At 70.4% G+C, this 57,133-nt stretch carries 51 protein-coding genes and 1 tRNA gene (1 of these 52 cut by a window edge); 28 read left to right on the top strand and 24 right to left on the bottom strand.

Annotated elements, in window-relative coordinates; all coding sequences use genetic code 11:
• Positions 1-791, top strand: the 3' portion of a protein-coding gene (locus IE247_RS19610) for an aldehyde dehydrogenase family protein (RefSeq protein ID WP_190124479.1). It extends 604 nt beyond the left edge of the window; the window shows 791 of its 1,395 coding nt (coding positions 605-1,395); its start codon lies beyond the left edge, outside the window; it ends in the stop codon at positions 789-791.
• Between the two features lie 27 nt (positions 792-818).
• Here the strand turns inward: IE247_RS19610 and IE247_RS19605 are convergent, their stop codons facing one another.
• Positions 819-1,517: an ArsR/SmtB family transcription factor gene (locus IE247_RS19605; protein ID WP_190124478.1), complete on the bottom strand. Its 699-nt coding sequence runs from the start codon at positions 1,515-1,517 to the stop codon at positions 819-821.
• A 156-nt stretch (positions 1,518-1,673) separates the two neighbouring features.
• Between IE247_RS19605 and IE247_RS19600 the strand changes: the two genes are divergently transcribed.
• Positions 1,674-2,297 carry a TetR/AcrR family transcriptional regulator gene (locus tag IE247_RS19600; RefSeq protein ID WP_190124477.1) on the top strand — a complete coding sequence of 208 codons (624 nt, stop codon included), beginning with the start codon at positions 1,674-1,676 and terminating at the stop codon, positions 2,295-2,297.
• A 27-nt stretch (positions 2,298-2,324) separates the two neighbouring features.
• On the opposite strand, the gene IE247_RS19595 is transcribed toward IE247_RS19600, so the two are convergent.
• The gene (locus IE247_RS19595) at positions 2,325-2,786 is read right to left on the bottom strand and encodes a MaoC family dehydratase (protein ID WP_190124476.1); all 462 of its coding nucleotides are present in this window, start codon (positions 2,784-2,786) and stop codon (positions 2,325-2,327) included.
• Between the two features lie 150 nt (positions 2,787-2,936).
• Between IE247_RS19595 and soxR the strand changes: the two genes are divergently transcribed.
• Positions 2,937-3,419: a redox-sensitive transcriptional activator SoxR gene (soxR, locus tag IE247_RS19590; protein WP_190124475.1), complete on the top strand. Its 483-nt coding sequence runs from the start codon at positions 2,937-2,939 to the stop codon at positions 3,417-3,419.
• 101 nt (positions 3,420-3,520) lie between these two features.
• On the opposite strand, the gene IE247_RS19585 is transcribed toward soxR, so the two are convergent.
• The 6 genes from IE247_RS19585 to IE247_RS19560 form a co-directional block, all read right to left on the bottom strand.
• Positions 3,521-4,132, bottom strand: coding sequence for a hypothetical protein (locus IE247_RS19585; RefSeq protein ID WP_190124474.1), 612 nt, complete (start codon positions 4,130-4,132; stop codon positions 3,521-3,523).
• A 231-nt stretch (positions 4,133-4,363) separates the two neighbouring features.
• Positions 4,364-5,659 carry a serine-threonine protein kinase gene (locus tag IE247_RS19580; protein WP_373305581.1) on the bottom strand — a complete coding sequence of 432 codons (1,296 nt, stop codon included), beginning with the start codon at positions 5,657-5,659 and terminating at the stop codon, positions 4,364-4,366.
• A gap of 152 nt (positions 5,660-5,811) precedes the next feature.
• Positions 5,812-7,110: an exo-beta-N-acetylmuramidase NamZ family protein gene (locus IE247_RS19575; RefSeq protein ID WP_190124473.1), complete on the bottom strand. Its 1,299-nt coding sequence runs from the start codon at positions 7,108-7,110 to the stop codon at positions 5,812-5,814.
• 107 nt (positions 7,111-7,217) lie between these two features.
• Positions 7,218-7,577, bottom strand: coding sequence for a DUF202 domain-containing protein (locus tag IE247_RS19570; RefSeq protein WP_190124472.1), 360 nt, complete (start codon positions 7,575-7,577; stop codon positions 7,218-7,220).
• Positions 7,574-7,972: a YidH family protein gene (locus IE247_RS19565; RefSeq protein ID WP_190124471.1), complete on the bottom strand. Its 399-nt coding sequence runs from the start codon at positions 7,970-7,972 to the stop codon at positions 7,574-7,576. Before IE247_RS19565 ends, IE247_RS19570 begins: the two co-directional genes overlap by 4 nt.
• A gap of 33 nt (positions 7,973-8,005) precedes the next feature.
• Positions 8,006-8,512, bottom strand: coding sequence for an NUDIX hydrolase (locus tag IE247_RS19560; RefSeq protein ID WP_190124470.1), 507 nt, complete (start codon positions 8,510-8,512; stop codon positions 8,006-8,008).
• Between the two features lie 185 nt (positions 8,513-8,697).
• Between IE247_RS19560 and IE247_RS19555 the strand changes: the two genes are divergently transcribed.
• On the top strand, positions 8,698-10,350 hold the full coding sequence (locus tag IE247_RS19555; protein ID WP_190124469.1) for an FAD-binding dehydrogenase: 1,653 nt from the start codon (positions 8,698-8,700) through the stop codon (positions 10,348-10,350).
• Positions 10,351-10,454: 104 nt separating this feature from the next.
• Here the strand turns inward: IE247_RS19555 and IE247_RS19550 are convergent, their stop codons facing one another.
• Complete coding sequence (locus IE247_RS19550) at positions 10,455-11,852, bottom strand: GntT/GntP/DsdX family permease (RefSeq protein WP_190124468.1); 1,398 nt, start codon at positions 11,850-11,852, stop codon at positions 10,455-10,457.
• Positions 11,853-11,910: 58 nt separating this feature from the next.
• Complete coding sequence (locus tag IE247_RS19545; protein ID WP_190124467.1) at positions 11,911-12,420, bottom strand: gluconokinase; 510 nt, start codon at positions 12,418-12,420, stop codon at positions 11,911-11,913.
• Positions 12,421-12,586: 166 nt separating this feature from the next.
• On the opposite strand from IE247_RS19545, the gene IE247_RS19540 reads away from it, so the two are divergent.
• The 4 genes from IE247_RS19540 to IE247_RS19525 all read left to right on the top strand — a co-directional run bounded on the left by IE247_RS19540 (position 12,587) and on the right by IE247_RS19525 (position 16,859).
• The gene (locus IE247_RS19540; RefSeq protein WP_190124466.1) at positions 12,587-13,303 is read left to right on the top strand and encodes a FadR/GntR family transcriptional regulator; all 717 of its coding nucleotides are present in this window, start codon (positions 12,587-12,589) and stop codon (positions 13,301-13,303) included.
• Between the two features lie 212 nt (positions 13,304-13,515).
• Positions 13,516-14,976, top strand: a complete 1,461-nt coding sequence (locus IE247_RS19535; RefSeq protein ID WP_190124465.1) for an amino acid permease — start codon at positions 13,516-13,518, stop codon at positions 14,974-14,976.
• A 168-nt stretch (positions 14,977-15,144) separates the two neighbouring features.
• Complete coding sequence (locus IE247_RS19530) at positions 15,145-16,230, top strand: S-(hydroxymethyl)mycothiol dehydrogenase (RefSeq protein WP_190124464.1); 1,086 nt, start codon at positions 15,145-15,147, stop codon at positions 16,228-16,230.
• The gene (locus IE247_RS19525) at positions 16,230-16,859 is read left to right on the top strand and encodes an MBL fold metallo-hydrolase (RefSeq protein ID WP_190124463.1); all 630 of its coding nucleotides are present in this window, start codon (positions 16,230-16,232) and stop codon (positions 16,857-16,859) included. The genes IE247_RS19530 and IE247_RS19525 overlap by 1 nt, the downstream gene beginning before the upstream one ends.
• Here IE247_RS19525 and IE247_RS19520 read toward each other — a convergent pair.
• On the bottom strand, positions 16,856-17,797 hold the full coding sequence (locus tag IE247_RS19520; RefSeq protein WP_190124462.1) for a pseudouridine synthase: 942 nt from the start codon (positions 17,795-17,797) through the stop codon (positions 16,856-16,858). The genes IE247_RS19525 and IE247_RS19520 overlap by 4 nt on opposite strands.
• A 154-nt stretch (positions 17,798-17,951) precedes the next feature.
• Between IE247_RS19520 and IE247_RS19515 the strand changes: the two genes are divergently transcribed.
• Genes IE247_RS19515 through IE247_RS19505 form a run of 3 tightly spaced genes read left to right on the top strand, consistent with a single transcriptional unit; the run spans position 17,952 to position 21,246 of the window.
• Positions 17,952-18,449, top strand: coding sequence for a hypothetical protein (locus tag IE247_RS19515; RefSeq protein WP_190124461.1), 498 nt, complete (start codon positions 17,952-17,954; stop codon positions 18,447-18,449).
• Positions 18,446-19,786 (top strand): KGGVGR-motif variant AAA ATPase, encoded by a 1,341-nt coding sequence (locus tag IE247_RS19510; protein ID WP_190124460.1) that lies wholly within the window; start codon positions 18,446-18,448, stop codon positions 19,784-19,786. The genes IE247_RS19515 and IE247_RS19510 overlap by 4 nt, the downstream gene beginning before the upstream one ends.
• The gene (locus IE247_RS19505; RefSeq protein ID WP_190124459.1) at positions 19,783-21,246 is read left to right on the top strand and encodes a hypothetical protein; all 1,464 of its coding nucleotides are present in this window, start codon (positions 19,783-19,785) and stop codon (positions 21,244-21,246) included. Before IE247_RS19510 ends, IE247_RS19505 begins: the two co-directional genes overlap by 4 nt.
• Positions 21,247-22,109: 863 nt before the next feature.
• Here the strand turns inward: IE247_RS19505 and IE247_RS19500 are convergent.
• Positions 22,110-22,197 (bottom strand) — tRNA-Leu (locus IE247_RS19500).
• A 177-nt stretch (positions 22,198-22,374) separates the two neighbouring features.
• Here IE247_RS19500 and IE247_RS19495 point away from each other — a divergent pair.
• The 3 genes from IE247_RS19495 (at position 22,375) to IE247_RS34890 (ending at position 25,069) form a co-directional block, all read left to right on the top strand.
• The gene (locus IE247_RS19495; RefSeq protein ID WP_190124458.1) at positions 22,375-23,700 is read left to right on the top strand and encodes a M20/M25/M40 family metallo-hydrolase; all 1,326 of its coding nucleotides are present in this window, start codon (positions 22,375-22,377) and stop codon (positions 23,698-23,700) included.
• A 156-nt stretch (positions 23,701-23,856) separates the two neighbouring features.
• Positions 23,857-24,090, top strand: coding sequence for a chaplin (locus tag IE247_RS19490; RefSeq protein ID WP_190124457.1), 234 nt, complete (start codon positions 23,857-23,859; stop codon positions 24,088-24,090).
• A 148-nt stretch (positions 24,091-24,238) separates the two neighbouring features.
• On the top strand, positions 24,239-25,069 hold the full coding sequence (locus IE247_RS34890; protein ID WP_190124456.1) for a chaplin: 831 nt from the start codon (positions 24,239-24,241) through the stop codon (positions 25,067-25,069).
• A 60-nt stretch (positions 25,070-25,129) separates the two neighbouring features.
• Here the strand turns inward: IE247_RS34890 and IE247_RS19480 are convergent, their stop codons facing one another.
• The gene (locus tag IE247_RS19480; RefSeq protein WP_111666225.1) at positions 25,130-25,318 is read right to left on the bottom strand and encodes a DUF5703 family protein; all 189 of its coding nucleotides are present in this window, start codon (positions 25,316-25,318) and stop codon (positions 25,130-25,132) included.
• A gap of 47 nt (positions 25,319-25,365) precedes the next feature.
• Here IE247_RS19480 and IE247_RS19475 point away from each other — a divergent pair, with 47 nt between their 5' ends.
• Positions 25,366-26,034 carry a hypothetical protein gene (locus tag IE247_RS19475; RefSeq protein ID WP_190124455.1) on the top strand — a complete coding sequence of 223 codons (669 nt, stop codon included), beginning with the start codon at positions 25,366-25,368 and terminating at the stop codon, positions 26,032-26,034.
• Positions 26,035-26,216: 182 nt separating this feature from the next.
• Here IE247_RS19475 and IE247_RS19470 read toward each other — a convergent pair whose 3' ends face one another.
• The gene (locus IE247_RS19470; RefSeq protein WP_190124454.1) at positions 26,217-28,400 is read right to left on the bottom strand and encodes a helix-hairpin-helix domain-containing protein; all 2,184 of its coding nucleotides are present in this window, start codon (positions 28,398-28,400) and stop codon (positions 26,217-26,219) included.
• Positions 28,397-29,380 (bottom strand): aldo/keto reductase, encoded by a 984-nt coding sequence (locus IE247_RS19465; protein WP_190124453.1) that lies wholly within the window; start codon positions 29,378-29,380, stop codon positions 28,397-28,399. The genes IE247_RS19470 and IE247_RS19465 overlap by 4 nt, the downstream gene beginning before the upstream one ends.
• A gap of 143 nt (positions 29,381-29,523) precedes the next feature.
• Between IE247_RS19465 and IE247_RS19460 the strand changes: the two genes are divergently transcribed.
• The gene (locus IE247_RS19460) at positions 29,524-30,573 is read left to right on the top strand and encodes an LLM class F420-dependent oxidoreductase (protein ID WP_190124452.1); all 1,050 of its coding nucleotides are present in this window, start codon (positions 29,524-29,526) and stop codon (positions 30,571-30,573) included.
• 142 nt (positions 30,574-30,715) lie between these two features.
• Positions 30,716-31,501, top strand: a complete 786-nt coding sequence (locus tag IE247_RS19455; protein WP_190124451.1) for a ferritin-like domain-containing protein — start codon at positions 30,716-30,718, stop codon at positions 31,499-31,501.
• Between the two features lie 24 nt (positions 31,502-31,525).
• On the opposite strand, the gene IE247_RS19450 is transcribed toward IE247_RS19455, so the two are convergent.
• Complete coding sequence (locus tag IE247_RS19450) at positions 31,526-32,527, bottom strand: magnesium and cobalt transport protein CorA (RefSeq protein WP_190124450.1); 1,002 nt, start codon at positions 32,525-32,527, stop codon at positions 31,526-31,528.
• A gap of 76 nt (positions 32,528-32,603) precedes the next feature.
• Here IE247_RS19450 and IE247_RS19445 point away from each other — a divergent pair, with 76 nt between their 5' ends.
• From IE247_RS19445 to mshC, 4 genes are all read left to right on the top strand, one after another.
• Positions 32,604-33,299 carry a histidine phosphatase family protein gene (locus IE247_RS19445; protein WP_190124449.1) on the top strand — a complete coding sequence of 232 codons (696 nt, stop codon included), beginning with the start codon at positions 32,604-32,606 and terminating at the stop codon, positions 33,297-33,299.
• A 79-nt stretch (positions 33,300-33,378) separates the two neighbouring features.
• A complete protein-coding gene (locus IE247_RS19440; protein WP_190124448.1) occupies positions 33,379-33,969 on the top strand; it encodes a DUF3090 domain-containing protein in 591 nt (196 codons plus the stop codon).
• Positions 33,933-34,751, top strand: a complete 819-nt coding sequence (locus IE247_RS19435; protein ID WP_190124447.1) for an SCO1664 family protein — start codon at positions 33,933-33,935, stop codon at positions 34,749-34,751. The genes IE247_RS19440 and IE247_RS19435 overlap by 37 nt, the downstream gene beginning before the upstream one ends.
• Positions 34,752-34,900: 149 nt before the next feature.
• On the top strand, positions 34,901-36,130 hold the full coding sequence (gene mshC / locus IE247_RS19430) for a cysteine--1-D-myo-inosityl 2-amino-2-deoxy-alpha-D-glucopyranoside ligase (RefSeq protein ID WP_190124446.1): 1,230 nt from the start codon (positions 34,901-34,903) through the stop codon (positions 36,128-36,130).
• A 69-nt stretch (positions 36,131-36,199) separates the two neighbouring features.
• Here mshC and IE247_RS19425 read toward each other — a convergent pair whose 3' ends face one another.
• From IE247_RS19425 to IE247_RS19405, 5 genes are all read right to left on the bottom strand, one after another.
• Positions 36,200-37,333 carry a PAC2 family protein gene (locus IE247_RS19425; RefSeq protein ID WP_229869227.1) on the bottom strand — a complete coding sequence of 378 codons (1,134 nt, stop codon included), beginning with the start codon at positions 37,331-37,333 and terminating at the stop codon, positions 36,200-36,202.
• A 305-nt stretch (positions 37,334-37,638) separates the two neighbouring features.
• Positions 37,639-39,249, bottom strand: a complete 1,611-nt coding sequence (locus IE247_RS19420; protein ID WP_190124445.1) for a glycerol-3-phosphate dehydrogenase/oxidase — start codon at positions 39,247-39,249, stop codon at positions 37,639-37,641.
• A 3-nt stretch (positions 39,250-39,252) separates the two neighbouring features.
• On the bottom strand, positions 39,253-40,800 hold the full coding sequence (glpK, locus tag IE247_RS19415; protein WP_190124444.1) for a glycerol kinase GlpK: 1,548 nt from the start codon (positions 40,798-40,800) through the stop codon (positions 39,253-39,255).
• 74 nt (positions 40,801-40,874) lie between these two features.
• Positions 40,875-41,660 carry an MIP/aquaporin family protein gene (locus IE247_RS19410; RefSeq protein WP_190124443.1) on the bottom strand — a complete coding sequence of 262 codons (786 nt, stop codon included), beginning with the start codon at positions 41,658-41,660 and terminating at the stop codon, positions 40,875-40,877.
• Positions 41,661-42,091: 431 nt separating this feature from the next.
• A complete protein-coding gene (locus IE247_RS19405) occupies positions 42,092-42,856 on the bottom strand; it encodes an IclR family transcriptional regulator (protein WP_190124526.1) in 765 nt (254 codons plus the stop codon).
• A gap of 240 nt (positions 42,857-43,096) precedes the next feature.
• Here IE247_RS19405 and metH point away from each other — a divergent pair, with 240 nt between their 5' ends.
• From metH to IE247_RS19390, 3 genes are all read left to right on the top strand, one after another.
• Entirely contained in the window at positions 43,097-46,630 is a 3,534-nt protein-coding gene (gene metH, locus IE247_RS19400; protein WP_190124442.1) for a methionine synthase, read from the top strand.
• Positions 46,631-46,891: 261 nt separating this feature from the next.
• The gene (locus tag IE247_RS19395; protein WP_373305583.1) at positions 46,892-47,617 is read left to right on the top strand and encodes an HAD family hydrolase; all 726 of its coding nucleotides are present in this window, start codon (positions 46,892-46,894) and stop codon (positions 47,615-47,617) included.
• Positions 47,618-48,092: 475 nt separating this feature from the next.
• Positions 48,093-49,679: an ABC transporter substrate-binding protein gene (locus tag IE247_RS19390; protein ID WP_190124440.1), complete on the top strand. Its 1,587-nt coding sequence runs from the start codon at positions 48,093-48,095 to the stop codon at positions 49,677-49,679.
• 83 nt (positions 49,680-49,762) lie between these two features.
• On the opposite strand, the gene IE247_RS19385 is transcribed toward IE247_RS19390, so the two are convergent.
• The gene (locus IE247_RS19385; protein WP_190124439.1) at positions 49,763-50,434 is read right to left on the bottom strand and encodes a response regulator; all 672 of its coding nucleotides are present in this window, start codon (positions 50,432-50,434) and stop codon (positions 49,763-49,765) included.
• 50 nt (positions 50,435-50,484) lie between these two features.
• Positions 50,485-51,363 (bottom strand): RecB family exonuclease, encoded by an 879-nt coding sequence (locus IE247_RS19380; protein ID WP_229869226.1) that lies wholly within the window; start codon positions 51,361-51,363, stop codon positions 50,485-50,487.
• Between the two features lie 136 nt (positions 51,364-51,499).
• Here IE247_RS19380 and IE247_RS19375 point away from each other — a divergent pair, with 136 nt between their 5' ends.
• The 3 genes from IE247_RS19375 to IE247_RS19365 all read left to right on the top strand — a co-directional run bounded on the left by IE247_RS19375 (position 51,500) and on the right by IE247_RS19365 (position 54,565).
• The gene (locus tag IE247_RS19375; protein ID WP_190124437.1) at positions 51,500-52,756 is read left to right on the top strand and encodes a site-2 protease family protein; all 1,257 of its coding nucleotides are present in this window, start codon (positions 51,500-51,502) and stop codon (positions 52,754-52,756) included.
• 79 nt (positions 52,757-52,835) lie between these two features.
• Positions 52,836-53,723 (top strand): tRNA (adenine-N1)-methyltransferase, encoded by an 888-nt coding sequence (locus IE247_RS19370; protein WP_190124436.1) that lies wholly within the window; start codon positions 52,836-52,838, stop codon positions 53,721-53,723.
• 269 nt (positions 53,724-53,992) lie between these two features.
• A complete protein-coding gene (locus tag IE247_RS19365; RefSeq protein WP_190124435.1) occupies positions 53,993-54,565 on the top strand; it encodes a hypothetical protein in 573 nt (190 codons plus the stop codon).
• A gap of 97 nt (positions 54,566-54,662) precedes the next feature.
• On the opposite strand, the gene IE247_RS19360 is transcribed toward IE247_RS19365, so the two are convergent.
• Positions 54,663-54,974, bottom strand: coding sequence for a ferredoxin (locus IE247_RS19360; RefSeq protein ID WP_190124434.1), 312 nt, complete (start codon positions 54,972-54,974; stop codon positions 54,663-54,665).
• Between the two features lie 265 nt (positions 54,975-55,239).
• Between IE247_RS19360 and arc the strand changes: the two genes are divergently transcribed.
• On the top strand, positions 55,240-57,006 hold the full coding sequence (arc, locus tag IE247_RS19355; protein WP_190124433.1) for a proteasome ATPase: 1,767 nt from the start codon (positions 55,240-55,242) through the stop codon (positions 57,004-57,006).
• The last annotated feature ends 127 nt before the right edge of the window (positions 57,007-57,133 follow it).

Genomic DNA, 57,133 nt, shown 5'->3' with positions numbered 1-57,133 from the left:
TCGGCCCGGTCGCCGGGGCCGCCCTCGCCGCGCACGACGGCGTCGACCTGGTCTCCTTCACCGGCTCCACGGCGGTCGGGCGGCGGATCGGCGCGGTCGCCGGGGCGGCCGTCAAGCGCGTCACACTGGAGCTGGGCGGCAAATCGGCCAGCGTCATCCTGCCCGGGGCCGACCTCCGGACGGCGGTCCGCGCGAGCGTCGCCCAGGTGATGTTCAACTCCGGCCAGACCTGCAGCGCCTGGTCCCGGCTGCTGATCCACCGCGATCAGTACGAGGAGGCCGTGGCCCTCGCGGCCGAGGAGGCCGCCGGACACACCCCGGGGGAGCGGATCGGCCCGCTCGTCAGCGAGCGGCAGCTACGGCGCGTGCGGGGCCACATCGACAAGGCCGTCGCCGAGGGCGCCCGGCTGGTCACGGGCGGCCCGGCCGCGCCCCGCGGCCTCGGCCACTACGTCAGCCCCACCGTCTTCGCCGATGTCACCCCCGAGATGGCCGTCGCGCAGGAGGAGATCTTCGGCCCGGTCGTGGCACTGCTGCGGTACGAGGACGAGGAGGACGCCCTCCGGATCGCCAACGGCACGGTGTACGGCCTGGGCGGCGCGGTCTGGGCGGCGGACGATGCGACGGCAGCCGCCTTCGCCCGCCGCATGGACGCCGGTCAGATCGACGTCAACGGCGGCCGGTTCAACCCGCTCGCCCCCTTCGGCGGACACAAACGCTCGGGCTTCGGCCGGGAGCTGGGGGCGCACGGTCTGGCGGAGTACCTCCAGACCAAGTCCCTCCAGTTCTGATCGCGGCCAGGCCAGGCCGGTCGCCGGTCAGCGCAGCGCCTCGGGGGCGATGCCGAGCAGCTCGGCCAGCGCCCGCTCCCCCTCGGCGGTCACCCGCACCGCCCGCTCCGAGCCGATCCGTACGCACCAGCCCGAGTCCAGCGCGTACCGGCACAGCTCGGCCCCCGCCGCCCCCGCGAGATGCGGTCTGCGCTCGGTCCAGTCCAGACACGCCCGGACGACCGGCCGCCGCCCCCGCCCCCGCAGCGGCTCCAGACCCAGCGCGGCGAACCACTCCGTACCCCGGGCGGTCAGCGCGAAGCCGGACTCCTGGAGCAGCAGCCCGCGCACGGTCATCGCCTCGGTGATCGCGATCCCGAGCCGGCCCGCGAGATGGTCGTAACAGGTGCGCCCCCGGGCCATCGCGCTGCGCGCGCCCGCCGCCCGCAGCGACGTGGGCGCGGCCGGGGGCCCCGGCTCGGTGTGGGCGGCCAGCTCCTCCACCAGATACGCCGTACGGGCGTCGGCCAGCCGTACGTACCGGTGCCGCCCCTGGCGCTCCTCGGCCAGCAGTCCGCCCGCGACGAGCCTGCCCAGATGCTCACTGGCGGTCGACGGCGCGACCCCCACATGCCGGGCCAGCTCACCGGCGGTCCAGGCGCGGCCGTCCAGCAGGGCGAGACAGAAACGGGCCCGGGTCTCGTCGGCGAGCAGTGCGGCGAAAGCGGCGAGAGCGGATGCGGTCATGCCTCCAGGGTCGCGCATCCACCCTTCGGCACGGGCCGAACTATGCTGGTACGACCCGGTCCCGGCCGGTCCCCGCCTGATCCGGACGACAGGCCCTAAGCGCTTGCTCAGCTTCGGGGTATGGTGTTCCCCTGCCGGTGAGAGAAGAGGCGAGCCATGGCCGCGGCCGAGGAGACCGACTGCGAGAACGTGCCGTGGGGCGAGGTCACCCCCGAAGCGGCGCGCAAGCTGCTCGTGGCCGCCGTCGAGGCGTTCGCCGAGCGCGGCTATCACGCGACGACCACCCGTGACATCGCGGGCCGCGCCGGAATGAGCCCCGCCGCCCTCTACATCCACTACAAGACCAAGGAAGAGCTGCTCCACCGGATCAGCCGGATCGGGCACGAGCGGGCGCTCGAAGTGCTGGAGACCGCCTCCGGGCGCGGCGGCACCCCCGGCGAGCGGCTCGCCGAAGCCGTCAGCTCCTTCGTCCGCTGGCACGCCGGCCGGCACGACACCGCCCGGGTGGTGCAGTACGAGCTGGACGCGCTCTCCGACGAGCACCGCGCCGAGATCGTGGCGCTGCGCCGCCGCAGCGACGCCGTGGTCCGCGGCATTCTGCGCGAGGGCGTCGAGAGCGGGGAGTTCGACGTCCCCGACGTTCCGGGGACCACCCTCGCCGTGCTCTCCCTCTGCATCGATGTGGCGCGCTGGTTCAATGTCCAGGGCCGCCGCACGCCCGAGGAGGTCGGCGCGCTCTACGCCGATCTCGTGCTGCGGATGGTCTCGGCCCGGCGGTAGCGGTACACCGCGCGGAGGCGGGAAGTCTCAGAAGTAGTAGCGGGAGAGCGACTCGGCCACGCACACCGGCTTCTCGCCGCCCTCGCGCTCGACCGTGACCAGGGCCGTCACCTGCACCCCGCCGGCCGCCGCGGTGACCTCCCGCAGCTCCGCCGTGGCCCGCAGCCGGGAGCCCACCGGTACCGGAGCGGGAAAGCGCACCTTGCCGGTGCCGTAGTTGAGGCCCATGCGCGCGCCCTCGACCCGCATCACCTGGGGGACCAGGACCGGCAGCAGCGAGAGCGTGAGATACCCGTGGGCGATGGTCGCCCCGAAGGGCCCGGCCGCCGCCCGCACGGGATCCACATGGATCCACTGGTGGTCGCCGGTCGCCTCGGCGAAGAGGTCGATCCGCCGCTGGTCGATCTCCAGCCAGTCGCTGTGCCCCAGCGGCTCGCCCACCCCGGCGCGCAGCTCCTCGGCGGAGGCGAAGATCCTCGGCTCGGCCATCCCTGGTCCCTGCCTCTCGGTGGCGTTCTCCCGCTCACCGGCGCGGGCTCCCGGGGCCACGCCTGAGCGCCCGCTCAGCATGGTCGGCGGGTGTGCTTCTGTCAACGGAGGCGCACCGGCGCCCGCCGGGCAGGGACTACGCTTGGAGGGGTGTCCCAGTTTCCGGATAAGACTCACGAGTTGACGGTAGGTCAGCTCTCCGAGCGCAGCGGCGCCGCCGTGTCCGCCCTCCACTTCTACGAGTCCAAAGGGCTCATCAGCAGCCGCCGGACCACCGGCAATCAGCGCCGCTACCCCCGGGACGCCCTGCGCCGGGTGGCCTTCGTCCGCGCGGCGCAGCGGGTCGGCATCCCGCTCGCCACGATCCGGGACGCGCTGGCCGAGCTGCCCGAGGAGCGCACCCCCGACCGGGACGACTGGGCCCGGCTCTCCCATGTGTGGCGCAAGGAGCTGGACGAGCGGATCAAGCAGCTCGGGCGGCTGAGGGACCATCTCACCGACTGCATCGGCTGCGGCTGTCTCTCGCTGGAGACCTGTGTGCTGTCCAACCCCGAGGACGCGTTCGGCCGCCAGATGGCCGGCTCACGGCTGATGCCCGTCCGCTACAAGGACAAGGACAAGGACGCCGACTGAGCCGTGACCGGGTGTGGTGTGGTGTCCCGCCGCCCGGGGGCGTGGGCGGCGGGTTCGCGCGTCCTGCGGGCGTGTTCGGGCCCCAGGACGCCGGTGACGGCTCAGGCCACCGGGGCGAGGCTGCCGCGTCCCGCCTCCTTGGCACTCGCCACGGCCTGTGACGTCAGCACGGGCCGCGGCACGACTATGCCGCAGCCGGTGCAGACCGGCCCGGTCCACGGCTCGTCGGTCAGATCCGCCCGCCATACGATCCCCGTGGCCTCGCAGACGGGGCAGGAATCACCCGGTTCGTTCTCCAGCGCGGCGATCAGCCGCCGCAGCACCTCGTCCAGCGGGGCCGCCGGATGGCAGGAGGGATGGTCGCAGCGCGCCACCCCGTGCCCGCCCCAGGTCCGCCGGTGCCAGTCGTCGACGGAGCCCGGCCTGCGCAGCCCGTCGTGCTTCTCCCGCCTGCGGCGGTCCGCGAAGCTCTCCTCGTACGCGAGCCACACGGCCCGCGCCCGCTCCAGCTCCTCCAGCGCGGCCACCAGCCGGGCCGGATCGGGCGCGCGGTCCTCGGACTCGATCCCGTGCCGCACACACAGGTGGTCCCATGTCGCCCGATGTCCATAAGGGGCGAACCTCTCCAGGCACTTGCGCAGTGAGTAGCGCCTCAGCGCCAGATCACACCGCGTGTCACGCACCTGTCTCGCAAGACTCCGGAAACCGGCCATCGCACTTGCCACCTCCGTCGCTCGTCCATCGAGCGTCGACGTTTGGACGTACGCCTGCCCGATCCGGCTCCATCGAAAATGAGAAGCTCCGGACTACGGCATGTCCAGCACGAAGCAGCAGGTCAGGAGCGTGTGATCTTCCTCGCGGACGCTGTTCGGAATCTTGTTCGCCCCTCTCTCCACCCGTCCGCCCCTCTCTCCACCCGTCCGCCCGTCCGCCCGCCCGGCTGTTCAGCGCCCGATGCGCCCCGCCGCGACCACCACCCGGGCCAGCTCCCGATGGCAGATGTCGCTGTGCGCACCGGCCGGCGGCCCGCCGCGCCGCACCACCGAGGCGGTGTCCACGCTCACACACCCCGCGCGGGGAACGCCCCGCGTCAGCGCCTCCTCCAGGGTCAGCCGCACCGACGGCGGGGCCGCGCCCTGGAGACCGCTGTGCCCGGCGGCCCACCAGCGGGGGTCGGGCCCGCCCGCGTTCCTGTCGTCCCCGGCGAGCCGGGAGGCCAGCGGGTAGATCGCCCCGAGCGCGCTGTCGTGCCGCGAGTAGCAGGCCACCACCGGACCGTCGACCCGGTGCTCCATCGCCCGCAGCGCGCCCGAGTTCTGGGCCGCGTGCGGCAGGCTCGGCGCGAACGCGTAGTGCGAGAAGGCCCCCTGGAGCAGCGTCACCGACTTCACGCTGCGCACCCCGTCGGGCAGTCCGCGCAGCGCGAAGGCGACCAGCCGCGCCCCCTGGCTGTGACCGACCAGATGGACGCGCATCCCGGGCCGGCCGCGGGCCAGCCGCCCCAGCAGCGGACCGAGCCCCAGCTCCCCGACGGCCCCCGCGCGGCGCTTCATCGCGTAGTACGTGGTCTGCCGCAGCAGCTCCTTCGCCCCGCGCCACGCCGTGCGCGTCCCGCCCCCGACGGCGGGCGGAGCGCCTGGCTCCGCCCCTTCCAGCGCCCGGGCGAAGTTCTGGCAGAGCGTCAGGGCGTCCTCGTACAGCAGTGCGGGCGGGCCCTGCTCGTCCTGCGGCAGATCGTCCGTGAAGCAGTCCTCCAGACCGCCCGCCGGGGCCCGGGCCAGCCGCCGCACCAGCCTGCCGAACTCGGCGAACGCCTCCGGGGCCTCCGGCCGCTCCTCCAGGAGCCCGGTGAGCCGGGCCACCGCGGCCGTGTGCCCGGGGAAGAGTTCCCCCAGGGCGGCGAGGGTCGCCGGGTCCAGCCCCGGGCCGGCAGGCCCGGCAGGCCCGGCAGATCCGTCCGGCCGGCCGAAGCCGGGCACCGGCTCGTCGGTGAACCGCATGGACGGCCATCCGATCCCCGCGTACCCCAGCCGCACCTGTGGTGACACCAGCGAGGGGAAGGGCGCGAAGAAGGCGGAGTGCAGCCGGGCGGCCGTCGCGGGGGAGTTGTTCCAGCCATGCGCGAACATCACCAGATCGGTGACGTCCAGCTTCAGCAGCCGGTCCGGACCCACCCCGTCGAGGTCGCCGTCCTTGCCGAAGGAGATGTCCTGATACGGCTCCACGCTCATGTCCGGCATGACTGTCCTTCCCCCGGTACATCCTCTTCCGACACCAGGATCCGGCGTCGGGGGAGGGACGGCCAGACCCGGGAACCACCGCATTCGGCCATGTACGCGCCGGGGGCGGGGATTTCCGCATACGTGTCGGCCGACCGGGGGAGGGGCGGGGCTCAGTAGCGCAGATACGCCTTCCGTACGGAGCGGAAGGCGGCCAGCTCCTCCTGCCACGCGCCGACCACCTCGTCGGGCCCGGCCCCCGCGTCGATCGAGGTGCGGACCTTCACCGAGCCGGTCAGCTTGTCGATCCAGTGGTCGGGCCGCCAGGCGAAGCCGCTCCAGGACCGTTTGGCCGTCACCAGCAGCGCGACGGCGGTGCGCACCGGGTCGAAGACCTCCCGGTCGTGGACATGGAGCTGCACCCCGCCGACGGTCTTCCCCTGGAACTTGGAGAACGTCGGAGTGAAGTACGCCTCCCGGAACCGCACCCCCGGCAGCTCCAGGGCGTTCGCCGCCTCGGCCCAGCGGCGGTCCACCCCCTCCGCGCCCAGCAGCTCGAAGGGGCGGGTCGTGCCCCGGCCCTCGGAGAGATTGGTGCCTTCGAAGAGACAGGTGCCCGCGTAGACCAGCGCGGTCTCGGGCGTGGGCATATTGGGGCTCGGCGGCACCCACGGCAGCCCCGTCTCGTCGAAGAAGTCCGAGCGCCGCCACCCCGACATCCGTACGGTCTCCAGCTCCACCGGGCTCTCGCCCAGGAACTCGCCGTTGAAGAGCCGCGCCAGCTCGGTCACCGTCATTCCGTGCGCCTGCGGGATCGGCTCCCGTCCCACGAAGGTCGCGAAGGGGCGCTCCAGCACCGGGCCGAGGGCGGCCCGCCCGGTCACCGGGTTGGGCCGGTCCAGCACGACGAACCGTTTCCCCGCGAGCGCCGCCGCCTTCATGCAGTCGTACAGCGTCCAGATGTAGGTGTAGAAGCGCGCGCCGACGTCCTGGATGTCAAAGACGACCGTGTCCACCCCGGAGGCGGTGAAGATGTCGGCGAGCGGCCGGCCGCTCTTCAGATAGGTGTCGTACACCGGCAGTCCGGTCGCCGGATCGTCGTACCGCCCCTCGGAGCCGCCCGCCTGGGCGGTGCCCCGGAAGCCGTGCTCCGGGCCGAAGACGGCGATCAGATCGACGCGTTCGTCGGCGTGCATCACATCCACGACATGGCGTACGCCGGAGGTGACCCCGGTCGGATTGGTGACCACCCCGACCCGCTGCCCGGCCAGCCGGTCGTAGCCGTCGGCGGCGAGCCGGTCGAATCCGGTACGCACCCGCACCCGCCCGCCCCGCCCGCTCCGTCCGGCCTCGGCTCCCGCTGCGGCCCCGGCCCCGGCTCCGGTCTGGGCTGCGGCGCTCGGTCCGGCGGTCGCGGCCAGCGCCCCGGCCGCTCCGGCGCCGGCCAGCAGTCCTCTTCTGGACAGGCTCATCGGACTCCCCCCGTACGGACTGTCTGTCATGGCCACGCACGCTAGCGCGCCCGGCCGCCGCGCGGAACGACCCCGGCGGAACGTTCCTCCAGGGTCCGCCGCCCGGCTCAGACCACGACCGCCACCGCGAACCCCGCCAGCCCCACCGTGCACACCACCGCCGTCAGGGCCATCCGCCCGGGCAGCGCCGAAGGCACCGGACCGGCCCCCAGCGTCCGTACCCGCCGGTGCGCCAGCAGCAGAAACCCCAGCCACACCAGCACACTGAGCGCCACCGCGACCGTTCCCACCGGGCCCGTCCCGCCGGTCACCGCCTGACGGCCCGCGAACACGGCCGCCACGGTGAACGCCAGCGTCGTCCGCCGCCACGCCAGCCGGGTCCGCTCCGGCTGAAGCCCCGGATCACGCTCGGGGACCGGTTCCGGTTCCGGTTCCGGCTTCCGCTCCCGGTCCGGCGGCGTCGTCACCGCCCGCCCTCCCAGCCGAAGAGCACCACGGCCACCATGGCCACCGCCAGGGCCGCGATCACCAGGCTCAGCACCGTCGGAAAGCGCGACACCGGCAGATCCTCGCCGCGCCGCATCGCCCGCTCGCACCGCACCCAGTGGTTGACCGCCCGCAGCGCGCACAGCACCCCCGCGCCCAGCAGCGCCAGCGCCAGCCCGGCCCGTACGCCCCAGCGCAGATCCGGCAGGAACTGGTCCACGGCGAATCCGCCGCCGATCAGCGCCAGCGCCGTCCGCAGCCAGGCCAGGAAGGTCCGCTCATTGGCGAGCGAGAACCGGTAGTCGGGCGTCCGGCCCTCCTCGCGCACCCGCTGGGGGGCGAACCACAGCCGCAGGCTCCGCGCGATGTCCTTCACCTTTCGCACACTACCCGCGAAACGATCATAGGATCAGGGGCGAAGGGCCCGGAGACGGCGGTAGGCGGCCAGCCCGTCCGGCGCCCACTCCCACACGCCCAGCAGCGGTTCCAGCTCGGCCTCCGGCAGAAAAGCGTGCCAGTCGACCTCCTCCTTCTGAGGGTTCACCGGCGTTTCACAGCGCACCTCGTACACCGCCGACCACCAGCTCCGCCCCGGCCCGCCCTCGTACAGAAACCTGAACAGCGGCACGGGCCGGGGCAGCCCCGTGACCCTCAGCTCCTCCTCGGCCTCCCGCAGCGCCGCCGTGTCGTAGCTTTCGCCCGCCCCCACGACACCGCCCACGAACATGTCGTACAGCGCGGGGAAGATCACCTTGTCCGCCGCCCTGCGATGGACGAAGACGCGGCCCAGGCCGTCCCTGGCCAGCACGAACACACAACGGTGGCGCAGCCCGCGGGCATAGACGTCGGCCCGGCGGGCCTGCCCCGTCACCCGGTCGGACTCGTCCACCACATCGAGGATCTCGTCAGCGCCCATCCCGTGCCCACCCCGTCCGTCCGCTCGTTTCCCGTCCTGTTGCCGACCCGTTCCCGTCCCGCCGAAACCGTTGACGGGCCCTCACACCGTACGGAAGATCGGACCGGCCGGTCCGGCCGGACCGTTCCCACCGCGCGTCCGGCCGGCCCCGTACCGAACCCCGCCGGACAAGGATGGAACAAGCCATGGCGTACGACGCTGATGTGATCGTGATCGGGGCAGGCCTGGCGGGGCTGGTCGCCACCGCGGAGCTGGCCGCCGCCGGGCGCAGGGTCATCCTGCTGGACCAGGAGCCGGAGCAGTCCATCGGCGGACAGGCCCACTGGTCCCTCGGCGGGCTCTTCCTGGTCGACTCGCCCGAGCAGCGCAGGCTGCGCGTCCGCGACAGCCGCGATCTCGCGCTCCAGGACTGGCTGGGCACGGCGGGCTTCGACCGTGAGGAGGACGGCTGGCCCCGCCGCTGGGCCGAGGCGTACGTCGACTTCGCGGCGGGCGAGAAGAGGGCCTGGCTCCGCGCCCGGGGCGTGCGGTTCTTCCCGGTCGTCGGCTGGGCCGAACGCGGCGGCCACGACGCCACGGGCCAGGGGAACTCCGTACCCCGCTTCCATCTCACCTGGGGCACCGGACCGGGCGTCGTCGCCCCCTTCGCCCGGCGGGTCGCCGACGGGGTCGCCCGGGGCCTGGTCCAGCAGCGCTTCCGCCACCGGGTCACCGGCCTCGGCCGCAGCGCGGGAGTGATCGACACCGTCAGCGGCGAGGTGCTCGAACCCTCCGCCGCCCCGCGCGGCACCGCCAGCGGACGGGAGGTCGCCGGGGCCTTCGAGCTGCGCGCCCAGGCCGTGATCATCACCTCCGGGGGCATCGGCGGCAACCACGATCTCGTCCGCGCCAACTGGCCCGACCGGCTGGGCACCCCGCCCGCGAAGCTGCTCTCCGGCGTCCCCGCCCATGTCGACGGGCTGATGCTGGGCGTCGCCGAGCGCGTGGGCGCGAGCCACATCAACCGCGACCGGATGTGGCACTACACCGAGGGCATCGAGAACTGGAACCCCGTCTGGGCCCGGCACGGCATCCGGATCCTCCCCGGCCCGTCCTCGCTCTGGCTCGACGCGCGCGGCCGGCGGCTCCCGGTGCCGCTCTTCCCCGGCTTCGACACCCTGGGCACCCTCGAACACATCATGCGCTCCGGCTACGACCACACCTGGTTCGTGCTGAACCGGCGGATCATCGCCAAGGAGTTCGCCCTCTCCGGCTCCGAGCAGAACCCCGACCTCACGGAGAAGTCCGTGCGCCAGGTGCTCGGGCGGGCGCGCGCCGGTGTGCCGGGGCCGGTGCGGGCCTTCATGGAGAGCGGCGCGGACTTCGTCGTCGAGCGGGATCTCGCCGCGCTGGTGCGCGGCATGAACGCGATCGGCGGGGAGCCGCTGATCGAAGAGTCGGAGCTGCGCCGCGAGATCGTCGCCCGCGACCGGGAGATCCGGCACCCCTTCACCAAGGACCTCCAGGTCATGGCGGTCCGAGGGGCCCGCAACTATCTCGGCGACCGGCTCGTCCGCACCGTCGCCCCGCACCGGATCCTGGACCCGGCCGCCGGGCCGCTGATCGCCGTACGGCTGAACATCCTCACCCGGAAATCGCTCGGCGGGCTGGAGACCGACCTCTCCTCGCGAGTGCTGGACGTGGACGGCGAGCCGCTGGAGGGGCTGTACGCGGCGGGGGAGGCGGCCGGCTTCGGCGGCGGCGGAATGCACGGCTACCGCTCGCTGGAGGGCACCTTCCTCGGCGGCTGCCTCTTCTCCGGCCGCGCCGCCGGGCGGGCCGCGGCGCGGGCGGTGTGAGCCGTCCGCGGCGCGGCGCGGCCCACCCCACGACGAAGGCGCCGGGCGGACTCCCCAGGGAGTCCGCCCGGCACCCCGGGTCACCGCGCGAAGCGCACAGCGCGCTACAGCACCAGCGACAGCAGCAGCACGAAGACGATGCCGACCACCGAGATGATGGTCTCCATCACCGACCAGGTCTTGATCGTCTGGCCGACGCTCATCCCGAAGTACTCCTTCACCAGCCAGAAACCGGCGTCATTGACATGGCTGAAGAAGAGCGAACCCGCGCCGATCGCCAGCACCAGCAGCGCCGACTCGGTGGTGGTCATGCCCGCCGCCAGCGGCGCGACCAGACCGGCCGCGGAGATCGTCGCGACGGTCGCCGAACCCGTCGCCAGCCGGATCGCGACCGCGATCAGCCAGGCGAGCAGCAGGGTGGGGATGGCCCAGCTCTCGGAGATGTCCAGGATCATCTGGCCCACACCGACGTCGATCAGCGTCTGCTTGAAGCCGCCGCCCGCGCCGACGATCATCAGCACGCCCGCGATCGGGGCGAGGGACTTCTCGACGGTGGACGCCAGCCGGTCCTTGGTGAAGCCGGCCGCCGCGCCCAGCGTGAACAGACCCACCAGTACGGCCGCGAGCAGCGCGATCATCGGGGAGCCGATGATGTCGGTGACCTTCTGCACCGGGTTCTCGGGGTCGTCGACGACGATCTCGACCAGCGCGTTCGACAGCATCAGCACGACCGGCAGCATGACCGTGAAGACGGTCGCGCCGAAGCTGGGACGCTTGTCCAGGTCCTCCGAGGGACGGGCCGGGATCATCTTCTCCGGCGCGGGGATGTCCACCCAGCGGGCCGCGTACTTCGCGAAGACCGGACCCGCGATGATCACAGTCGGGATGGAGACGAGCACACCGAGGGCCAGCGTCACACCGAGGTTGGCGCCCAGCGCGTCGATCGCGACCAGCGGGCCGGGGTGCGGCGGGATCAGTCCGTGCATCACCGACAGACCGGCGAGCGCGGGGATGCCGATCCGCATCAGGGAGTAGTTGCCGCGCTTGGCGACCATCAGCACCACGGGGATCAGCAGCACGATGCCGACCTCGAAGAAGAGCGGCAGACCGATCACCGAGGCGATCAGCACCATCGCCCAGGGCATGGTGCGCCCGTTCGCCTTCGCCAGGATCGTGTCCACGATCTGGTCGCCGCCGCCGGAGTCGGCGAGCAGCTTGCCCAGGATCGCGCCGAGCGCGATCAGCACACCCACACCGGCGACGGTCGAGCCCAGACCCTTGGAGAAGGACTCGATCGCCTTGCCGAGCGGGGCCCCGGCGAACGCCCCGAGCGCCAGCGACCCGATGGTCAGCGCCAGAAAGGCGTGCAGCTTGAACTTGGTGATGAGCAGGACGATGACGGCGATGCCCGCGAGGACGGCTATGCCGAGCTGGGCGTTGCCGGCCGAGGTGATCGGCTCTGTCGCGCCCGCTGCCAGCATCTCGACATTGAGACTGGTCACGGTGGTTCCTTAAGAGTGAACTCGGTGAGGACGGGAAGGGCGTGAAGGGGGTACGGGACTACTGGCCGAGCGCGCGCAGCGCGGCGGCGGCCCGCGCGCTGATGTCCTCGGGGCTGCCGGACACATCGACGGCCACGCCCGCCTCGTCGTCCTGGAGCGGCTGGAGCGTGGCGAACTGCGAGTCGAGCAGTTTGGTGGGCATGAAGTGCCCCTTGCGCTCGGACATCCGCCGCTCGATCAGCTCACGGTCGCCGGTGAGATGCAGAAAGACCGCGTCGGGGGCGGCGGCCCGCAGCCGGTCCCGATAGGACCGCTTGAGGGCGGAGCTGGAGACCACACCGCCGATGCCCGCCCGGCTGTGCGCCCACTGGCCGATCGAGTCGAGCCAGGGCCACCGGTCGGTGTCGTCCAGCGGAGTGCCGGCCGACATCTTGGCGATGTTCGCCGGGGGATGGAAGTCGTCGCCCTCGGCGTAGGGAACGCCCAGTGCGTCGGCGAGCAGGGGGCCGATCGTGGTCTTGCCGGTCCCTGCCACGCCCATCACCACAACGACGTGAGGGGTGCTCATTACATGCCTCGCTGATTCCGTCACACCGGTGCCGACCACGATGTCGACATCGGTCCGTCGCGCTACTGAAACCTATTAGGTACGACATATTCAAGAGGCTGAGACCTAAACGTCATACTTTTTGTTCCCGGGCCGAGCCCGGGACCCCGCCCCGTACCCTTGATCCATGACGACTGCGGGCGGCCAGGACCTCCACACACTGGTGCTCGACACCCTGGGCCTCGCGATCACCGCGGGCGAGTATCCGCGCGGCAGCGTGCTGCGCACCGACGAGATCGCCCAGCGCTTCGACGTCTCGCGCAGCGTCGTCCGCGAGGTGATCCGCGTCATGGAGTCGATGCGCCTGGTCGAGTCCCGCCGCCGGGTCGGGGTGACCGTCCGCGCCATCGAGGAGTGGAACGTCTACGACCCCCGGGTCATCCGCTGGCGCCTCGCCGGTGCCGACCGGCCCCGCCAGCTGCGCTCGCTGACCGTGCTGCGCTCCGCCGTCGAGCCGGTCGCGGCCGGGCTGGCCGCCCGCAACGCCACCCCCGAGCAGTGCGCGGAACTCACCGAGTGCGCCCTCGGCATGGTCGCCACCTCGCGCGGCCATCGGCTGGAGGAGTATCTGCGGCACGACATCGCCTTCCACCGGGTGGTGCTCAACGCCTCCGGCAATGAGATGTTCGCCCGCCTCGGCGACGTGGTCGCCGAGATCCTCACCGGGCGCACCCACCATCAGGTGATGTTCGACGACCCCGACCCGGCGGCCGTGACCCTCCATGTCCAGGTCGCCGAGGCGGTGCGGGAGGGCGACGCCGCCAGGGCCGAGGCGATCACCCGCGAGATCGCGGTCGGCGCACTCGCCGAGCTGGACGTCCTCGCCCCCGACCCGGCCCACTGACCCCTCGGCCACTCTCCCGGAAGGCTTTCCTCCGCCGCCGGTCGGTTTGTCCCCCTCAGCCGTGATTTACTGCCACGGTTTGCTGAGGTCCTTGCTTTGCCCGCTTGAAACCTCAAAACCACCTCAGATCTATGTCTGTGTGACCTTGAGCACTGCCAGAATCGCAGGGCTGCTGACGACCTACGCTCCCTCACGAAGGCGAACCTCCCCATATGAGTGACCGCACCACCGCGGCCGAGCCGCCCCTCGCGGGGCCTCCGGCGAGCGCCTCCTCCCACGTGGACGCCGGCGACGCCGGGTACAGCAAGGACCTGAAGTCCCGCCACATCAACATGATCGCGATCGGCGGGGCGATCGGCACCGGGCTCTTCCTCGGCGCGGGCGGGCGACTGGCGGGCGCGGGTCCCTCCCTCGCCATCGCCTACGCGATCTGCGGCCTCTTCGCCTTCTTCGTCGTCCGCGCCCTCGGCGAACTGGTCCTCTACCGCCCCTCCTCCGGAGCCTTCGTCTCCTACGCCCGTGAGTTCATGGGCGAGAAGGGCGCGTACACGGCGGGCTGGCTCTACTTCCTGAACTGGTCCACCACCTGTGTCGCCGACATCACCGCCGCCGCGACCTACGCCCACTTCTGGGCCATGTTCAGCGACATCCCGCAGTGGATCCTCGCCCTGATCGCCCTCGCCGTCGTGCTGACGGCCAACCTCATCTCGGTGAAGTACTTCGGCGAGATGGAGTTCTGGTTCGCGATCATCAAGGTGGCGGCCCTGGTCGCCTTCATGCTGATCGGCATCTTCCTGCTGGTCACCCAGAAGGAGATCGGCGGCCACACCCCCGGCTTCTCCACCATCTCCGCCAACGACGGGATCTTCCCGCTCGGCATGCTGCCGATGCTGCTGGTGATCCAGGGCGTCGTCTTCGCGTACGCCTCCGTCGAGCTGTGCGGCGTCGCCGCGGGCGAGACCAAGAACCCCGAGAAGGTCATGCCCGGGGCGATCAACTCGATCATGTGGCGGGTCGGCATCTTCTACGTCGGATCCGTCGCCCTGCTCGCGCTGCTCCTGCCGTACACCGCCTACTCCGGCGACGAGAGCCCCTTCGTCACCGTCATGGACAAGATCGGCATCCCCGGAGCCGCCGGGGTGATGAACCTGGTGGTCCTGACGGCCGCGCTCTCCAGCCTCAACGCCGGCCTCTACTCCACCGCCCGCATCCTGCGCTCCATGGCGCTCGCCGGGTCCGCGCCCCGCTTCACCGGCCGGATGAACAAGGGGCAGGTCCCCTACGGCGGAGTGCTGCTGACCGCCGCCTTCGGCATGGCGGGCGTCGGACTCAACTACGTCATGCCCGGCGAGGCCTTCGAGATCGTCCTCAACCTCGCCTCCCTCGGCATCCTCGGCACCTGGGGCATGATCATGATCTGCTCGCTGCTCTTCTGGCAGCGCGCCCAGGACGGCCGGCTCACCCGCCCCTCGTACCGGCTGCCCTGGGCCCCGTACACCCAGATCGTCACCCTGGTCTTCCTCGTCAGCGTCCTCTTCCTGATGTGGTGGGGCGGCGGGATCGGGCGTACGACCGTGATGCTGCTGCCGCTGATCGCCGCGGCGCTGGTGGGCGGCTGGTTCATGGTGCGCGGACGGGTGGACACCCTCGCCGCCGAGCGCCGGGACGCCTGAGCCCGCTCCCTGGACCGGCCCTGGACCAGCTCCTGAACCGGCCTCTCAAACCGGCCGAAAACACCCCCGTACGGCCCGGTGTGTAACGTGCGTACCGGCCGCCGCGGCATGTCCCACCGACAAGCCACCGCGGCGGCCGACCGACGCGTGCAGAAGGGCAGGAATTCGATGTCGCAGCAGGTGCAAGGCGTGATCGCACCCGGCAAGAACGAGCCGGTACGGGTGGAGACGATCATCGTCCCCGACCCCGGGCCCGGCGAGGCCGTGGTCAAGGTGCAGGCCTGCGGGGTCTGCCATACCGATCTGCACTACAAGCAGGGCGGGATCAACGACGACTTCCCCTTCCTCCTCGGCCATGAGGCGGCGGGCGTCGTCGAGTCGGTCGGCCCGGACGTCACCGATGTGGCCCCCGGCGACTTCGTCATCCTCAACTGGCGCGCGGTCTGCGGAAACTGCCGGGCCTGTCTGCGCGGCCGCCCCTGGTACTGCTTCAACACCCACAACGCCCGGCAGAAGATGACGCTGCTCGACGGCACCGAGCTCTCCCCGGCCCTCGGCATCGGAGCCTTCGCCGAGAAGACCCTCGTCGCGGCCGGCCAGTGCACCAAGGTCGACCCCGCCGTCTCCGCCTCCGTCGCCGGGCTGCTCGGCTGCGGAGTGATGGCCGGCATCGGCGCCGCGATCAACACCGGCGAGGTCGGCCGGGGCGACACCGTCGCCGTCATCGGCTGCGGCGGCGTCGGCGACGCCTCCATCGTCGGCGCGCGCCTCGCCGGCGCGGCCAGGATCATCGCGGTCGACATCGACGACCGCAAGCTGGAGACGGCGAAGACGATGGGCGCCACCCACACCGTCAACTCCCGCTCCACCGACCCTGTCGAAGCCATCCGCGAACTCACCGGCGGCTTCGGCGCGGACGTCGTCATCGAGGCGGTCGGCCACCCCGAGACCTACCGCCAGGCCTTCTACGCCCGCGACCTCGCGGGCACGGTCGTCCTCGTCGGCGTCCCGACCCCCGAGATGAAGCTGGAACTTCCGCTCCTGGACGTCTTCGGCCGCGGCGGCTCGCTCAAGTCCTCCTGGTACGGGGACTGCCTGCCCTCCCGCGACTTCCCCATGCTGATCGACCTCCACCAGCAGGGCCGGATCGACCTCGGCGCGTTCGTCACCGAGACCATCGGACTCGGCGACGTCGAGCAGGCCTTCGCCCGCATGCACGAGGGCGACGTCCTCCGCTCGGTGGTGCGATTCTGATGAGCGTACGCATCGAACACCTTGTCACGGCCGGGACCTTCGCCCTCGACGGCGGCGTCTGGGACGTCGAGAACAACGTCTGGATCGTCGGCGACGACACCGAGGCCATCGTCATCGACGCCGCCCACGACGCCACCGCCATCGAAGCCGCGCTCGGCGGCCGCACCCTCCGGGCGATCGTCTGCACCCACGCCCACAACGACCACATCGACGCGGCCCCCGCGCTCGCCGAAGCCACCGGCGCGCCCATCCTGCTCCACCCCGACGATCTTCCCCTGTGGCGGCAGACCCACCCCGACCGCGCCCCCGACGGCGAGCTGGCCGACGGCCAGACCCTCACCGTCGGCGGAGTCGAGCTGACCGTGCTCCACACCCCCGGCCACGCGCCGGGCGCGGTCTGCCTCCACGCCCCCGCGCTCTCCACCGTCTTCACCGGGGACACCCTCTTCCACGGCGGCCCCGGAGCCACCGGACGCTCCTTCTCCGACTTCCCGACGATCATCGACTCGATCCGCGACCGGCTCCTCACCCTCCCCCCGGTGACCCAGGTCCGCACCGGCCACGGCGACGCCACCACCGTCGGCGACGAGGCCCCCCAGCTCGCGGAATGGATCCGGCGCGGCCACTAGGCCGTCTCGGCCCACCGGGCCAGCCGCAGCCGGCTCTCGAAGCGGTACGGCTCTCCCGTCACCGGATCGGTGAACTCCAGCACCCTCGCCAACAGCTGAAGCGGCCGGGAGAAGTCGTCCGGCGCGGGCCCCGGCTCCTGGACGACCGGATACAGCGGGTCGTCCAGGAGCGGCAGCCCCAGCGCGCTCATATGCACCCGCAGCTGATGGGTACGGCCGGTGGCCGGCAGCAGCCGGTACCGGCCCACCCCGCCCCGGTGCTCCACCAGCTCGATCCCGCTCTCACTGTTCGGCTCACCGGCCACCTCCCGCGCCGCCGGCACCCCGCGCTCCTTCTCGATCCGGCTGCGCACGGTACGGGGGAGCGCCACCCCGCTGTCGTACGGCGCGATCCCCTCGTACTCCTTGCGCACCCTCCGGTCCCGGAACAGCGTCTGATACGCCCCCCGGTCCTCCGGCCTCACCACACACAGCAACAGCCCCGCCGTCAGCCGGTCCAGCCGATGCGCGGGCTGAAGCCCGGGCAGCCCCAGCTCCCTGCGCAGCCGCGCCACCGCCGTCTCCGTGATGTGCCGCCCGCGCGGCGTCGTCGCCAGGAAGTGCGGCTTGTCCGCGATCAGCAGCCGCTCGTCCCGGTACACGATCCCGATCTCCGCCGGTACCCGCTCCTCGGCCGCGAACTCCCGGTGGAACCAGAGATACCGCCCCACCTCATACGGCTCCTCCACCCCCACCGCCCCCTCCTCGGAGACGATCCTCCCCTCCCGGAACATCTCCCCGACCCGCTCCCGCCCGATGGCGTCCCCGTACCGCGCCACCAGATGCTCGTACACCGTCCCCCACACCCCACCCGGATCCTCCGGCAGCCTCACCCGCACCGGATCGATCCCGTCCCGCTGCTCCAGCGGCGACGGCGGGGCCTTGCGTCTGCGTCTCACCCCACCGACCCTATGCCCAGGCTGCCAGTACCTGGTTCGACCGGCGGAAGTACGCCTCTCTCTTCGCGGTTGCACGGGCACCGCAGAAAGCCGCGACGGTCATATGGAATGACTGTTCCTGGGGTAGTCGCGGCAGGGCCTTAGGATTCAGGCTGTGCCCCAGACCTCGAAGGAAGACCACTACGCGAGTGCCGCGCTACGTCACCACAACGACGCGGTCTACCTGCACGACGACGGCCGACTCCCCAACGCGGACCATCATTTTGGCTTCGCTGTGGAATGTGCCTTGAAGAGCCTCATGCTGCGGTACACCCAGGTATCGGTGGCCCCGGTTAAGCAGGGCGGTCAGCCGACCAAGAAGCCGTACATCCCACAGCAGAGCGGCAAACAGAAATACATCGAGCATCTCCCGGAAGCGTGGTCCGACACGGGAGACGTAATATCCGATGCGACACTCTTGCTTCGTGGACGCACTGGGAGCACTCTGTCCGCAATCCTGGCGGGGTCGGCACCGTTCGCCACGTGGAGTGTGCATGACCGCTACAGTGATGGATCCTCGGTCGTCGAGGCTGATGTGCGAGCCCGTCGTGCGGCATCCGAACGGATTCTCGGCCTGCACGAGCAGGCTCTCATAGCCGGAGTGCTCACGTGACCTTCCCGCCAGATCCAGTCCGCTTTGACGAGGCGCGACCTCGCGCGCTCACTGTCGCTCTTGACACGGCCGCATCAGGCGTCGATGTCCTGCTGGTGCGGGACATCTTCGGCCGGCTCTCCCTGCTTCTGGATGACCGGTCCACCAAAGTCGCCACAGCCAAGACCGATGCCTGGCGTGAGCGATTCACCAGCACCCTGGGCCGGTATGCGGCAGATCGACCCCTACTCCTCGCTTCTAGCCTCTTCCAGCCAGACGCTTACTTCGCTTCTGCCCGCGCAGTCGCTGAACTCGGCTATGTCCCCGAAGTCGGTCAAGGCAGCATCCGCTGGCTCGACAACACTGTCGTCGGCGGGGACTGGGCACGGGTGAGCACCCCGGAAGTGGAATTGGGAGGGGTGCGCACCGCGCGTACCGCGCTCTATGGTTTCAAAGGTGGCGTGGGCCGTTCCACCGCGACTTTCATGCTGGCCAAGCATCTTGCCAGGCAAGGAAACTGCGTCCTCGTCGTCGACCTTGACCTCGAGTCTCCCGGTGCGGGACCGCTGCTCGTCGCTGAGGATCAGCTACCTCAGTACGGAATCATCGACCAGTTGGTGGAGTCGGCGCTGGGCAACGAAGAAGGCCTTGACCTCGTGGCCCAGGCCACGCATTTCCAGCTCCAGAACAATGGAGAGCTGTGGGTGGCACCTGCCCGGGGGTGCGGGGCACCTGGCGTCGAGTATGCCTATGTCGACAAGCTCAACCGTGTCTATGCCGATGTGCCCGGACACGGCCAGGGCGACTTCGCGGACCGGCTGGAGGCCGCAGTCCACGCCTGCGAAGCCGCAGTAGCCAGAGAGAGCCGTCGCCCCGACGTTGTGCTGCTCGACAGTCGAGCGGGCATCCATGACATCGCCGCTGTCGCGATCTCGCGCCTCTGCGACCTTGCCCTGCTCTTTGGCAGTGACAATGGCCAGACCTGGGCGGGGTATCGCGATCTCTTCAAAGCGTGGCTCTCCTCGGGCCAGGCGCCCGTGATCCGTGAGAAGCTGCGGATGGTTGCCTCGATGGTCCCGGATGCCGATCGTCCTGGCTATCTGGAGATTTTTCAGGATCATGCTTGGGAATGCTTCTCTGTCCTCTATGACGACCTTGTCGACGGCGATACGGGGTTCAATCCCAGTCCGGAGGATGATTCGGCACCACACTCTCCCATTCCCATCCTTTTCTCTGCTGAGCTAGTCGGCCTCGATGCCGTCGCTACACCAGGCTGGGACGAGCGGGCCTTCGTTCGAGCCGCGTACGATTCCTTTCTGGAGACCACCACCAACCTGATGATCGAAGGACCGAGATGACCGCCCTGTTCGAAGCTGAGGACTACCGGAACCTGCTGGTATCCGCACTCCCTCCCGCGCAGGACGCGGACACGGTCGAACCGACCCTTTTCAACCTCTTCACTCCGGACTCGCATCGTCTTGCGCTTCACGTCGACACTACTGTGGTGCGAGGCGGGCGCGGGGTGGGTAAGACCTTCTGGTGTCGTTCCCTGCTGGACGACCAGCTACGGGATGTCGCTGCGGAGGAGTACCGTATCGAGCGGCTTCGGAACCTGAAGGTTTCACCTGGTTACAGTGCGATATTGAATCCCGATCTGTACCCGGGAGCAGGTGAGCTGGCCAGTCTTGTGGACAGCGGCGTGCGTGCCTACGACCTTTGGAATGCCGTGCTTCTTGTAGCGCTAGGGCAGCCTGAACTCCACGGGGAGATGGACTGGGAGGACCGCATCGCCTGGGTGCAGTCCAATCCGGGAGCGCGGGATCGGACTGTTGCCCGGGCCGACAAGCAGGCTCAAGCGGATAAGATTACGCACTTGGTGCTCTTCGATGCGCTGGAACACCTTCATCTGGTCCGGGTTCAAGCGGACCGACTTGTCGCAGGAATTCTTCAGCTGGCTCTGGAGATGCGGTTGAGCACTAAGAACATTCGATGCAAAATTTTCATTCGCCCCGACATGTTCGACGGAGCGCTTCTCCACTTCCCCGACGCATCGAAACTGACGTCGAACGCCGCCAGTCTTCAGTGGACGACTACTAATCTGTACGGATTGTTCTTCCATTATCTTGGCAATCATGAAAGCGTTGAGTCTGCGAGCTTCCGGTCTACGACCGGCAACTGGACAGAGCATGCCGGACGGAATCTTCTCCCCTCCACGCTTCTTGGTGACGAGCAGATCCAGGCTTCTGTATTCAGTAAGTTGGCCGGCCCGTACATGGGGGCAAATTACCGGAAGGGAATCACGTACACCTGGTTGCCCAACCACCTCATGGATGGTGTTGAACAGGTGAGCCCTCGCAGCTTTCTCAATGCTCTGAACATGGCTGTGGACGAGACGCGAGGGAAATATGCGAGCCATCCATACGCCATTTATCACGAAGGCATCCGAAAGGGCGTCCAATCGGCTTCGCAGACTCGCGTCAATGAGATCCGCGAGGACATGCCATGGGTGCGAACGGTCATCGAACCACTGGCGGGCCAGCAAGTGCCGATTGATCAGAAGCTTGTGTTGGACCTCTGGCAGGGGTCGAATCTGACGGCCACCCTGGGCAGGGAGGCCGATCGGGCGAATACGGGTGGGGATGAGGCGAAGGTCCGGACCGGACCGCGGTACGCGGATGACTACCTGCGTCTGATCGACGAACTAATGGCACTTGGCGTGATGCGCCGCCGTAAGGACGGCCGGATCGACCTTCCAGACGTGTACCGGATCGCCTTCTCGATCGGCCGCAAGGGCGGGGTGCCTAAAGTCCAGTCGTAGGCGGTTGCTTTCTTGGATTCCGGTCCGCCTGGGGCCGGGCAGGAGTGAGTGACTGCCCCATTGCGCGCGCCAGCCTCAGGCGCTCTCGCCGATGTGCCAGTACAAGGAATGGCACGGGAGACCTCGACGCCTCGGCGATGGCCGTGACGCTCCGCTTTGGCATGCCAGGACGGGCTATCGTCGGCTTGTCGTCGCCCACCACGGACAGGCGTCCACTGTGGTTGCCCTTGGCGGGCCGCAGTGCCCGGTTCTTCCAAGGTCTTCTTCCGGATGTCTTCCAGTTCCACCTTGGCGAACACGATGTCTCCTGCCCTGTTCAGGGCGTACACCCACCCCCTGGAGCGGTCGGCACGGGCAGGCGTGTTCAACTGGCTATGGAGTTCCTGGCCAACAGTCGAGCACATGACATAGCCCAGCTGGTTGCTGCACCTGGTATCGCTTCGGACGCCACGGAGACTTCCTCACCTTCGCCCGCGACGGCTACAAGCTGTACCGGGGCGAGGCACGCGGACCTGAGGTCCCCGAGAAGGCTGTCGGCCTGCTGGCGCGCGGCGCGAGTGCTCTGCGCCTGCCGGAGAGTCCGGATTGTGCGACTGGCGGGCAGCGAAGATCACGAACGATCTCGACAATCACGAGCCTCGTAGAGGTCTCGGCCGACGCTCGCCACCACTCGCCCGGCCGCACCATGGCCCGGTACGGGCACCGCCGCGCGGAGGGGGCGAAGACGACTGCCTTTAGCGCCAGCCGGATCGGCCAGCCTCTCATCCCTGGTCTGCCAGGAAACTCTCTGGGCCGTTGGCCGGATGGTTGGACACTCCACTGCCCTGAAAGCAAAAGACCCCAGATCAACTGGGGTCTTGCGCTGGTGTCCGAGGGGGGACTTGAACCCCCACGCCCGATAAAGGGCACTAGCACCTCAAGCTAGCGCGTCTGCCATTCCGCCACCCGGACAAGGTGTCTGCCGCCTGGCCCGTGGCCTTGGCGACGTGGAAAACAATAGCAAACATTCGGGGGTGCGGATCACGCCCCCGTCCCGGCCCCGGGCGCGGGGCGGTCGGCCTTGGGGTCGGGGGGCGGGCGCGGGAGGATGGGTGGGGACCACCAGCAGCGACAGTGGGAGGAATCAGCGTGAGCGAGTCGAATGCGGCCCGTACCGTCTCGGGCGAGGACGAGGTCGTCGACCTCTGCCGTGAGCTGATCCGGATCGACACCAGCAACTACGGGGACCACTCGGGACCGGGGGAGCGCGGGGCGGCGGAGTACATCGCCGAGAAGCTCGCGGAGGTCGGTCTGGAGCCGAGGATCATCGAGTCCCACAAGGGGCGCGCCTCCACCGTCGCCCGGATCGAGGGGGAGGACCCGAGCAGGCCGGCGCTGCTCATCCACGGCCACACCGACGTCGTGCCGGCCAACGCCGAGGACTGGACGCACCACCCCTTCTCCGGCGAGATCGCCGACGGCTGCGTCTGGGGCCGGGGCGCGGTGGACATGAAGGACATGGACGCGATGACGCTCGCCGTCGTACGGGACCGGCTGCGCGGCGGACGCAAGCCCCCGCGCGACATCGTGCTCGCCTTCCTCGCCGACGAGGAGGCGGGCGGCACCTACGGCGCGCGCTACCTGGTCGACAAGCACCCGGATCTCTTCGAGGGCGTCACCGAGGCCATCGGCGAGGTCGGCGGATTCTCCTTCACCGTCAACGAGAATCTGCGGCTCTATCTGGTCGAGACCGCGCAGAAGGGCATGCACTGGATGCGGCTCACCGTGGACGGCACCGCCGGGCACGGCTCGATGACCAACAACGACAACGCCATCACCGAGCTGTGCGAGGCCGTCGGCCGGCTCGGCCGCCACACCTGGCCGGTGCGGATGACCAAGACCGTACGGTCCTTCCTGGACGAGCTGTCCGACGCGCTGGGCACCCCGCTCGACCCGGAGGACATGGAGGCCACCCTCGCCAAGCTCGGCGGGATCGCCAAGATGATCGGCGCGACCCTGCGCAACTCCGCCGCGCCCACCATGCTCGGGGCCGGGTACAAGGTCAATGTCATCCCCGGCCAGGCCACCGCCCATGTCGACGGGCGCTTTCTGCCCGGGTACGAGGAGGAGTTCCTCACCGATCTCGACCGGCTGCTCGGCCCCCGGGTGCGGCGCGAGGACGTCCACGGCGACAAGGCGCTGGAGACCAGCTTCGACGGCGACCTGGTGGACGCCATGCAGACCGCGCTGCGGGCCGAGGACCCCATCGCCCGGGCCGTCCCGTACATGCTCTCCGGCGGCACCGACGCCAAGTCCTTCGACGACCTCGGCATCCGCTGCTTCGGCTTCGCCCCGCTGAAGCTCCCCCCGGAGCTGGACTTCGCCGGGATGTTCCACGGCGTGGACGAGCGGGTGCCCGTCGACGGCCTGAAGTTCGGGGTGCGGGTGCTCGACCGGTTCATCGACCAGGCCTGAACCGGACCGGAAGCACCGGACCGGAAGTAATCGATGATCCGTACGCCCCTGACTGGAAAGAGTGAAAGGTGGAGCGGGCTCGTAGCCCCGCTCCGGCCTCCTCGTTACAGGTGATGCGGTCCGCGGCTGGGATCGCTTTGCCAACAAGGAGGAACAATGATCAAGAAGGTCGTCGCCGCTGCGGCTGCCACGGGTGGTCTGCTGCTCGCCGGTGCGGGTGTGGCCATGGCTGACGCCGGCGCCCAGGGTGCCGCTGTCGGCTCCCCCGGCGTGATCTCCGGCAACGCCGTCCAGGTGCCCGTTCACATCCCGGTGAACGTGTGCGGAAACACGATCGACGTGGTCGGGCTGCTGAACCCTGCCTTCGGCAACACTTGCGTCAACTCTTGATGTGGTGACTCAACCCATCGGGGTTTGGGTTTGAACCCGGGCGGTCCCGTGAGCGCGTGTACACGCACTCACGGGACCGCCCGGCTTTCCGCTCCCGGGCACCGCGCCCGGAGGTATTCCTGAAAGAAAAAAGGCAGGGAAGCTACCTATGCGACAGGTCACTCGCAAGGGCCTGATCACCATGGCGGCGGCGGGCGGCGCGCTCGCGCTGGGCGGCGGTTACGCCCATGCCGGCGCCGAGGCGTACGGAGGTGCGTCCAACTCACCGGGCGTCGCGTCCGGGAACTCGGTCCAGGTGCCCGTCAGCGTGCCCGTCAACGCGTGCGGCAACTCCGTCAACGCGATCGCGCTGCTGAACCCCTCGTTCGGCAATAATTGCGCCAATGTCGACAACAGCCCCGGGCCGGTCCAGCCGGCCAAGCCGGGCGGCGGCGACACCGCGGGCCCGCAGCCGGGCGGATCCCCCTCCGGGGGCGTCCAGGCCGGCGGCGGTTCGCACGCGGGCGGCGGCACCCACAACTCTCCCGGCGTCGCCTCCGGCAACAATGTCCAGGCCCCGATCGACGTCCCGGTGAACGCCTGCGGGAACAGCGTCAACCTCGGCGGACTGCTGAACCCCACCTTCGGCAACGACTGCGCCAATGTCTCCGAGGCGAACCCGCCCGGAAAGCCCGCGCAGCCGGGCAAGCCCACTCCGCCCGTCGAGCCCACCACCCCGGGCAACCCGCCCCCCGTCACCCCGCCGGGGCTTCCGGGCGAGCCGCCCACCACCCGCCCGAGCAGCCCCGGCGACCCCGGGGTGCACGGGCGTACCACCACCAACGCCCACAAGGCGAACAGCTCCCGGATCGTGGAGCAGCCCAGGGACGTACAGCTCGCGCAGACCGGAGCCGACTCGCTCGGCCTGATCATCCCGGTCGGCGCGGGCATGATGCTGGCCGGAGCGGTGCTCTACCGCCGCGCCCGCGTCCGCGCCTGAGCGCACCCGGCGTTCCGACGGAGTGGGCCCCGCGATCCCGCGGGGCCCACTCCGTGCTGTTCACCAGGTGGCGCGCACCTGGCGGATGATCCGCCGGCGCAGCCGCACCCTGCGGCTGCCGTCCCGGCGCAGGCTCAGTCGGTCCAACTCCCAGTGTCCGTACTCGGCATGATCGGTCAAAAGACGCGTCGCGTCCTTGCGGGAGACCCCGCGCGGCACATACACATCCACAAATTCGTATTCCGGCATCGCATCTATTGTGCGGGCACCTGCCCGGTACGGATAGCGTCTGCACTATGTCTGATGTCGCGCCGCCCACCGCTGACGAGGTACGTGCCGCCGCCGAGGCGGTCAAAGCCGCACTGGACCGCCACCTCGTGGCGGTCGAGAACCGCACTGGAGAGGACGACCCGGCCGTCTACGACGCCTTCAACGCCCTGGCCGTCGCGGCGGAGGCGTACGACGAGCGCCTCTACGACCGCTATGACGAGGTCACCCCCTTCGAGATCCCGGGGGCCGACGAACCTCTGCCGGCCTATGCGGGCCCCGACGAGCCGAACGCCCTCAGCGTGCTGATCCGGCGTGATTACGCGGTGGTGGAGCCGGCCCGGCTGCTCTCGCAGGCGCGGCGCATCGCCGACCTCGACCCCGACGAGGACGTCCCCGAGCGCTCCCGGGCCGCGGGCACCAGCGTCCACGCGGCGCTCGGCCTGGTCTTCGGCGAGTACGAACCCGACGAGATCGCCTCCCGCCACAAGGAGTTCGGGCTGGAGGAGGGCGACTCCACTCTCTGGGTGTCGGCCCTGGACGAACTCGCCGAGCCGGGCGAGTGGCTGAGCACCCCCTTCGAGGCGGCCGACCCGCAGGGGATCGTGATCCGCTTCGACGTCAGCTCCGTCTTCGACGAGGACGAGCACGACGAGCTGGGCGAGGACATCGAGGACCTCGACGAGACGGAGCGCTGACACCCGCCGGTGCCGCGCCCGTACGCCGGGGCCGCCGCCTCCGGGACCGGTTCAACGGTCCCGGAGGCGGCCCCCCACGAGGCGGCCCCCGCCCCCCGGCGGGCCCCGCCCCCGCCCGCGGGGCCCCCCCCCTCGGGCCCGGTTCCACCGCCCCCGGAGCCGGCGCCTCCCGGCGCTCTCCGTCACTCGGAGGCGCCGGCGAGCAGCCCTTCCAGGAGGGGCCGCAGCCTGGTCGTGCGCTCCTGGGCGCCGATCTCCGCCACGGCACGCGGCAGCGCCTGATCCACTCCGTGCACCACGGACAGATGGCGCTCGCCCCGGCTGAACGCGGTGTACACCCAGGGGCGGCTGAGCCCCCGCGCCGCGTCCCCCGGCAGCACCACGACCGCCGCCGGCCAGCGCATCCCCGCCGCCTGGTGCGCCGTCAGCGCCCAGCCGTGCCGCAGCGCCGACTCCACCCGGGCCCTGGGCACCGTCACCGGCTCGCCCTCGCAGTCCAGCCGCAGCCCCTCGGCGTCCGCCGAGACGACCGTGCCGGGCCGGGTGCGGCCCGGTGCCGCCGTGTAGGCCACGCGGTCGCCCGGGTCGAAGCCGCCGAACCGGCCGGGGCCGGGGTTCAGCCGCTGCTTCAGCGCCGCGTTGAGCGCGCGGGTGCCCGCGGAGCCGCCGTGGCCCACCGTGATCACCTGGGTCTGCTCGGCGGGCACCCCGATCGCCCGGGGCACCGAGTCGGCGACGAGCTGCACCGTACGGTGGACGGCTTCGCCCGCGTCGCGCACGGGCACGATAACGATCTCCTTGCCGGGGGCCGCCACCTGGTTCAGCTCGCCGACGCCGATCCCCGACACCAGCTCGCCGATCGGGCCGGGGTCCGGGGTCCTGGAGACGACACCGGGGCAGACCCGGGCCGCCAGCAGATCGCCGAAGACCCGGCCGGCCCCCGCCGAGCCCAGCTGGCCGGGATCGCCGCTGAGCACCAGCCTGCTGCCGTCGGGCAGCGACTCCACCAGCATCGCGGCGCTCTCCACATCGAGCAGCGGCGCGTCCAGCACCACCAGCAGATCCAGCGCGAGCGCGCCGTCGCCGTCCCGGCCCGGGCCCTCGCCGCCGGAGAGCAGCCCGGCCACGGTCACCGCCGCCGGTCCGGCGGCCCGGCGGCCGCGCTCGCTGTGGACCGCGACCACCGCGCGCAGCCCGAGCGCCCCGGCGGCCCCGGCCAGCGCCACGGGCTCGGCCCGCGCGGCCTCACCGCCGATGTGGGTCACCAGACCGCTCGCCGCGACCGCGCGGACCAGCTCGCCGTCCTCGGCGGCCTCCCAGCGGGCGTCCGCCCCCGATCTGGCGAGCCTCGCGAGGCCGTCCGCGAGGCTCTCCTCGGCCAGCGCGTACCGGTCGAGCCCCAGCAGCACCGGGGCGGGCGCGGCGGCCTCCACGGGCCCCTCCGTGCCCTCGTCCGGAGCCTGCGAAGCCTCCTCCTGGGCCTCCTGGGCCTCCGGGGCGTCCACCAGCTCCTCGGCGTCCTCCTGGAACACCAGCACGGCCCCGTCGGCGATCGCCCGCTCCAGGGCCGACCCGGGATCGGGTACCGACCGCTCGGCCAGCCCGCCGCGCACGACGGCCGAGTCCAGCGCTGTGTGCCCGAGCAGGGCCGCGCCCTCCAACTGCCAGGTGACCAGGGCCGCTGCCCGCCGCTCGTCGTCGGGCCCGCACGCGCCGCCGAGCAGGGCGCGGGCGAATCCGTCGGCCTGCTCGGGCCGGACGCCGGGCACGGACAGCAGCCGCCAGGGGTCCTCGCGCAGCGCGTCCGCGGCCTGCTCGCCGAGCACCTCGGCCGCCCGGACCGCGAAGCCCTCGGGCGCGCCGCCCTCGGCGAGCACCCGCCGGACGGCCGCGACGGTCTCCGGCGCGCCGCCCGGCGCGGCCGCCCGCTCGGGGGCCCGGGGCGCGGTCTCCCGGGCGGGCGGGGACACGACCGCCGCCGAGGGCCTCGGGGCGGGCGCGGGGGAGTCGTAGAAGGCGCTGCCGGGCTTCGCGCCGCTCTCCACGGCCCGTACCGCCGCGAGCAGATCGGCGGCCCGGCCGCTCAGCTTGGTCCCGCTCTCGATGGGGCCTTCCTTCTCGGCCTTCCGCCGCTCGATCCGCTCCCGCAGCTCCCGCTGCGCGGCGATCTCCGCCTCGGCCTCGGTCGGCTTCCCGGCCTCCGCCTCCGCCTCCGCCTCCGCAGCCTCGCCGTCGGTCGCGATCTCGGGAGCCGCCCCGTCGGAGGTCTCCTGGCCGGGAGTCTCCTCGGGGCCCTCGACCTCCTCGGTCTCACGGTCGACAGCGGCCGGGGGTTCGGGGTTCGGCCCCCGGGAAGACGCGGTCACAGCGTGCTCCAGTCCTGATCGGGATAGCGGTGCACGGGCGCGGACACATCGTCCAGCGCCCGGCAGATCTCGTCTGGAAGCGTAAGCGCCTCCACTGACAGCGCGGCCATCAGCTGCTGCGCGTTGCGCGCGCCGACGATCGGCGCGACCACCCCGGGCCGGTCCCGCACCCAGGCCAGCGCCACATGGAGCGCGGTCGTCGCCAGCCCGTCGGCCGCCGTCAGCACCGCGTCCACGATGCCGTCCGCCATCTCGTCGAGATACGGCTCCACGAACGGCCCCAGCAGCTCGGACGCGCCCCGCGAGCCGGAGGGCGTCCCGTGCCGGTACTTGCCGGTGAGCACCCCCCGGCCCAGCGGGGAGGACGGCAGCAGCCCGATGCCCAGATCGAGGGCGGCCGGCAGCACTTCCCGCTCCACGCCCCGCTGAAGCAGCGAGTACTCCATCTGTGTGCTGGCCAGCCGGGTCCGCACCCCGGGGACTGCCAGCTGCCAGGTCGCCGCCTTGGCCAGCTGCCAGCCGCAGAAGTTCGACACCCCCGCGTACCGGGCCCGGCCGCTGCTCACCGCGATGTCGAGCGCCTGGAGCGTCTCGTCCAGCGGGGTGAGCGGGTCGAAGGCGTGCACCTGCCACAGATCCACGTAGTCAGTCCCCAGCCGGGCCAGCGAGTGGTCCAGCGAGGCGAGCAGATGGCCGCGCGAGCCGTCGAAGCGTCTCTCGGGGTCGGGCACACTGCCCGCCTTGGTCGCTATCACCAGATCCCGCCGGGGGACCAGCCGCTCCACCAGCCGGCCCAGCAGATATTCCGCGTCCCCGCCCCCGTACACATCCGCGGTGTCGACGAGCGTCCCGCCCGCCTCCCAGAACGCTTTGAGCTGATCCGCCGCGTCGTGCTCGTCGGTGTCCCGGCCCCAGGTCAGGGTGCCGAGTCCGATGCGGGACACGCGCAGGCCGGTGCGGCCGAGATGCCTCTGCTCCATGACCGGTGAGATTACTGGCCGACGACCCGGGCCGAGAGGGCCTGTGGACAACCCCGCGCGGCACAGGGCCCCTGACGGATCGCCGCCCCGCGCGCTAGAGTCCCCCGAACACAGACGTTACTGATCAGTAAGAGGGAGCGTTTATGCGGCTCGGCATCAACCTCGGCTACTGGGGCGCGGGCATGGACGGCGACAATCTCGCGGTCGCCCAGGAGGCCGACAGGCTCGGCTACGACGTCTGCTGGGCGGCGGAGGCGTACGGCTCCGACGCTCCCACCGTGCTGAGCTGGGTCGCCGCCCAGACCGAGCGGATCGACGTCGGCTCCGCGATCCTCCAGATCCCGGCCCGTCAGCCCGCGATGACCGCGATGACCGCCGCCACCCTCGACTCCCTCTCCGGCGGCCGCTTCCGCCTCGGCCTCGGCGTTTCGGGCCCCCAGGTCTCCGAGGGCTGGTACGGGGTCAAGTTCGACAAGCCGCTCGCCCGCACCCGGGAGTACGTCGAGATCGTCCGCCGGGCCATGAGCCGCGAGCGCCTCTCCCACCAGGGCGAGCACTGGACGCTCCCGCTGCCCGACGGCCCCGGCAAGCCGCTGCGGCTCACCGTCCACCCCACCCGGGAGCACATCCCCCTCTACATCGCCGCGATCGGCCCCAAGAATCTGGAGCAGACCGGCGAGATCGCGGACGGCGCGCTGCTGATCTTCTCCGCCGCCGAACATCTGGAGTCCACCGCGATCAGCCATCTCCGCGCGGGCCGCGAGAAGGCCGGGAAGACCATGGAGGGCTTCGACGTCTGTCCCACCCTGCCGCTCGCGGTCGGCGAGGACATCGACGCGCTGGCCGACGCCTTCCGCCCGTACACCGCCCTCTACGTCGGCGGCATGGGCAGCCGGAAGCAGAACTTCTACAACCAGCTCGCCCGGCGCATGGGATACGAGAAGGAGGCCGCCGAGATCCAGGACAAGTACCTGGCGGGCGACAAGGCGGGCGCGGCGGCGGCGATCCCCGCCCGGCTGATCGACTCCACCACCCTCCTCGGCCCAGTGGAGCGGATCGCCGACCGGATGCAGGCCTACGCGGCGGCCGGGGTCACCACCCTCACCCTCGCCCCCGCCGGTCTCACCCTCCAGGACCGGATCGCCGCCCTGCGCGCCGGCGTCGAGGCCCTGGACCGCGCCCGGCTGGCCTGAACCCTTCGGACGGCCGGGCGGGCGAAGACCCCCCGGCCGGGCCCGAAGTCAGCCATTCGGCGGAGTTTGAGGACCTCAGCTGTTGCCCGCACCCGGCCCTCGCGCCGACGCTTGCCCTGGGAAGTCTCAGGAGGTGGCAGTCATGCTCTCGGCCCGCGGTCTTTTCCAGGAAATCATCGACGACGACTCGGCCTTCCAGCTCTTCTGCTCCATCGCCGCCAGCGGTGAGGCCCAGGGCGGCTGGGAGAACGGCCGGATAGCCGCCCTGGTGCCCGAGAGCATGAGCGCCCTCGCGCCCAGGATCACCCGGCACGGCACGGACGAGGACAAACACGGCCGGATCTTCAACGGACTCCTCAGAAGGCGCGGCCTCGACCCCGTCCCGGTCCCGCCGGAGACCGACTACACCATGCTCCTGGAGCGCCGGGGCATCGGCCTCACCCATGCCAAGCTGCGCCGCGACGAACCCCTCACCGAGCGGGACATCCTCGTCTACCTCTCCCACAGCCGGGTCACCGAGCAGCGCGCGGCCGACCAGATGGACATGCTGGTCGGGTTCTTCGGCGAGCACCCCGAGGTCGGCAACGCCATCAGGATCATCAGCCGCGACGAGGAGAACCACCTCGCCTACTGCCACGAGGAGCTCCTCGGCCTCGCCGCCGCCGGCCACGGCCGCGCCATCCAGCGGGTGCTGCGCGAGAGCGCGCTCGCCGAGATCGAGGTCTACCGCGAGGTGAGCCTCGCCGTGATGGGGCACATGGGCCGGCTGCTGCGCTGGCCCCGGCCGAAGTCCGCCGCCCTCGCTGCGGGTGTCCGGGGGATGTACGCGTACGAGCGGATCGGCGGCTGGCACCGGATGGTCCGGCTCGCCATGCCGGAGCTGCGCGGGGCCCTCGACGGGCCGCCCACCCCCGCTCCCGCCTTCTGAACCCCCGGGCCTTCTGCCCCCGGCCTACATCCAGCCCCGGCGCTTGAAGAGCCGGTACAGGCTGTAGACCGCGACCGCCATCACCAGCAGCACGGTGGGGTAGCCGCCCACCCACCCCAGCTCCGGCATGTGCGCGAAATTCATCCCGTAGATCCCCGCGACCAGGGTGGGTACGGCCGCCATCGCCGCCCACGCCGAGATCTTGCGCATGTCGTCGTTCTGCCGGACGCCCTGCTGGGCCAGATGCGCGGCCAGAATGTCCGACAACAGCCGGTCCAACCCCTCCACCTGTTCGTTCGCCCGGGTCAGATGGTCGCTGACATCGCGGAAGAATGGCTGGGAATGCTCGTGGACGAACGGCACCGCCGCGCTCGCCAGCCGGGACATCGGACCCGCCAGCGGCCCGGTCGCCCGCCGGAACTCCAGCACCTGCCGCTTAAACGTGTAGATCCGCGCGGCCGTCCCCGGGCCCGACTGACCCGTGCCGCCCCCCGGGTCAAAGACGGCGGCCTCCATCTCCTCCAGGTCCACCTGAAGCTCCCCGGCGACCTCGATGTAGTGGTCCACCACCGCGTCGCTGACCGCGTACAGCACCGCCGTCGGCCCGTGCGCCAGTACGTCGGGCTCGGACTCCAGCCGCTTCCGCACGTCCGACAGGGCCGCGCCCTCGCCGTGCCGGACCGTCACCACGAACGAGTCGCCGATGAAAAGCATCAGCTCACCGGTGGTGACGGTGTCGCTCCTGGGCTCGTACACCACCGGCTTCAGGACCACGAAGAGCGAGTCGTCGTACACCTCCAGCTTGGGCCGCTGATGGGCCCGCAGCGCGTCCTCCACCGCCAGCGGATGGAGCCCGAACTCCGTCCTGACGAGGCCGAACTCCTCCTCGGTCGGCTCATGCATCCCGACCCACAGAAAAGCGTCACCGCTCGCCCTGGCCAGGTCGAGCGCGTCGGAGAGGTCGCCGGGCCCCTCGGTGCGACGCCCGTCGCGATAGATGGCGCAGTCCACGATCACAGCGCGCATTCTCCCGCGCGCACCGCCCCACCGCACTTCGGACTGCCCTGGCAAGATCCAAAGGGGAGGCCCTAGGCTTGCGGTCATGGCCACGCTGATTCTCGTACGCCACGGACGCTCGACCGCCAACACGGCCGGACTGCTCGCCGGCTGGACCCCGGGAGTCCATCTCGACGAGCGCGGGGCCGCCCAGGCCGCCTCGCTGCCCGCACGGCTCGCCGATGTGCCGATCGCCGCAGTGGTCAGCAGCCCGCTGGAGCGCTGCCTTCAGACCCTGCGGCCGCTGCTGGACGCCCGGCCCGGGCTGGAGCCGCACACCGACGAGCGGATCGGCGAGTGCCACTACGGCGACTGGTCGGGCCGCAAGCTGGCGGAGCTGGCCGGGGAACCGCTGATGGAGGTCGTTCAGCAGCACCCCTCGGCGGCGGCCTTCCCCGGCGGCGAGTCGATGCGGGCGATGCAGGCCCGCGCGGTGGACGCGGTGCGCGAGTGGAACGACCGGGTCGACGCCGAGCACGGCGAGGACGCGGTGTATCTGATGTGCTCGCACGGCGACATCATCAAGTCGCTCGTCGCGGACGCGCTCGGCATGCACCTCGATCTCTTCCAGCGGATCCATGTGGAACCGTGCTCCGTGACCGCGATCCGCTACACCCGCACCCGCCCGTTCCTGCTGCGCCTCGGCGACACCGGTGAGCTGGGCGACCTCGCGCCGCGCGGCGGCGGGGAGCGGGCCGCGGAGGGCGACGCGGTCGTGGGAGGCGGCGCGGGCGCACCGTGATCGCCGGGCGCAGTAGGGTGGACGCGCCGAAAGACCACCGGCCCGCACGGGCCGTCCGCTGAATTTTGAGGGAGAGAGCGTGTCCCGTCAGGTGTTCCTCTACGACCCCCCGGACCGGTTCGTCGCCGGCACGGTCGGGCTCCCTGGACGCCGTACGTTCTTCCTCCAGGCGTCGGCGGGAGGGCGCGTCACCAGCGTGGCGCTGGAGAAGACCCAGGTCGCGGCGCTCGCCGAGCGTATCGATGAACTGCTGGACGAAGTCGTGCGCCGTACCGGGGGCAATGCCCCGGTGCCCGCCGTCGCCCCCGCCGATGTCGCGGACACCGCGCCGCTGGACTCCCCCGTCGAGGAGGAGTTCCGGGTCGGCACGATGGCCCTGGCCTGGGACGGCGAGGAACAACGCATGATCGTCGAGGCGCAGGCGCTGGTCGAGCTGGACGCCGGCTCGGACGAGGAGCTGGCCGACGCCGAGGAGCGACTGCTCCAGGACGAGGAGAACGGCCCGCCGATGCTCCGCGTCCGGCTCACCGGGGCACAGGCCAGATCCTTCGCCAAGCGCGCCCTGGACGTGGTGAACGCCGGCCGGGCGCCCTGCCCGCTGTGCAGCCTGCCGCTCGATCCGGAAGGACACGTATGCCCGCGCCAGAACGGATACCGACGGGGAGCGTGACCTCGCTGGATCTGCTCGCCAAGGGCGAACTGGCCGTGCGCGGCCAGGTCCGCGAGGCCTCCAACGCGGTGTTGTTCTGCTCCGTCTCGTACGAGGGCGCCGAGGCCTCCTGCGTCTACAAGCCGGTCTCCGGGGAGCGCCCCCTGTGGGACTTCCCGGACGGGACGCTGGCCCAGCGCGAGGTCGCGGCGTACGAGGTCTCCGAGGCGCTGGGCTGGCACCTGGTGCCGCCCACCGTCCTGCGGGAGGGACCGTACGGCCGGGGCATGGTCCAGCTCTGGATCGAGGCGGACCCCGCCGCCTCCCTGCTGGCCCTCGTGGACGAGGAGAAGCCGGCGGACGGCTGGAAGGCGGTCGGCCTCGCGGAGGTCGGCGAGGGGCGCACGGCGCTGCTGGTCCACGCCGACGACACCCGGCTGCGCAGGCTCGCGGTGCTCGACGCGGTGATCAACAACGGTGACCGCAAGGGCGGGCATCTGCTGCCCGCGCCGGACGGGACGCTGTACGCGATCGACCACGGCGTCACCTTCAATGTGGACGACAAGCTGCGCACACTGCTCTGGGGTTGGGCGGGGGAGCCCCTGCCCGCGGAGGCGCTGGACGCGCTGGAGGGCCTGTCCGGCGCGCTGGCGGACGGAGCGGCGCTGGGCGCCCGGCTGGGGGAGCTGCTGACCCCGGCGGAGGTGGACGCGGTACGGGCCAGAGTGGCCGCCCTGCGGGCCTCCGGCACCCATCCGACCCCCTCGGGCCAGTGGCCCGCGATCCCCTGGCCGCCTGTCTGATCCACCGGCGTCCCGCCCAGGGGTCTCGGTGCGGAGTGTTGCGTTCCGTGGCCCCGGGCGGACATGAGTTACCCCCTGAGAGTGCCTATCCAGCCAATTCGGCTTGATCTGGTTAGTGAACGGATCAGTTGTCCGGTTACGCTCAAGGCATGCATGCCTGGCCCGCTTCTGAGGTCCCCGCCCTGCCTGGCAAGGGCCGCGACCTCCGGATCCACGACACAGCGACCGGTGGGTTCCTGACCCTCGATCCCGGTCCCGTCGCCCGTATCTATGTCTGCGGCATCACGCCGTACGACGCGACCCACATCGGTCACGCGGCGACCTACAACGCGTTCGACCTCGTTCAGCGCGTGTGGCTCGACACCAAGCGGCAGGTTCACTACGTCCAAAACGTCACCGACGTCGACGACCCGCTCCTGGAGCGCGCCATCCGCGACGGGCACGACTGGACCCGGCTCGCCGAGCGCGAGACCGCCCTCTTCCGCGAGGACATGACGGCGCTGCGGATGCTGCCGCCGCGCCACTACATCGGTGCCGTCGAAGCCATACCCGGCATCGTGCCGCTCGTCGAGCGGCTGCTGGACGCCGGCGCCGCCTACGAACTCGAAGGCGACATCTACTTCTCCGTCGAGGCGGACCCCCACTTCGGCGAGGTCTCCCACCTCGACGCCGAGGCGATGCGGCTGCTCTCCGCCGAGCGCGGCGGGGACCCGGACCGGTCCGGCAAGAAGAACCCGCTCGACCCGATGCTGTGGATGGCCGCCCGCGAGGGCGAACCGAACTGGGACGGCGGCCGTCTCGGCCGGGGCCGCCCCGGCTGGCACATCGAGTGCGTGGCCATCGCCCTGGACCACCTCGGCATGGGCTTCGACATCCAGGGCGGCGGCTCCGACCTCGTCTTCCCGCACCATGAGATGGGCGCTTCCCACGCCCAGGCCCTCACCGGCGAGCACCCCTTCGCGCGGGCTTACGTCCACGCCGGGATGGTCGCGCTCGACGGCGAGAAGATGTCGAAGTCCAAGGGCAATCTGGTCTTCGTCTCCGCGCTGCGCCGCGAGGGCGTGGACCCGGCCGCCATCAGGCTCGCCCTCCTCTCCCACCACTACCGCTCCGACTGGGAGTGGACCGACCAGGTGCTCCGGGACGCCGTGGCCCGGCTGGACCACTGGCGCGCGGCGGTCTCACGGCCCGACGGGCCGTCCGCCGACGACCTGGTCGAGGAGATCCGCGAGGCCCTCTCCAACGACCTCGACGCCCCCTCCGCACTGGCCGCCGTCGACCGCTGGGCGGCACGCCAGCACGCCGCGGGCGGTACGGACGAGGGCGCGCCCGGACTGGTCTCCCGTACGGTCGACGCCCTGCTCGGGGTCGCGCTGTAGCACCCGGAGCGAGTACGGCGGAAGGGGCGGGGTCCGCATCGGACCCCGCCCCTTCCGCTCGCACCGTCCTCAGACCTGCGGGGGATCCCCGTCGTCCTCGTCGGCGCTCTTGCTCTTGCGTTTGCGTCTGACCGGCTTCGGCTTGGACTCCGCTTCCACTTCCGCTTCCGGTTCCGGTTCCGTTTGCGATTCCGGTTTCTGTTCCTGCTGAGGCTTCGGTTCGGTCTCCGGGGACTCGGCGGTCTCCGGGGACTGCTCCGAACGCGGCGGCTTCGACGGCCGGTTCAGCCCGCCGGCGGGATCCCGCAGATACGCCCCGCCCTCCCCGCCTTCGGGCCCAGTACCGGGTCCGGGTCCGGGACCGCCGTCCCGCCGCCGCAGATACCGCTCGAACTCCCGGGCGATCGCCTCCCCGGAGGCCTCCGGCAGCTCGGCCGTGTCCCGCGCCTCCTCCAGCGTCTGGACGTACTCCGCCACCTCGCCGTCCTCGGCCGCCAGTTGATCGACGCCCAGCTGCCAGGCCCTGGCGTCCTCGGGCAGCTCGCCCAGCGGGATCCGCAGACCGATCAGATCCTCCAGCCGGTTCAGCAGCGCCAGCGTCGCCTTGGGATTGGGCGGCTGCGACACATAGTGCGGCACCGCCGCCCACAGGCTCACCGCCGGCACCCCCGCGTGCGTGCACGCCTCCTGCAAGATCCCGACGATCCCGGTGGGCCCCTCGTACCGCGTCTCCTCCAGGTCCATAGTCCTGGCCAGATCCGGGTCCGAGGTGATGCCGCTCACCGGCACCGGCCGGGTGTGCGGGGTGTCCCCCAGCAGCGCGCCCAGGATCACCACCATCTCCACCCCCAGCTCATGGGCGAATCCGAGGATCTCGTTGCAGAACGAACGCCAGCGCATGGACGGCTCTATGCCCCGCACCAACACCAGGTCACGCGGCTTCTCGCCGCCGATCCGGACCACGGACAGCCGGGTCGTGGGCCAGGTGATCTTCCGTACTCCGCCGTCCAGCCACACCGTGGGCCGATTGACCTGGAAGTCGTAGTAGTCCTCGGCATCCAGTGCCGCGAACACCTCGCCCTTCCACTCCCGGTCCAGATGCGCGACCGCTGTGGAGGCGGCGTCGCCGGCGTCGTTCCAGCCCTCGAACGCGGCCACCATGACCGGGTCGATCAGCTCGGGTACCCCCTCGAGCTCGATCACCCAGTGCCTCCTTCCGACGTGCCTCTCGTACGGCCCCAACCTTACGGCTTGCGGGGTCTGTCGCCGCAGCCCTCTTGCACGGGCGGGTGAACCTTGGCCAAGACCCGCCAAGACGCGCCCGATCCGCCTCAGCTACCCATCCGCCTGCTGATTCATCCGGGCGGTGACCGGCGAATCTTCCACACGGCCCGCGGCGCGGCCCGCCCCCCGGGCGATCTTCCGCCCGCCGCGAACGGCGAGTGGGGCGGCCCCCGACCGGGAGCCGCCCCACACCTTCCGTCACTTCAGTCCGGTTCCGGTTCGCCCTACGACCGGTCGCCGAGCAGATCCGTGACCTTGCCCCGGATCTCGTCCGTGGCCAGGCCCCGGATCGTCAGCGTCGTACGCCGGCGCAGCACATCGTCGGCCGTCTCGGCCCACTCGTGGTCACGCGCGTACACCACCTGCGCCCAGATCTCCGGCGCGTCCGGGTGGATCCGCTCGGCCAGCGCCGGGTCGTCGTTGGCCAGCCGCGCGATGTCGAAGGAGAGCGAGCCGTAGTGGGTCGCCAGGTGGCGCGCGGTGTCCGCCGCCATCCGGGGCCCCGGCGTACCGCCGTCGACCAGCAGCCGGTGCGCCACCGCGTTCGGGTTGGCTATGCCGGGCAGCGGCAGCTTCTTCGGCAGCCGCGAGATCGGCTCCATGTCCTCCGCCAGAGGCTGCCCGGGCAGCGCGGCGAGCTTGTTCATCACCGTACGACCGATGTGGCGGAACGTCGTCCACTTGCCGCCGGCCACCGACAGCATTCCGCCGGAGCCCTCCGAGACCACCGTCTCCCGCTTGGCCTTCGAGGTGTCGCCGGGACCGCCCGGCAGCACCCGCAGACCCGCGAAGGAGTAGGTGATCAGATCGCGCGACAGCTGCTGGTCGCGGATCGAGAACGCGGCCTCGTCCAGGATCTGGGCGGTGTCCTTCTCATTGACCGAGACATCGGCCGGGTCGCCCTCGAACTCCTCGTCCGTGGTGCCCAGGAGCAGCATGTCCTCCCAGGGCAGGGCGAAGGTGATGCGGTACTTGTCGATCGGGGTCGCCAGCGCGGCCTTCCACGGCGAGGTGCGCTTGAGCACCAGGTGCGCGCCCTTGGAGAGCCGGATCGACGGAGCGGCGTTCGGGTCCTCCATCCGGCGCAGGTGATCCACCCACGGGCCGGTGGCGTTCAGCACCAGCCGGGCGCTCACCCCGAACTCCGTGCCGTCCAGACGGTCCTTCAGCTCCGCGCCCGTGACCCGGCCCTTGGTGAACCGCAGCCCGGTCACCTCGGCGTGGTTGAGCACGGTCGCGCCCGCCTCGACGGCCGCGCGGACCGTCATCAGCGCCATGCGCGAGTCGTTCATCTGGTCGTCCCCGTAGACGGCGACGGCCTTCAGACCCTCGGTCCGCAGCTCGGGAACGTCACGCTGCGCCTTGGCGGCGCTGATGACATGGCCGACGCCGTCGCCGAAGGCGGAGAGCGCGGAGTACGCGAAGACTCCCGCGCCCAGCTTCGCCGCGCCGTGCGGTCCGCCCTTGTAGACCGGCAGATAGAAGGTCAGCGGGTTGGCGAGGTGGGGGGCCACCTCGCGGGAGACCGCGCGGCGCTCGAAGTGGTTCTCCGCCACCAGCTTCACCGCGCCGGTCTGCAAGTACCGCAGACCGCCGTGGAGCAGCTTGGAGGAGGCGGAGGAGGTGGCGCCGGCGAAGTCGCCGGCGTCCACCAGGGCCACCCGCAGCCCGGACTGGGCCGCATGCCAGGCGGTGGAGATGCCCAGGATGCCGCCGCCGATCACCAGGAGGTCGTACGTCGCCCTGGAGAGCTGCTCCCGTGTCTCGGCACGGCTCGGGAGGGAGCCGGCTGCCGGGTGCGCTCCGAGGGACGGAACGCTCTGCGGGGTGGTCATGTCTTACTCCTCTTCCTCAAGCCAGCCCATGGACCGCTCGACGGCCTTGAGCCAGTTCTTGTACTCGCGTTCGCGCTGCTCGGCGTCCATACGAGGGGTCCATTCGGCGGCCCTGCGCCAGTTGGCGCGCAGTGCGTCGGTGTCCGGCCAGAAACCGACGGCCAGACCTGCGGCGTACGCCGCGCCGAGGCAGGTGGTCTCGGCGACCATCGGACGCACCACGGGCGCGTCCAGGAAGTCCGAGAGGGTCTGCATCAGCAGATTGTTGGAGGTCATCCCGCCGTCGACCTTGAGCGCGGTCAGCTCGACGCCGGAGTCCTTCGTCATGGCGTCGGTGATCTCGCGGGTCTGCCAGGCGGTGGCCTCAAGCACGGCGCGCGCGATGTGCGCCTTGGTGACATAGCGGGTGAGACCGGCGATCACACCGCGGGCGTCGGAGCGCCAGTACGGGGCGAAGAGGCCGGAGAAGGCGGGTACGAAGTACGCGCCGCCGTTGTCCTCGACCGACAGGGCCAGGGTCTCGATCTCGGCCGCGGAGTTGATCAGGCCCATCTGGTCGCGCATCCACTGCACCAGCGAACCGGTGACCGCGATCGAGCCCTCCAGGGCGTACACGGCCTTCTGGTCGCCGATGCGGTAGCCGACGGTGGTCAGCAGGCCGTTGTACGAGTTGACCGGGGTCTCACCGGTGTTCATCAGCATGAACGTGCCGGTGCCGTACGTCGACTTCGCCTCGCCCTCGGCGAAACAGGTCTGGCCGAAGAGCGCCGCCTGCTGGTCGCCGAGCGCCGAGGCGACGGGGATGCCGTCGAGGATGCCGCCCTTGGCGAGGCCGTACACCTCGGAGGAGGAGCGGATCTCGGGCAGCACCGCGGCCGGGATCTCCATGGAAGCGAGGATCTTGTCGTCCCACTTCATGGTGTAGAGGTTCATCAGCATGGTGCGCGAGGCGTTGGTGACGTCGGTGACGTGCACCCCGCCCTCGGTTCCGCCGGTCAGATTCCAGATGACCCAGGAGTCCATGGTGCCGAAGAGGATCTCGCCGCGCTCGGCGCGCTCGCGCAGGCCCTCGACGTTGTCGAGCAGCCAGCGGACCTTGGGGCCGGAGAAGTAGCTGGCCAGCGGCAGCCCGGTCTCGCGGCGGAAGCGGTCCTGGCCGACATTGCGGCCCAGCTCCTTGCAGAGCGCGTCGGTGCGGGTGTCCTGCCAGACGATGGCGTTGTGGACGGGCTCACCGGTCTTCTTGTCCCAGAGCAGAGTGGTCTCGCGCTGGTTGGTGATGCCGATCGCCTTGACGTCGGCCGAGGTGATGCCCGCCTTGTCGAGCGCGCCGGCGACGACTTCCTGGACATTCGTCCAGATCTCGACGGCGTTGTGCTCGACCCAGCCGGGCTTGGGGAAGATCTGCTCGTGCTCCTTCTGGTGGACGGAGACGATCCGGCCGTCCTTGTCGAAGACGATGCAGCGGCTGGAGGTGGTGCCCTGGTCGATGGCCGCGATGAACGGGCCATGCCCGTGGGACGAGGTTCCGGTGGTGTGTGGATCGGTCACGGTGTGCTCCTGCTCAGTACGGTGGGGATACGGCTGTACCTGTACGGCGTACGTATACGGCGTGCGTTCACGGGTCAGGCGAACGCGAGGTTGTAGATACCCGCGGCGAGCGCTCCGCCGGCCAGCGGACCGGCGATCGGGATCCAGGCGTAGCCCCAGTCGGAGCCGCCCTTGTTGGGCAGCGGCAGCAGGGCGTGAACGATACGGGGGCCCAGGTCACGGGCCGGGTTGATGGCGTAGCCGGTCGGGCCGCCCAGGGAGAGGCCGATACCGACCACGACGAAGGCGGTGATCAGTCCGCCGAGGATGCTCAGGCCCTTGCCCTCGTCGTTGAGGCCCTGGGTGAGCACGGCGAGCACGAGCACCGTGGTGCCCAGGATCTCGGTGGCCAGGTTCTGCCAGACCACGCGGATCTCGGGGCCGGTGGCGAAGATGCCGAGGACCGGGCCGGCCTTGCTGCCGTTGTGCGGGCCCTCGATCGGCTTCTCGGCCTGGTCGCCGATGATCTCGGGATCGGTGAGATGCGACCGGAACTGGCCGTAGTAGGCGACCCAGGCCAGGGTGGCGCCGAGCATCGCGCCGAGCAGCTGGCCGGCGAGGTAGACGCCGAAGTTGTCCCAGACCCCGTCCTTGATGGCGATGCCGAGGGTGACGGCGGGGTTGAGATGGGCGCCGGAGAGCGGGCCGCTGATGTAGACGGCGGTCATCACCGCGAAGCCCCAGGCCAGGGTGATGGCGAGGAAGCCGGCGCCGCGCGCCTTGGAATTCTTGAGGGTGACGGCGGCGACCACGCCACCGCCGAGCAGGATCAGAACAGCCGTTCCGATGATCTCGCCGATAAAGATGTCGGAGCTGGACACCGCGACTCCTTTGTCCTTCGTCCAGGGGAAGGCGAACCCCGGTCACTCCCGGGGTTCGCGCCCTCAGGTGAGGGCGTTGTCGGCCCTTGGCGCTTGTCACACTCTAACGGGTATCGCCGGTAGTTGTTCGACAATGCCGACCGATGAACGGCAGTTTTGTCCCTGGCCAACTTGACGTCAAGGGTCGTATGCCCCCAAAGCCCGATCGTTATCGATGATGCGCCCGTGCGCGCGGGGCCGCACGGTGCGCGGCACGGGCGGGGCCGCGCCGGGCCGGCCGGGGCCGCCGGGGCCGCAGGGGCGGCGCGGGCGGGCATGCGGAGGCGTCCGGCTTGCCGGAGGGGGTCCGGAGGGGGTGCGGAGGGGGTGCGCGTCGGAGGCGTCGGGGGCGGGGGTGCCGGGCGGAGGCGGTCGGCGGGGCGTCCGCCGGGTCAGAACCGGCCCGCGCCGAGATCGCGGGAGACCGAGCGGGCGCACTCGCGCACGGCCGCCACCAGCTCGGACCGCAGCTCCCGGCCCTCGCAGACCCGCTCCACGCCACCGGTGATGGCGACCGCCCCCACGGGCATCCGCCGCCGGTCGTGGATGGGCGCGGCGACCGCCGCCACCCCCTCCCAGGTCTCCTCCACATCGGCCGCCCACCCGCGCGCGCGGGTGAGGTCGAGCACCGCCTCGAACTCCGCCGGATCCGTCACCGTCCGGGAGGTGAAGGCCTCCCGCTCGGCCTCCAGGGCCTCGGTGTGCGCCACCGGGTCGTAGGCCGCCAGCACCTTGCCCAGCGCCGTGGAGTGCAGCGGCTGCATGGCCCCCACCTCCAGCACCTGGCGGCTGTCGTCGGGGCGGAAGACATGGTGGACGATGAGCACGCCGTGCTGGTGGGCCACGCCCACATGGACGCTCTCGCCGCTGGAGCGGGCCAGGTCGTCCGTCCAGACCAGGGCGCGGGCGCGCAGCTCGTGGACGTCCAGATAGCCGGTGCCCAGCCGCAGCAGCTCCGCCCCCAGCTGATAGCGGCCGGAGGCCGGGTCCTGCTCGACGAAGCCCTCGGCCTGGAGTGTGCGCAGAATGCCGTGGGCCGTCCCCTTGGCCAGTTCCAGCGAGGAGGCGATGTCCGAAAGACCCAGCCGGCGCTCCCCGCCCGCGAGCAGACGCAGCATCGCCGCAGCGCGCTCCAGTGACTGGATGCTCTTCGCCATCGGATCGGCCCTCTCCCACTGCTGTTCGACAATGCTGAACACTATCGGTCGATGTCGACCTAGGTGAGTGTGGAGCGAGTATCTCGTGGCAGACGGGTTCACAGAAGCCCCCCGGCCAACTTGGTCCGTCCCGTGGAACACCCACGACTCCGCGAGCCCCCTGCGGTTACCCTGACTCCGTGCGCCTTCTCACCGGAAGCCGCAAAGCCGACAGCCGTCGCATCCCAGGGAGCTCATTCCATGGCCTCGTTGCCGACCTCTTCCGCCCCTTCCGCTTCCGCAGACGCAGACAGCCGGACCAGGATCGCAGCCCTCCGTGAGGCTCTCGCCACACGTGTCGTCGTCGCCGACGGTGCGATGGGGACGATGCTCCAGGAGCAGGATCCGACTCTTGAGGATTTCGAGAATCTTGAGGGCTGCAACGAGGTTCTGAATGTGACCCGCCCGGATATTGTGCGGTCGGTTCATGCCGCGTATTTCGGTGTGGGTGTCGACTGCGTCGAGACGAATACATTCGGGGCGAATTTCGCCGCGCTCGCGGAGTATGACATTCCTGAGCGGGTGCACGAGCTGTCGGAGGCGGGTGCACGGATCGCCCGGGAGGTCGCGGACGAGTTCACGGCCTCCACGGGACAGCAGCGGTGGGTGCTGGGGTCGATGGGGCCGGGGACGAAGCTCCCGACGCTCGGCCACGCCCCTTACACGGTGTTGCGGGACGCGTTCCAGGCGAACGCGGAAGGCATGATCGCCGGCGGTGCCGACGCGCTGCTGGTGGAGACGACGCAGGATCTGCTCCAGACGAAGTCGGCGATCCTGGGTGCCCGCCGCGCGCTGGACATTTCCGGTCTGGATCTGCCGTTGATCTGTTCGGTGACGGTGGAGACGACGGGGACGATGCTCCTGGGCTCGGAGATCGGCGCGGCTCTGACCGCGCTGGAGCCTCTCGGTATCGACATGATCGGTTTGAACTGTGCGACGGGTCCGGCGGAGATGAGTGAGCATCTTCGGTATCTGGCCCGGCATTCGCGGATTCCGCTGTCGTGCATGCCGAACGCGGGTCTGCCGGTTTTGGGGAAGAACGGCGCGCATTATCCGCTGTCGGCCTCCGAGCTGGCGGATGCGCAGGAGACGTTCGTGGGGGAGTACGGGCTGTCCTTGGTGGGCGGCTGCTGCGGGACGACGCCGGAGCATCTGCGGCAGGTCGTGGAGCGGGTGCGGGGGCTGGTCCCGGCCGTGCGGGAGCCGCGTCCGGAGCCGGGGGCCGCGTCGCTGTACCAGACGGTGCCGTTCCGTCAGGACACCTCCTACATGGCGATCGGTGAGCGGACGAACGCGAACGGGTCGAAGAAGTTCCGGGAGGCGATGCTGGAGGCGCGCTGGGACGACTGTGTGGAGATCGCCCGGGACCAGATCCGTGAGGGCGCGCACATGCTCGACCTGTGTGTCGACTATGTCGGGCGTGACGGTGTGGCGGACATGGCGGAGCTGGCGGGCCGCTTCGCCACGGCTTCGACTTTGCCTCTGGTGCTGGACTCGACCGAGGTGGAGGTGATCCGGGCCGGTCTGGAGAAGCTGGGCGGCCGTGCGGTGATCAACTCGGTCAACTATGAGGACGGCGACGGCCCAGAGTCGCGGTTCGCGCAGGTCACACGCCTCGCTCAGGAGCATGGCGCGGCGCTGATCGCGCTGACGATCGACGAGCAGGGCCAGGCCCGCACCATTGAGCACAAGGTCGCGATCGCGGAACGCCTGATCGATGACCTGACGGGGAACTGGGGAATCCGCGAGTCGGACATCCTCATCGACACCCTCACATTCACGATCTGCACGGGGCAGGAGGAGTCGCGGGGCGACGGGATCGCGACGATCGGCGCGATCCGGGAGCTGAAGCGCCGCCACCCCGACGTCCAGACCACCCTGGGCCTGTCGAACATCTCCTTCGGGCTGAACCCGGCGGCGCGGGTGCTGCTGAACTCGGTGTTCCTGGACGAGTGTGTGAAGGCCGGTCTGGACTCGGCGATCGTCCACGCGTCGAAGATCCTGCCGATCGCCCGCTTCGACGAGGAGCAGGTCACCACCGCCCTGGACCTGATCTACGACCGCCGCGCGGAGGGCTACGACCCCCTCCAGAAGCTGATGGCCCTGTTCGAGGGCGTGAACACCAAGTCGCTGAAGGCCGGGCGGGCGGAGGAACTCCTCGCCCTGCCGCTGGACGAGCGGCTCCAGCGCCGGATCATCGACGGGGAGAAGAACGGCCTGGAACGCGACCTCGACGAGGCCCTTCAGGACCGGCCGGCGCTGGCGATCGTCAACGACACCCTCCTGGAGGGCATGAAGGTCGTCGGTGAGCTGTTCGGCTCGGGGCAGATGCAGCTTCCGTTCGTGCTCCAGTCCGCCGAGGTGATGAAGAACGCCGTCGCCTACCTGGAACCCCACATGGAGAAGTCCGACGCGGAGGGCAAGGGCACCATCGTCCTCGCCACCGTCCGCGGGGATGTTCACGACATCGGGAAGAACCTCGTCGACATCATTCTCTCCAACAACGGCTACAACGTGGTCAACCTCGGCATCAAACAGCCGGTGTCCGCGATCCTCGAAGCCGCCCAGGAACACCGCGCGGACGTGATCGGCATGTCCGGTCTGCTGGTCAAATCGACGGTGATCATGAAGGAGAACCTCCAGGAGCTCAACCAGCGCAACATGGCCGCCGACTACCCCGTCATCCTCGGCGGCGCGGCCCTCACCCGCGCCTACGTCGAACAGGACCTCCACGAAATCTATGAAGGAGAAGTCCGCTACGCACGCGACGCCTTCGAGGGCCTGCGGCTGATGGACGCGCTGATCGCGGTCAAGCGCGGGGTCCCGGGGGCGGTGCTGCCGGAGCTGAAGCAGCGCCGGGTCGCGAAACGCGACACCCCGGTACTCGACGTCACAGAGCCGGAGATTCCGGCGCGCTCCGATGTCGCGGTGGACAATCCGGTGCCGGTGCCGCCGTTCTGGGGGACGCGGGTGATCAAGGGGATCCAGCTCAAGGAGTACGCCTCCTGGCTGGACGAGGGGGCCCTGTTCAAGGGGCAGTGGGGACTGAAGCAGGCCCGCGCGGGCGACGGACCCTCCTACGAGGAGCTGGTGGAGAGCGAGGGGCGGCCGCATCTGCGGGGCTGGCTCGACAAGCTCCACACCGGGAACATGCTCGAAGCCGCCGTGGTCTACGGCTACTTCCCCTGTGTGTCCAAGGGCGATGATCTGATCCTGCTCCACGAGGACGGATCCGAACGCACCCGGTTCACCTTCCCGCGCCAGCGCCGGGGCCGGTATCTGTGCCTGGCGGACTTCTTCCGCCCGGAGGAGTCGGGCGAGGTGGATGTGGTCGGCCTCCAGGTCGTCACCGTCGGCTCCCGCATCGGGGAGGCGACCGCCGAGCTCTTCGCCCAGGACGCCTACCGCGACTACCTCGAACTCCACGGGCTCTCCGTCCAGCTCGCCGAAGCCCTCGCCGAGTACTGGCACGCACGGGTCCGTGCCGAACTCGGCTACGGCGGGGAGGACCCGGCCGACGTGGAGGACATGTTCGCGCTCAAGTACCGGGGCGCACGCTTCTCCCTCGGGTACGGGGCGTGCCCGGACCTGGAGGACCGGGCCAAGATCGCGGAACTCCTCCAGCCGGAACGGATCGGGGTCCACCTCTCGGAGGAGTTCCAGCTCCATCCCGAGCAGTCCACCGACGCCATCGTCATCCACCACCCCCAGGCGAAGTACTTCAACGCGCGGTAGCCGCCCCCGTACCAGCCCGTACCACCGCACGAGCCCGTCCCCGGCACTCCGGGGGCGGGCTCGCGCCGTCTCCGGTCCCCGCGCACCGTCCCCCGGAAGGGCGCCGCCGTTATCCCCAGGCGCTTTCGCGCCGCCGGACGTACACTTGTCGGTCCCAAGCAGGCCGGTCGACTTGTTTCCACGGGAGAGCCGTGGAAAAGGGCGACCGGCCTTCTCGTCCCTCCCGGAGGTGTGCCAATGACCAGCACGGTCCCCGCGTCGCTGACCAGCAGGGTCCCCGAGTCGTTCACCCTTCCGGCCGACGGGGCCGCTCTTGAGGCGGTCTTCCTCGACATGGACGGCACCCTCGTGGACACCGAGGGCTTCTGGTGGGACGCGGAGGCGGAGGTCTTTGCCGACCTCGGGCACGAGCTGGACGAGGCCTGGCGCGATGTGGTGGTCGGCGGCCCCATGAGCCGCAGCGCGGGCTTCCTCATCGAGATGACGGGGGCGGACATAGCCCTGCCCGAACTCACCGTGCTGCTCAACGACCGCTTCGAGGCCAGGATCGACCGCGGTGTGCCGCTGATGCCCGGCGCCGAACGGCTGCTCGCCGAACTCGCCGCCCACCGGGTGCCCACAGCGCTGGTCTCCGCCTCGCACCGGCGCATCATCGACCGGGTCCTCGTCTCCCTGGGCCCCGCCAACTTCACCCTCTCGGTCGCCGGTGACGAGACCCCCCGCACCAAGCCGTACCCGGACCCCTATCTGCTGGCCGCCAGGGGCCTGGCCGTCGACCCCGCCCGGTGTGCCGTCATCGAGGACACCGCCACCGGGGTCGCCTCCGCCGAAGCGGCCGGCTGCCGGGTGGTCGCCGTCCCCTCCGTCGCCCCCATCGCCCCCGCCGAGGGCCGGACCGTCGTCGGATCCCTCGAAGAAGTGAACCTCAGCTTTCTCCGCAGTCTCATCACACCCATGAACGGAGACGGCACTGTCCGTGTTTCTTGAATTTCGAAGAAACACGGTTCACGCCGGTCGTATATTCCGATTGGCCTGATCTGCGTTTATGCAGGACCCCTCCGATAACTTTTCACGCGTGACGTTCATCACCGAGAATTCCCCGGACGGCCCCGTCCGGGGTGGTCCGGGGACGCTTTGAGGTAGGCCCGGATGGTCCTTGTGTCCGTATTCATGGAGATGTGTACGGAACATTCCATGGCGTGACCATTCACTGATCGATACAAGCGATCACGGAGCGAATGCGTACCGGTTCCGGCCCGGTGAGACCGCACGTCCTCCGCCGACTAATCTCTTCGCGAGTCTTCGCCGCGACACCGATGCGCCCCGGCGGTCGCACAACCGCCGCGAACACCAGGACCGATCGTCCTGATTCCACGGACCGATCGAACCGCCCCACCGGGCGGCCGCGGCGAAGCCTCCCGTACATGCTGTATCCCAGTGCCGGATGAGGAGAACGTCCAGGATGAACCGTAAGACTCTGGTGCTGCCGGCCATGGTCGGTCTGCTCGCGCCCGTACTCGTCGCCTGCGGCAGTACGGAGAGCGGGGCAGGTGGCGGCGACGCCATTGTCGTGGGCACTACGGACAAGATCATTGAGGGCAAGGACTCTCCCGCGCCCCTCGACCCGGCGTTCGCCTATGACACCGGCTCCTGGAATGTGCTGCGGCAGACCCTCCAGACGCTGATGCACGCCCCTCGCGGCGGCGGTGAGCCCGTCCCGGACGCGGCCCAGTCCTGCGCCTTCACCGACAACGCCTCGCAGAGCTACCGCTGCAAGCTCCGCAGCGGTCTCAAGTTCTCCGACGGCACCGCCGTCACGGCCGAGGACGTCAAGTTCTCCGTCGAGCGCCTGCTCAAGATCAACGACACCAATGGCGCCGCCGCCCTGCTCTCGAACATCGACACCATCGAGATCAAGGGCGAGCACGAACTCGTCTTCCACCTCTCCACGCCGGACGCGACGTTCCCGTACAAGCTCTCCACCCCGGCCGCCGCGATCCTGAGCAAGAAGAACTACGACGGCAAGAAGCTCCGCAAGGGGCTCCAGGTCGACGGCTCGGGTCCGTACACGATGAAGGCCACGGACGAGGGCGGTGCCGTCACCAAGGTCGTCTTCAGCAAGAACGGCTCGTACCAGGGCGATGTCGAGCCCCGGAACAACAAGGTCGAGCTGCGCGTCTTCAAGGACTCCGAGGCCATGACCAAGGCCCTGGAGAAGGGCGACATCGACATCGCCACCCGGGAGATCGATTCCAAGCACATAGCGAAGATGCTGGACAACCCCAGCAAGGACATCCAGCTCACCGAACTGCCCGGGCTCTCCATCCAGTACCTCGCCTTCAACACCGACCACCCCTCGGTGAAGGACAAGGCCGTACGCCAGGCCATGGCCGCCCTGATCGACCGGGGCCAGATCGCCGCCGACGTCCACGCCGCCACCGCCGAGCCGCTCTACTCGCTCATCCCCGCCAGCGTCGGAGGCCATGAGAACGCCTTCTACAACAAGTACGGCGACCCCAGCGTCAAGCGGGCCAAGCAGTACCTCCAGCGGGCCAACATCACCACCCCGGTCAAGATCTCCCTGCACTACGCGAACGACCGCTACGCGGTCGAGGAGTTCGAGGCCATCCGTGACCAGCTGAACGCCTCCGGGCTCTTCCAGGTCACCGTCAAGGGCGCCGAGTGGTCGGAGTTCCGCGCCGCCGGCCAGCGCGGTGACTACCCCGTCTACGGCCTCGGCTGGGTCCCCGACTTCCCGGACCCGGACAACTACATCGCGCCCTTCCTGGAGAAGGGGAACTTCCTCAACTCGCCGTATGTGAGCACCGAGGCCCGCAAACTCATCCCCGAGTCCCGCCGGCTGGCCGACCGCGCCGCCGCCGACGAGACCTTCGCCCGGCTCCAGGCGATCATCGCCGAGGACGTCCCCGTGCTGCCGCTCTGGCAGGGCAAGCAGTACGTCGCCTCCCGCAAGGGCGTCAACGGAGTGGAGCGGCTCCTCAACGGCAGCTCCGACCTCCAGCTCTGGGAGCTGGAGAACAGCAAGTAGACCCCTCGGGGCCACCCGGACAGACGAACGAGCGGCGGCGGGCATCTCGCCCGCCGCCGCTCGTTCGCTTCTGTACCAGGGCCCTACTGCGCGCCGGGGCGCACCAGACCGCTCTCGTACGCGTACACCGCGGCCTGCACCCGGTCCCGCAGCCCCAGCTTCGTCAGCACATGGCCCACATGCGTCTTCACCGTCGTCTCGCTGACGAACAGATCGGCGGCGATCTCCGCGTTGGACAGGCCCCGCGACACCAGCTTCAGCACCTCGACCTCGCGGTCGGTCAGCGTGTGCAGCGTGTCCGGGAGCGGCTCCTCGCCCGAGGGGAGATGGCCCGCGTACTTGTCCAGCAGCCGGCGCGTGATGCTCGGCGCGAGCATCGCCTCGCCCGCCGCCACCACCCGGATCGCCTGCACCAGCTCATCCGCCGGGGCGTCCTTCAGCAGAAACCCGCTCGCCCCCGCGCGCAGCGCCTCCACCACATACTCGTCCAGGTCGAAGGTGGTCAGCACCAGCACCTTCGCCGGACCGTCCCGCCCGGGGCCGGTGATCTGCCGCGTCGCCTCGACGCCGTCCATCCGGGGCATCCGGATGTCCATCAGCACCACATCGGGCTGAAGCGCCCGCACCTGATCGAGCGCCTGGAGACCGTCCCCGGCCTCACCGACGACCGCGACATCCTGCTCGGCCTCCAAAATCATCCGGAAACCGGTACGCAGCAGCGGCTGATCATCGACCAGCAGAACGCGGATGGCCACAGGGAACTCCTCATAAGTCGGTCGGACCCATTCTGCCCTGACCCTCCCGGCTACGAAGCGGCCGGGGAAACCGCCGGGGAAACCGCCGGGGAAGCCGGGGAAACGCTCAGCGGATACACCGGGGGAGTGCCCCCGAACTCCGGACAGACCGACTGATGGTCACACCAGCCGCACAGCTTCGTGGGCCGGGGCCGCCACTCGCCCGACTCCGTCGCCGCCCTGATCGCCTCCCAGAGCGCCAGCAGCTTCCGCTCCACCCGCTCCAGATCCGCCGGCACCGGGTCGTACGTCAGCACATCGCCACTGCCCAGATAGACCAGCTGAAGCCGGCGCGGCACCACGGCCTTCAACCGCCAGATCACCAGCGCGTAGAACTTCATCTGGAACAGCGCGCCCTCGCTGTACTCGGGGCGGGGGGCCTTGCCCGTCTTGTAGTCGACGATCCTGACCTCGCCCGACGGCGCCACATCCACCCGGTCGATCACCCCGCGCAGCCGCAGCCCGGACTCCAGCTCCGTCTCCACGAACATCTCGCGCTCGGCCGGCTCCAGCCGTGTCGGATCCTCCAGCGAGAACCAGCGCTCCACCAGCGCCTCAGCCTCGCCCAGCCAGCCCGCCAGCCGCTCACCGCCCTCGTCCCCCGAGAACAGCTCACCCAGCTCGGGACGGTCCGCCAGCAGCCGGTCCCATTGCCCCGGAACCAGCGACTTCGCCCTCGGAGCCGTCCGCTCCGCCGCCGGGGCGTCGAAAAGCCGCTCCAGCACCGCGTGCACCAGCGTCCCCCGGGTCGCCGCGGCACTCGGCTTCTCCGGCAGCCTGTCGATCACCCGAAACCGGTACAGCAGGGGGCATCGCATGAAATCGCTCGCCCGCGAAGGCGACAGCGACATCGGCGGCCGGCCCGGCAACGGCTCGTCACTCGTCCTCATGACCACGACCCTAAGGCCCCCCACTGACAGCGAGCGCAATACCATCGACGTCAGAGGTCGGTACACCGCATGATCGAAGGGGCGGCCGACCGCCCCGCCGAGCGGCACGGCCGCCCCACCGAGACGAAGGGAACCCGTGAACGAGGACGACAAGCGAGGCGAGCGCAAGCGGGCGCGGGCCGACGCCGGGGGAGACCATCCCCAGGGCCCCGGCCGCAATGGCAAACCGCAGCGCCCGAACGGCCCCGGCGGCGGCATCCTCATGGGCCGCCCCTTCGGCGTGCCCGTCTATGTCGCCCCCAGCTGGTTCCTCGTCGCCGCCCTCATCACCTGGGTCTTCGGCGGCCAGCTCGACCGCGTCCTGCCCGACCTCGGCGGAGCCCGCTATCTGGTCTCCCTCTTCTTCGCCGTCGCCTTCTACGCCTCCGTGCTCGTCCACGAGCTGGCCCACACCGTCGCGGCCCTCCGCTTCAAACTCCCGGTGCGCCGCATCCAGCTCCAGTTCTTCGGCGGCGTCTCGGAGATCGAGAAGGAGACCGAGACCCCCGGCCGCGAATTCATCCTCGCCTTCGTCGGCCCGCTGCTCTCCCTCGTCCTCGCCGGGGTCTTCTACCTCGGCATGCAGGCCGTCGACCCCGGCACCGTCCCCGGAGTCCTCCTCGCCGGCCTGATGATCTCCAACCTCATCGTCGCCGCCTTCAACCTCCTCCCCGGCCTCCCCCTCGACGGCGGACGCATGCTCCGCGCCGTCGTCTGGAAGATCACCGGCAAGCCCATGAGCGGCACCATCGCCGCCGCCTGGGTCGGCCGCGCCCTCGCCGTCGCCGTCCTCATCGGCCTCCCCCTCCTCACCCACACCGGCGTCCTCGGCAACCCCACCCAGGACATCGGCGGCACCGAGACCGTCACCGACGCGCTCCTCGCCGCCATCCTCGCCGCCATCATCTGGACCGGAGCGGGCAACAGTCTCCGCGTCGCCCGGCTGCGCGAGCACCTCCCCGAGCTGGAGGCCCGCACGCTCACCCGGCGCGCCGTGCCCGTCGAGTCGAGCACCCCCCTCTCCGAGGCCCTCCGCCGCGCCAACGAGTCCGGAGCCCGCGCCCTGGTCGTCGTCGACGGCCACGGCGAGCCCACCGGACTCGTCCGCGAGACCGCCATCGTCGGCGTCCCCGAGCACCGGCGCCCCTGGGTCGCCGTCAGCGGGCTCGCCCAGGACCTCACCGACGACATGAGGCTCCCCGCCGCACTCGCCGGCGAAGCCCTCCTCGACCGCCTCAGGGCCACCCCCGCCACCGAGTACCTGGTGATCGAGGAGAGCGGCGAGATCTACGGCGTACTCTCCACCGCCGATGTCGAACGCGCCTTCGTCGCCGCCATGGCCCGCCCCCACTGACCCCCGCTCCCGACCCCCGCCGGACCCGGAGCGGACGGTCAGGTGCTCAGGCCCTCCCCGGGCCCGGTACGCTGGTCACATGTCCGAACCGACCGGTGCCGCCCGCCGACGCGGGCCCTTCAAGGTCGGGGACCAGGTCCAGCTCACCGATCCCAAGGGCCGCCACTACACGTTCACGCTCGAAGCCGGGAAGAACTTCCACACCCATAAAGGGTCCTTCCCGCACGACGAGCTGATCGGCGCTCCTGAGGGCAGTGTTGTCCGAACCACGGGAAACGTGGCCTACCTCGCGCTGCGCCCCCTGCTCCCCGACTATGTCCTGTCCATGCCCCGCGGCGCCGCCGTGGTCTACCCCAAGGACGCGGGGCAGATCCTGGCCTTCGCCGACATCTTCGCCGGTGCGCGCGTCGTCGAAGCGGGAGTGGGCTCCGGCTCCCTCAGCGCCTTCCTGCTGCGCGCCATCGGCGACCACGGCATGCTCCACTCCTATGAGCGCCGTCCGGACTTCGCCGAGATCGCCCAGCAGAATGTGGAGCGCTACTTCGGCGGTCCGCACCCCGCCTGGCAGCTCACTGTCGGCGATCTTCAGGACAATCTCTCGGACGCCGACGTCGACCGAGTGATCCTCGACATGCTCGCCCCCTGGGAGTGCCTGGACGCCGTCTCCAAGGCGCTCGTCCCCGGCGGCATCCTCTGCTGCTACGTCGCGACCACCACCCAGCTCGCGCGCACCGTCGAGTCCATCCGTGAGATCGGGTGCTTCGCCGAGCCGCAGCCCTGGGAGTCGATGATCCGCAACTGGCACGTCGAAGGACTCGCCGTCCGCCCCGACCACCGGATGATCGGGCACACCGGCTTCCTCGTCACCGCGCGGCGTCTCGCCGACGGCGTCGAGCCTCCGATGCGCCGCCGCCGGCCCGCCAAGGGCGCCTACGGCGACGACTACGAAGGCCCCAACAAGGGCTGACCCCCACCGCCGGCCCGGTGCCCGGGGGACCTTCCCCCGCTCCCGTACCGCACAACGCCTCACCGCCGCCGCCGAGTTCCCACCGCGATCCGCTTCGCGAAAGGGAACTCGGCGGCGGCGTCCTCGCGTTCGGCCCCGGGACGGTTACGAAACCCTGACAAGCGGGCCCGCACCCTGCCGTTCCCCAGCCCTGTGACGTGTGGCACGATGCAAACCTCCCTCCCGCCGCCGACGTGCCGCCGGCTTCGCCTTCACAGGAGACTTCACGCGTGCAGACCTCCGCGCTCCCGGACCTCGCGCACAATCGGAGCCGCCCGGTCCACTGGCTCGCCACCGCTGCCGCCACGGCGGCGGTCATCGCGCTCGCGGGACTGCTCCAGCCCGGCGCGGCCACGGCCTCCCAGCCCGACCGCGCCGCCGCCACGCCGTCCGCCGCCGGGGGGCCCGCACCCGATGTGCGTACACCGCTGCCCCTGGAGTGCGGCTCGGTTCCCAGCGCGGTGGTACGGGAGGCTGTCGGCGATCTTGACGGTGACGGGGGGCTCGAACGGGTCGTCGTGGCGCGCTGCCAGGCCGGCTCCGGCACCCCGCCCAGCGGGATCTATGTCCTCGCGGCGGGCCGGGACGGCGCCGGGAGGGTCGTCGCCACACTGATCGGCCCCGAGCGGCGGCAGAGTGTCGAGCGGCTCGCGATACGGAACGGGACGATCAGCGCCGCTCTGCTCGGCTACTCCTCGGACCAGGTGCCGAGCTGCTGCCCGGACGAGCGGGAGGAGGCCGAATGGCGCTGGTCGGACGGCAAGTTCCTGCGTACGAAACCGGACGAGGCGCGTCCGCTCTGAGCGCCGCGCCTGTCGTGAGCCCGCCGCCCGGGCCCTCCAGCGGGACCGCCGGACCGGCCGGCCGGGCCCCCGACCGCTTCGCCGGGTAGCGGAATCGTCACTCCGCGTCGGGGCCGTACACCTCGACCCTGTCCGAAACCCGACGTACATGGATACAGTCGCCCGGGCACTCCTTCACGGAGTCCACCACGTCCAGCAGCAGCGGCAGCGGCACCCGCGTGGTGGCCCCCGGATCCTGGAGAAGCTCGTCCTCGGAGCTCTTCACATACGCCAGGCCGTCGATGTCGAGCTCGAAGACGTCCGGGGCGTACTGCGCGCAGATACCGTCCCCGGTGCAGAGGTCCTGGTCGATCCAGACCTCCAGATCCTCGGCGGCGCCCTCGGGCGGGGCCTCGTGCTGCACGGTCATGTCTCCTGCCGTTTCCTGCGTCGGGTCGAGCGTCCGGCCAAGCGATCTGTCGCAAGTCGCGCCAGCCCTGACGGGTGTTGAACACTTCGACCTTACAACCGCCCGCTTTCCGATGTTGATGGGTGGGTATTCCCCTGACGTGAGGAAGAGCGCAAGGGTGAAGATCGGACACACCCCGACCGTCTTTGTGATCTAGGGGTTTCAATCACCACCCACCCAGGTAGGGTCAGGAAGCGTCCAGCTCCCCTTGGAGGAGGTGAGGACCGTGGCAGCCCACGACGACGACATCAACCGCGGCATCCGGCCGGGGCGGGGGTCTGAAGACCCAGCCGGCCAGGTCGCCTATCTTGAGCAGGAAATCGCCGTCCTGCGCCGCAAGCTCGCCGACTCTCCGCGTCACACGAGGATTCTCGAAGAGCGGATCGTCGAACTGCAGACCAATCTGGCCGGCGTGTCCGCGCAGAACGAGCGGCTCGCCAATACCCTCCGTGAGGCCCGCGACCAGATCGTGGCCCTCAAGGAGGAAGTCGACCGGCTCGCGCAGCCGCCGGCCGGCTTCGGTGTCTTCCTGCAGGCCAATGAGGACGGCACATGCGACATCTTCACCGGGGGCCGCAAGCTCCGGGTGAACGTCAGTCCGGGCGTCGAGCTCGACGAGCTACGGCGCGGCCAGGAAGTCATGCTCAATGAAGCGCTCAATGTGGTCGAGGCCATGGCGTACGAGCGCGCGGGCGACATCGTCACCCTCAAGGAGATCCTTGAGGACGGCGAGCGCGCCCTGGTCGTCGGCCACACCGACGAAGAACGAGTGGTGAGACTCGCCGAGCCCCTGCTGGACATCACCATCCGGCCCGGCGACGCACTGCTCCTCGAACCCCGCTCCGGCTATGTCTACGAAGTGGTCCCCAAGAGCGAGGTCGAGGAGCTGGTCCTCGAAGAGGTCCCGGACGTCGACTACAACAAGATCGGCGGCCTGGGCAACCAGATCGAGCTGATCCGCGACGCGGTCGAGCTTCCCTACCTCTACCCGGACCTCTTCAAGGAGCACGAACTGCGACCGCCGAAGGGCATCCTGCTCTACGGCCCGCCCGGCTGCGGCAAGACGCTCATCGCCAAGGCCGTCGCCAACTCCCTTGCCAAGAAGGTCGCCGAAGTCACCGGCCAGCCCGCCGGAAAGAGCTATTTCCTCAACATCAAGGGCCCGGAACTCCTCAACAAGTACGTCGGCGAGACCGAGCGGCACATCCGCCTGGTCTTCCAGCGCGCTCGCGAGAAGGCCAGCGAGGGCACTCCCGTCATCGTCTTCTTCGACGAGATGGAATCCCTCTTCCGCACCCGTGGCTCGGGCGTCAGCTCGGACGTGGAGAACACGATCGTCCCCCAGCTCCTCGCCGAGATCGACGGCGTCGAGGGCCTGGAGAACGTCATCGTCATCGGCGCCTCCAACCGCGAGGACATGATCGACCCCGCGATCCTGCGCCCCGGCCGTCTCGATGTGAAGATCAAGATCGAGCGTCCGGACGCGGAGGCCGCCAAGGACATCTTCGCGAAGTACCTCACCGCCTCACTGCCCCTGCACTCCGACGACCTCTCCGAGCACAACGGGTCCAAGGAAGCCGCCGCCCACGCGATGATCCAGTCGGTCGTGGAGCAGATGTACGCGGAATCCGAGGAGAACCGCTTCCTTGAGGTCACCTACGCCAACGGCGACAAGGAAGTCCTCTACTTCAAGGACTTCAACTCCGGAGCGATGATCCAGAACATCGTGGACCGGGCGAAGAAAATGGCCATCAAGGCATTCCTCGACCACAACCAGAAGGGTCTGCGCGTCGCCCATCTCCTCCAGGCGTGCGTGGACGAATTCAAGGAGAACGAGGACCTGCCCAACACCACCAACCCGGACGACTGGGCCCGGATCTCCGGAAAGAAGGGCGAGCGGATCGTCTTCATCCGCACGCTCGTCACCGGAAAGCAGGGCGCGGACACCGGTCGCTCCATCGACACGGTGGCGAACACCGGACAGTACCTGTAGAGGCGCACCGGCCGGGGGCGCCCCCCGCCGGGCGTCCCCGGCCGGCCGGTTCCCCCCCCGGGCCCCCCCGCCCCGCCGGGCGGGGGAGCCACACCCCCCCCCTAGCGCGGCCGGCCTCCCCCCCCGC

This window comes from Streptomyces inusitatus (assembly GCF_014651115.1).
GTDB lineage: Bacteria > Actinomycetota > Actinomycetes > Streptomycetales > Streptomycetaceae > Streptomyces > Streptomyces amakusaensis.
This window is presented reverse-complemented; position numbering and strand designations above follow the sequence as displayed.

What these genes read in the sequence shown, in the direction of transcription:
- IE247_RS19535 (WP_190124465.1), top strand. Translation starts at nt 13,516, where the DNA reads ATGAGTGACCGCACCACCGCGGCCGAGCCGCCCCTCGCGGGGCCTCCG.
- IE247_RS19370 (WP_190124436.1), top strand. Translation starts at nt 52,836, where the DNA reads ATGTCCGAACCGACCGGTGCCGCCCGCCGACGCGGGCCCTTCAAGGTC.
- metH (WP_190124442.1), top strand. Translation starts at nt 43,097, where the DNA reads ATGGCCTCGTTGCCGACCTCTTCCGCCCCTTCCGCTTCCGCAGACGCA.
- IE247_RS19555 (WP_190124469.1), top strand. Translation starts at nt 8,698, where the DNA reads ATGGCGTACGACGCTGATGTGATCGTGATCGGGGCAGGCCTGGCGGGG.
- IE247_RS19505 (WP_190124459.1), top strand. Translation starts at nt 19,783, where the DNA reads ATGACCGCCCTGTTCGAAGCTGAGGACTACCGGAACCTGCTGGTATCC.
- IE247_RS19560 (WP_190124470.1), bottom strand. Translation starts at nt 8,512, where the DNA reads ATGGGCGCTGACGAGATCCTCGATGTGGTGGACGAGTCCGACCGGGTG.
- IE247_RS34890 (WP_190124456.1), top strand. Translation starts at nt 24,239, where the DNA reads ATGCGACAGGTCACTCGCAAGGGCCTGATCACCATGGCGGCGGCGGGC.
- IE247_RS19545 (WP_190124467.1), bottom strand. Translation starts at nt 12,420, where the DNA reads ATGAGCACCCCTCACGTCGTTGTGGTGATGGGCGTGGCAGGGACCGGC.
- IE247_RS19465 (WP_190124453.1), bottom strand. Translation starts at nt 29,380, where the DNA reads ATGGAGCAGAGGCATCTCGGCCGCACCGGCCTGCGCGTGTCCCGCATC.
- IE247_RS19605 (WP_190124478.1), bottom strand. Translation starts at nt 1,517, where the DNA reads ATGACCGCATCCGCTCTCGCCGCTTTCGCCGCACTGCTCGCCGACGAG.
- IE247_RS19455 (WP_190124451.1), top strand. Translation starts at nt 30,716, where the DNA reads ATGCTCTCGGCCCGCGGTCTTTTCCAGGAAATCATCGACGACGACTCG.
- IE247_RS19390 (WP_190124440.1), top strand. Translation starts at nt 48,093, where the DNA reads ATGAACCGTAAGACTCTGGTGCTGCCGGCCATGGTCGGTCTGCTCGCG.
- IE247_RS19595 (WP_190124476.1), bottom strand. Translation starts at nt 2,786, where the DNA reads ATGGCCGAGCCGAGGATCTTCGCCTCCGCCGAGGAGCTGCGCGCCGGG.
- IE247_RS19460 (WP_190124452.1), top strand. Translation starts at nt 29,524, where the DNA reads ATGCGGCTCGGCATCAACCTCGGCTACTGGGGCGCGGGCATGGACGGC.
- IE247_RS19580 (WP_373305581.1), bottom strand. Translation starts at nt 5,659, where the DNA reads ATGCCGGACATGAGCGTGGAGCCGTATCAGGACATCTCCTTCGGCAAG.
- IE247_RS19380 (WP_229869226.1), bottom strand. Translation starts at nt 51,363, where the DNA reads ATGAGGACGAGTGACGAGCCGTTGCCGGGCCGGCCGCCGATGTCGCTG.
- IE247_RS19445 (WP_190124449.1), top strand. Translation starts at nt 32,604, where the DNA reads ATGGCCACGCTGATTCTCGTACGCCACGGACGCTCGACCGCCAACACG.
- IE247_RS19450 (WP_190124450.1), bottom strand. Translation starts at nt 32,527, where the DNA reads ATGCGCGCTGTGATCGTGGACTGCGCCATCTATCGCGACGGGCGTCGC.
- IE247_RS19405 (WP_190124526.1), bottom strand. Translation starts at nt 42,856, where the DNA reads ATGGCGAAGAGCATCCAGTCACTGGAGCGCGCTGCGGCGATGCTGCGT.
- IE247_RS19480 (WP_111666225.1), bottom strand. Translation starts at nt 25,318, where the DNA reads ATGCCGGAATACGAATTTGTGGATGTGTATGTGCCGCGCGGGGTCTCC.
- IE247_RS19475 (WP_190124455.1), top strand. Translation starts at nt 25,366, where the DNA reads ATGTCTGATGTCGCGCCGCCCACCGCTGACGAGGTACGTGCCGCCGCC.
- IE247_RS19360 (WP_190124434.1), bottom strand. Translation starts at nt 54,974, where the DNA reads ATGACCGTGCAGCACGAGGCCCCGCCCGAGGGCGCCGCCGAGGATCTG.
- IE247_RS19435 (WP_190124447.1), top strand. Translation starts at nt 33,933, where the DNA reads ATGCCCGCGCCAGAACGGATACCGACGGGGAGCGTGACCTCGCTGGAT.
- IE247_RS19575 (WP_190124473.1), bottom strand. Translation starts at nt 7,110, where the DNA reads ATGAGCCTGTCCAGAAGAGGACTGCTGGCCGGCGCCGGAGCGGCCGGG.
- IE247_RS19420 (WP_190124445.1), bottom strand. Translation starts at nt 39,249, where the DNA reads ATGACCACCCCGCAGAGCGTTCCGTCCCTCGGAGCGCACCCGGCAGCC.
- IE247_RS19540 (WP_190124466.1), top strand. Translation starts at nt 12,587, where the DNA reads ATGACGACTGCGGGCGGCCAGGACCTCCACACACTGGTGCTCGACACC.
- IE247_RS19600 (WP_190124477.1), top strand. Translation starts at nt 1,674, where the DNA reads ATGGCCGCGGCCGAGGAGACCGACTGCGAGAACGTGCCGTGGGGCGAG.
- IE247_RS19530 (WP_190124464.1), top strand. Translation starts at nt 15,145, where the DNA reads ATGTCGCAGCAGGTGCAAGGCGTGATCGCACCCGGCAAGAACGAGCCG.
- IE247_RS19490 (WP_190124457.1), top strand. Translation starts at nt 23,857, where the DNA reads ATGATCAAGAAGGTCGTCGCCGCTGCGGCTGCCACGGGTGGTCTGCTG.
- mshC (WP_190124446.1), top strand. Translation starts at nt 34,901, where the DNA reads ATGCATGCCTGGCCCGCTTCTGAGGTCCCCGCCCTGCCTGGCAAGGGC.
- IE247_RS19525 (WP_190124463.1), top strand. Translation starts at nt 16,230, where the DNA reads ATGAGCGTACGCATCGAACACCTTGTCACGGCCGGGACCTTCGCCCTC.
- IE247_RS19585 (WP_190124474.1), bottom strand. Translation starts at nt 4,132, where the DNA reads ATGGCCGGTTTCCGGAGTCTTGCGAGACAGGTGCGTGACACGCGGTGT.